Genomic DNA, 57,671 nt, shown 5'->3' with positions numbered 1-57,671 from the left:
TGTAGTATTTTCAAAATTCGATTTTTAGATAGTTTGATTTTTAGATTTTTAGAGAGGAAATAAATCTTGACATCATTTTTATAATTTGGTCTAAAGTGTGTTGAAGTTTTTCTAATTCTTCTTTTTGAATAAAATCTAAATCACATGAAATTAGTAATTGAGTTTCTATTTCATAACAAGAACCTAAGGAAATTCTTAAAAACCGAGCAAAATCTTTATTAGATACCCTTGAAGCTCCTTCAGCAATATTTGATGGAATTGATACTGATGCTCTTCTTAATTGAGATGTCAATCCAAATTTTTCATCATTAGGAAAATACTTTGTAATAAGGTAAATATCTTTACAAAAGACTCTACTTAACTGCCAAAACTTTAAATCCTTATAGCGATGCATTTTTTATTTTTTTTAGATTACTAGATTACTAGATTACTAGATTACTAGATTTTTAGATTACTAGATTTTTAGTATTTTAGATTATTAGAAATTACAATCCAACAATCTAACGATCTAACAATCCAATTTAACAGATTATTGGTAGTTTAATATATTGGATTTTAGAAATTTCCATCTAACCATCTAACCATCTAACCATCTAACCATCTAAATTAATACTGTTCTTTATCGCTTGGGAAATCGCCACTTTTTACATCATCAATATAGTTTTTAAAGGCACCAGTCATTTCTGTATGCATATCTAAATATCTACGTAAAAAACGAGGATGAAATTCATGGGTCATTCCTAGCATATCATGGGTTACTAAAACCTGACCGTCAACACCATTTCCGGCTCCAATACCAATAACAGGAATAGAGATTGCCTCTGCAACTTCTTTGGCTAATTTAGCAGGTACTTTTTCTAAAACAACGGCAAAACAGCCTAGTCTTTCTAACATTAACGCATCTTCCATTAATTGTTCTGCTTCTTCTTCTTCTTTTGCTCTAACGGTATAGGTACCAAACTTATAGATAGATTGTGGTGTTAAACCTAAATGCCCCATTACAGGAATTCCGGCATTTAAAATTCTTTTTATAGATTCTTTAATTTCTTTACCGCCTTCTAATTTAATAGAATGTCCGCCAGATTCTTTCATAATTCTAATGGCAGAACGCAGTGCTTCTTTTGGGTCAGATTGGTAACTACCAAAAGGCAAGTCTACAACCACTAAACATCTAGTGATAGCTCTAACAACAGAACTTGCATGATAAATCATTTGATCTAAAGTAATAGGCAATGTAGTTTCATGTCCCGCCATAACATTAGAGGCAGAGTCACCAACCAAAAGCACATCAATACCAGCGCCATCTAAAATTTTTGCCATTGTAAAATCATACGCAGTTAACATGGAAATTTTCTCTCCATTTTTCTTCATATCTACTAAAGACTTTACCGTAACTTTTTTATATTCTTTTTTTGCTGCTGACATATTTTATGTTTTTTTTAATGACTGTAAATGTAAGAAAAAGCATTAAATATTAAACTAGTTAATCTTTCGTTAATCTTAAGTAAATAAAAAATATGAATTGATTATTTGTTTAGATTTATTGCTTTATAAAATATACAGATTATTGATGTTTTTCAGACGCAAAATTTAATAGGTTAATTATTTTGGTAGCTATAAATCGGAGACGAAATTTTAAAGTAATACAGAATAACATTATATTTGGATTTTATTTATCAAATGATACAAGAGCAAGTTTTATTAAATACAGACAAATGGATAGATAATTATGCAGATTATATGTATAATTATGCTGTTGTACGTGTAAATAACGGTGATTTAGCTAAAGACTTAGTTCAAGATACTTTTTTTGCCGGATTAAAATCTGCCAAAAATTTTCAAGGTAAATCAACGGAAAGAACTTGGTTAATTTCTATTTTAAAAAGAAAAATAATAGATCATTACCGTAAAATAAATTCTAAAAAAGGACAAGCCGAAGTTAGAATGAATTTTTATGATGATGGTGAAAATGAAGGTAATTGGATAGAAGAGAGAGTGCCACAGAGTTGGGACAATCAATCTGAAAAAACCATTGAAAACGAAGAATTAAAAAGTCAGTTAGAATCTTGTATAGATGCTTTACCTGAAAAATATGCGATGGTTTTTAGAATGAAAACCATACAAGAGTTTGAAACTGAAGAAATTTGTAAGGAGTTAGATATTACGGCGTCTAACCTATGGGTTATCATTCATAGAGCAAGAACACAGCTCAGAAAATGTATGGAAGATAATTGGTTTAATAATTAAGAAATGTTTAAAAGTTTAAGAATTACTTGCGACGAAGCCACAACCATTTGTGACAAAAGCCAATATGGAGCTGCTACTTTAGGAGAAAAAGTGAAATTAAGTATTCATTTTTTACGATGTAAGGTTTGTTCTTTATATACAAAGCAAAATAATACGCTTACAAATTTGTATAAAGGGCATGCAAAAAGCTGTAAAGAAACAAAACGTTGTTTAAGTAAAGAAGAAAAGGAAGCTTTGAAAAAGGAGCTAGATAAAATTAAGATATAAAAATATTTTGGTGATTTTTAGAAAATCACAATTTTTGATTTTTTGTTAGATTGAAACGGGATTTATAGAAATATAGATTCCGTTTTTTTAGTTTAGAATATTAGATTATTAGTATATTAGATTTTTAGAAATTACAATCCAACAATCCAACAATCCAACAATCCAACAATCCAACAATCCAACAATCTAAAAAAGGATGCATTTTTTACCAGAAAATATAGATAATTACGTTGTGGAACATTCGCAACAAGAACCAACAATTTTAAAAGAATTAAGTAAAGAAACTTGGCAAAAAGTATTGAATCCTAGAATGTTAAGTGGTGCTTTTCAAGGGAGAGTATTGTCTATGATTTCAAAATTAATGCAACCCAAAAACATTTTAGAAATTGGTACTTATACTGGTTATTCTGCTTTGTGTTTAGCAGAAGGTTTAGCATCCGAAGGAAAAATTTTTACTTTAGATAAGAATGAGGAACTAGAAAATCTTCAAAATAAATACTTTGAGAAATCTGGTTTTAGAAGTCAAATAAAACAAATTGTAGGTAATGCCATAGAGATCATACCAACTATTGATGAGAAGTTTGATTTGGTTTTTATTGATGCTGATAAAAAGAATTACATCAACTATTTTCATTTAATTATTGATAAAATGAATTCTGGCGGAATTATTTTGTCTGATAATGTACTTTGGAGTGGTAAAGTAGTAGAAAAATTAGATGCTAAAGACAAAGACACTAAAGTACTTTTAGCGTATAATAAACTATTAAATACAGATGATAGAATAGAAACTGTTCTTTTACCAATTAGAGATGGTTTAACAGTTAGTAGAGTGAAATAATAAAAAACGACTAAAAATTTCTTTTAATTGGTCCTGTTAGATCTTCAATATTATCTTTTACAGAATTAATTCCTTTGTTAATGTCTTTTGTAATACTTTTTAATTCCTCATTAACGCCTTGAGTAACTTCTTTAGTAGAATCAGTTTCTGTTTTTGGTAATTTAGAACTTTCGTTAATTTCTCTCTTAATATCATTGGTTGCATCTTTTACCTGACGCATTCCTTTTCCTAATCCTCTGGCTATTTCAGGAATCTTATCTGCACCAAAAAGCATCACCACAATTAACATGACAACCATAACCTCTGGACCACTAATAAATAAAAGAGTAGAATTCATAAAACAAAGGTAAATATTTATTCAATATATAATCTTCACAAACTAAAATATTTGTAGTTTAGAAACAAAATATTTTAAAAATAGTGTAAATGCTTAAAAGAGTACTTGTAATTTTTATTTTAACCACTAGCATTGTTGGTTGTAAAGTAGTAAATCTATCAAATAATATAGATAAAATAATGACTACTCCTTTTTTTGAAAATCAATTTACAGGCATTTATATTTATGATGTAAAAGCAGATAAAGTACTTTATAATTATAATGCAGATAAGTATTTTACACCCGCAAGTAATACCAAAATTTTTACACTGTTTACCGGTTTAGAAATGTTACCAGATTCAATTCCGGCTTTTAAATATGCTGTAAATAAAGACACAATTACCATTCAAGGTACTGGAGATCCTACTTTTTTACATCCATTTTTTAAAGATAGTACCGCTTTAAAATTGGCAAAAAAATATAAAAAAGTACATTTAATTACCAATAATATCTCTGATAAAAGATATGGACCAGGTTGGGCTTGGGAAGATTTTGATAGTTATTTTAGTCCAGAAAGAAGTGCTTTTCCTATGTATGGAAATGTAGTAGCAATCCAAAATGAAGATTCCATAAATGTAACTCCTTATTATTTTGCGGATAAATTAAAAATTACAGATAAAAGTTACGGACGTAAAGAGCTTTCTAATTCTTTTTACTTTGGAAGAAATAGAAAAAGAGATACTGAAATTCCGATGATTATAAGCGATTCTTTGCTTTTAAATCTCTGGAATGATATTTTACCTAACAAAGTAAGTTTAATTCATAAATCGACTTTAAAACCGTCTACAATTGCGTATAGTATTCCTAAAGACTCTTTGTTTAAAAGAATGATGGAAGTAAGCGATAATTTTTTAGCAGAACAGATTTTAGTTTTAGCTTCATCCACTCTTTCAGACACGTTAAGTTCTGCAAAAGCAAGAAACTATCTATTAGAAAATCAATTGAAAGATTTACAACAAAAACCACGTTGGGTAGATGGCTCTGGATTGAGTAGGTATAATTTATTTACACCCATTTCTTTTGTGGAAGTTTTAACCAAAATGTATCAAAAGATCCCTGAAGAACGATTGTTTCAATTTTTTCCTGTTGGAGGAAAAATAGGGACTTTAAAAAAATGGTTTTCAGGAAATTCAAAACCTTATATTCATGCTAAATCGGGTACTTTGGGGAACAATTATAATTTAAGTGGTTACTTAATTACAAACTCTGGTAAGATTTTGATATTCAGTTATATGAATAATCATTTTATGCATTTTAATGCTGATGTAAAAAGTAAAATGCAAACTGTTTTTGAAGAGTTGAGAGATAATTATTAAAGTTTTTTTTAAAAAAATATATTATGGAAGAATTAATAAACGACTTTAGTGGAGGAGTTTTTATTTGGCAAGTAATTCAAATAATATTTTTGGCGGCCGCGGTATATTTTTTATACAAATTTTCGAGACGTTTTAGTGAAAAATAAATTTTACTGTTTTAGGATTAACAAGTATATTTATACGATATAATAAATTGCTAAATCTAAATATCTATAAATAATTATAAAAGTAAATACTTTTTTTTAAACCCTGTGAATTTAGGGTATAAAACAAATTTTTACTGTTATATAGATAGTTGGCAGTAAGCTGAAAAATAGATTCTTTAACAAAAATTAAACATTAAAAAACACTATAAATTAAATTAATTACCGTTAATTTGTAAACAACTTACAAAATTAAGATACAAAAATGATAATCAATTTTAGTTTGCAAAACTTTGGCTCTATAAAAGACAAGCAAACATTGACATTTGAAGCAGACAAATCTGAACACCTAAATGATTATTACATAATTAAAAAAAGTGGTTTTAGGTTACTTAAATTAGCTCTTATTTATGGTGCTAATGCATCAGGAAAAACAACAATACTTAACGGTTTAGAGTTTTTACGCGATTTGATTCTTGAGCCTGAAGAAAAGAAAACTGACGAATTAAAATTCAAACCTTTTCTTTTTGATGAAGAAACACCAAATCAGACTTCAAAGTTATCTATTGATTTTTTACAAAAAGGCATACGATATGATTACGAGATAGAATTTACAGAACAAGCTATCGTTAGTGAGAAATTAGATAATTACAACCCAAAAAAAGCCAATATATATAAAAGAACAACTGATTTAAAAAATCAATTTTCGGAGATAAAATTTGGTAGTAAAATAACAAAAGATAAGACTTTTAAGAAAACACTAGAGTCAAATACTCTTTGGAATAATACAGTATTAGGTGGGTTTTTAAAAACCAATATTGACTTTGAAGAATTAAATGAGGTATTGGACTGGTTTAGCAACTACCTTAAACCATTAGTTTACACAAAAACCAATCTAGAAGGTTTTATTACATCAATAATTGAGGATAAAGAAATACTTAAAAAAGATGTAATAAATATTCTTAAAAAAGCTGATTTTCATATATCTGATATTTTAATACAAGAAGAAGAAAAAGAAGTACCTTCTGAATGGATAGAATTTGTGGAAAAACAACTTAAAATATCTAATGATAAAGTTAGCAAGTTAAAAGAAAATAGAAAAATAACTTCTGTAAACATTGATTTTGAACATACCGTTAATGGTACAAAATACAGCCTACCTATTGACCTGGAATCTCAAGGTACAAGAAGGTATTATGGTTTTGCAGGTTTATTAGCTTTATTAATTAAACACAATCATCTGATTCCAATAGATGAATTAGAAGCTTCTCTTCATCCTGATTTATATATTCAATTCATATTATCATTTCTTGTAAATTCAGAACATTCTCAAATATTGGCTACTACGCACAATCGAGAAATATTAGACAATAAAGACATCTTTAGAAATGATGCCATTTGGTTCACTAATAAATTAGAAAACTGCTCAACGCAATTATATTCTTTAGCTGATTTTGACACTTCTGTTATTAGAGACACCACTAATGTTTTAAATGCATACAAAAGTGGAAAACTTAAAGGAAAACCGAATTTAGGAGATTATTATATTGACCTTGATTAACGATTATGAGAAAAAGGTCTAAAATTAAAGTAAAAGGGGCAAATACATTTGCATTTGTTGTAGATGGAGACACTGAAGTTTGGTATTTACAAATGCTTAAACGTAACGAAAGAGAACTTAACATCAGTATAGAACCAAAACTTCCTAGTAAAAAAAGTATATCTGAGCAATTTGAAATGGTTATAGGTTTAGCTCAAGACTACACAAAGGTACTTTGGATTGTTGACTATGACGTTATTGCAAAAGAAACCCGTGAAGCAAGAAAGGGAAATGAAACTAGTGAGCAATTATTTATAAAACTAAAAGAAAAAGCTAAAAAACTTGAAAACGTTATTGTTATCGTCAATAACCCTTGCATTGAGTTTTGGTTTTTGCTTCATTTTGAAAAAACAACTAAACTTTTTACAGATTGTAATTCTGCTGAAAAACAGCTCAAAAAACACATAACTGATTACGAAAAGACAAGGAGATACTTTACTAAACAAGACAATGATATTTACTTAAAATTAAGAAGTAAGTTGGGTGATGCTATAGAAAACTCTAAAAAGCTGAAGTTTGAAAAAAACAATACTAGTAAAGCTATTTGTGAAATGGATTTATTATTTAACATTAAAGAAATCAAAAAGGTAATCGAATAAAATAAAGCCTACTGCCAACACCGTATATAATTTATTGCTGGCTTCTTGCCTACTTACGAAAGTCCTCGCGGACTTTCTTGGTCGATAATTATTTACTAAATTAGTTGCTTAAACCACGCAACTAACCATACAGAAACACGTTACTTTTTTAAACATCTTTGTCACTATCATTCCTACTTTATAAAACATTAAAATTTGAAAATAAAGTATAAAATATTAGCTCCTTTTTATAGAAAAAAATCAAAAATTGAGTGTCATCAAGTTTTACTGAAATCTAATTCATATTATAAGAACCTTTCAGATGTTCATAAAACTAATTTTCAATTAAGAACATTGTTATTTATTTCTACAACAAACTTCAGTTCAGAGCCTGGTTTCATTGTAAATAAAAAAATGAAAATTATTATTTCGAGTGCTTTTGTTCAAATTACATTTGGATTAAAAACCGATACTTTAAATAAGTTTAATGATGTATTTGTTGCACCAAGTTCTTACTCTTATAAAAATAATACAGCCGTTTTTAAGGGTGATGTAAATATTGCAACTAAAAAGGTAAATATGTCTTGGCCTGCAATAGAAAAGGGCTTTAAAATTACAGATGATGCACTTAATTTATCTATTCACGAATTTGGTCATTGTTTAATTTTTGAGAATCATACAAGATCTTATTTCTCTAAAATATTTAATAATAGTGATTTTGAAAATTGGAAAAGTCAAGCAAAAACGAAATTTAAAAAAATAAAAGCGAAAGAAAACATCGTTTTAAGGGATTATGCAGGTACAAATCTTGTCGAGTTCTTTTCTGTTTCATTAGAAACCTTTTTTGAACAAGCAGCATATTTTAAAGAAAACGAGCCAGAATTGTATGAAAGTATGACGAAATTATTAAAGCAAGATCCAATTAATAAAAAGAATCCTATTTTATAATATTTACAGATTTTTAATCATTAGTGTCCGATTAATATTTTTTTTCAGTTTGATAAATCTTACAAAACAAGGGTTTTATGTGTTTTTTTTGATGATACCCTTGCTTTTTTAAAGTAAAATTACTGAGAAAAGGCAGACTAATTTTAATTTAAGTTACATCTCTTTGTCAAGGTATTAGAGTCAAGTCTTGGTTCTTGGTTCTAAAAGCGAAGCGGTCTTATGTCTTTTATCGGACAATAATGATTTTTAATCAACTTTAAAATTAAACTTTGCTTGCCGATCGTACATAATAATGCTTCCTGCAACAGAAACATTTAAGCTCAATTCCGATTTAAATTTTACTAAATGATGCGATTTTTCGATAGCTGCATTAGACAATCCATGATCTTCTGCGCCTAATAAATACACGCAACGTCTCGGATGTTTAAAAGTTTCTAATTGTACCGCTTTTTCATCTAATTCTACCCCCACTAACATGGCGCCTTTTGGCAAGTTGTTAAAGAAATCATCAAAATTTTCGTAATGAAAATAAGGCATTGCTCCAGTGGCTTTGTGCGTATCGCAAGCTTGTTTTGCATACCGATTGCCAATGGTAAAAATAAAACTAGCGCCCATATTTTGGGCAGAACGCCAAAGGACACCTAAATTTTCGGGTGTTTTTCCATTCTGAATTCCGATACCGAAAAAACCTTGTTCTAAATTATTTACCATTACTTTTTAATCAACATTCTTTTAATTTCATTCAACTTCATTAAGGCTTCAATAGGTGTTAAAGTATCAATATTTGTGGCTAAAATTTCTTCTTTAATATTTTCTAAAAGCGGATCATCTAACTGAAAAAAGCTGAGTTGCATTTCTTCATTCTGTTCTTGTTTTAAAACGTCTTTAACTTCGGCATTTTTATTGTTCTTTTCTAGTTTTGCTAAAATTTTATTCGCTCTATGAATTACCATATTCGGCATTCCTGCAAGTTTGGCAACATGAATACCAAAACTATGATCAGAACCACCAGAAACCAATTTACGTAAGAAAATAATGGTGTTTTCTAATTCTTTTACAGACACATTAAAGTTTTTAATGCGCTCAAAAGAAGTCGTCATTTCATTTAATTCATGATAATGCGTTGCAAACAATGTTTTTGCTTTGGTTGGATGCTCGTGTAGGAACTCAGAAATGGCCCAAGCAATCGATATTCCGTCATAAGTAGACGTTCCTCTACCAATTTCATCTAACAAAATTAAACTACGCTCAGAAACGTTATTTAAGATGGAAGCCGTTTCGTTCATTTCTACCATAAAAGTAGATTCTCCCATAGAAATATTATCACTTGCACCAACTCTGGTAAAAATCTTATCTACAATACCAATTTTTGCATTCTGAGCCGGAACATAACTTCCCATTTGAGCCAATAAAACAATCAATGCTGTTTGCCTTAAAATAGCCGATTTACCAGACATATTTGGTCCGGTAATCATAATTATTTGTTGTTGAGTTCTATTCAACACAACATCATTTGCAATATAAGCTTGATCTATCGGTAACTGTTTTTCAATAACAGGATGACGACCATTTTTTATTTCTAAATCGGTGCTTTCATCCATAATCGGACGCACATAATTGTTATCTATTGCTAAAACAGAAAAAGAAAGTAAACAATCAATTTTTGCTATAACCTGTGCATTTTCTTGTACAACTTGTACATATTGAATGATATATTGTAATAACTTAGAAAATATTTCTTGTTCTATTTTGGCTATTTTTTCTTCTGCACCAAGAATTTTAGTTTCGTATTCTTTTAATTCTTCGGTAATATATCGTTCTGCATTTACCAAAGTTTGTTTACGAATCCATTCCTCTGGCACTTTGTCTTTATGAGAATTCCGAACTTCAATATAATAGCCAAAAACATTATTGAAAGAAATCTTTAAACTTGTAATTCCTGTGCGCTCTGTTTCACGCTTTAGCATGTTATCTAAATACTCTTTACCAGAGTTAGAAATGGCACGTAAATCGTCTAATTCTTGATGAACACCCGTTGCAATGGCATTTCCTTTGTTGATGTTTACCGGAGCATCATCAAATAAGGTTTCATTAATTTTTTCAATTAAATCTTGGCAAGTGTGTAATTGATTACCGAGTTGTTTTACTGCTTTATTTTTACTGCTTTCTGCGGATGTTTTTATCGGAAGAATTGCTTTTAAAGAATCTTTTAAAAGTACAATTTCTCTTGGCGAAGCTTTACCAGTTGCCACTTTAGAAATTAATCTTTCTAAATCGGATATTTGTTTTAGTTGATAGGTTACGGTCTGAGAAAATTCATCTGAATCAATAAAAAACTTGACCAATTCATGACGATTTTTAATCTCATCAATATTTTTTAAAGGAAGCGCCAACCAACGTTTTAGCAATCTTCCGCCCATGGGCGATATTGTTTTATCAATTACATTTAAAAGGGTAACTGCGTTGATGGAATTCGGATTGTAAAGCTCCAAGTTTCGAACCGTAAAACGATCCATCCAAACATAATTATCTTCAGCAATTCTGCTAATATGCTGAATGTGTTTTAACTGATTGTGTTGCGTTTCAGATAAATAGTACATCACTGCACCGGCAGCAATAATTCCGTTTTTAACATCTTCGATTCCAAAACCTTTTAAACTTTTTACTTCAAAATGATTTTGTAATGTTTCGTTGGCATATTCTTTTTGAAAAACCCAATCGTCTAAATAAAACGTGTAATAACGGTTTTCAAAAAGTTCTAAAAATTGTTGTTTGTGTTGTTTTTGAACCAAGACTTCACTAGGACTAAAATTCTGCAACAATTTATCAATATATTCTGCATTTCCTTGCGCCACTAAATATTCACCAGTAGAAACATCTAAAAATGAAATTCCGAGTTGTTTTTTATCAAAATGAACAGCTGCTAAAAAGTTATTGGTTTTGGTTTGTAACACTTCGTCGTTTAAAGAAACTCCGGGTGTAACCAATTCTGTAACACCACGTTTTACAATGGTTTTGGTCATTTTTGGGTCTTCTAACTGATCACAAATAGCAACACGCATTCCAAACTTTACCAACTTTGGTAAATAGGTATTTAATGAGTGATGCGGAAAACCGGCCAAAGCAGTTTCTGTTTCACTTCCGGCACCACGTTTTGTTAAGGTAATTCCTAAAACATCGGCAGCTTTTTTAGCGTCTTCACCAAAGGTTTCATAGAAATCTCCTACTCTAAAAAGTAACATTGCATCAGGATATTTATTCTTGATTGCGTTGTATTGTTTCATTAAAGGAGTTACCTTTTTTGCTTTTGATTTTGCCAAGTTTTTGGAAATTTTCAGTTAGTTTTGCGAAGATAGAAAAAGTAGGCAGTATTCAGTTGGCAGTTTGCCGTGAACTTATCCACAAGATATGAGAAAATTAAAGAATAACGAGTTAGGAAGAATTACAGTTGATGAATTTAAAATTGTTGAAAAGACGCCAATAATTGTAGTTTTAGATAATATTAGAAGTTTAAATAATATTGGTTCTGTTTTTAGAACTTCTGATGCTTTTTTGATTGAAAAAATCTATTTATGTGGTATTTGCGCTACTCCGCCAAACAAAGATATTCATAAAACGGCTTTAGGTGCAACAGAATCTGTAGCTTGGGAATATGTAGAAGATACCTTGACTTTAGTTGAAAAATTAAAGTCAGAAAATGTAAAAGTCCTGTCTATTGAACAAGCAGAAAATGCTACAATGCTCGACACTTTTTATCCGACGAAAGGAGAAAAATATGCCATTGTAATGGGTAATGAAGTTAAAGGAGTGCAACAAGAAGTGGTTAATGCCTCTGATTTGTGTATTGAAATTCCGCAATTGGGTACCAAACATTCTTTAAATATTTCTGTAACTACAGGAGTTGTTATTTGGGATTTATTTCAAAAAATGGGGAAATTATAGTTGGTTTAATTTATAAAATTCTATTTTTATAGTCTTCTAATTATTTGGCCCCTAATAAATGAAGTTTGAAGAAAATATTTTTTGCAGTAAAAACAAGTATTTGCTGTTACTCTTTTTAGTCAGTTTTTCTATTTTTTCTCAAGAGAAAAGTATAGATTCTTTAGATTATTTATTAAAAGAATACCAAAAAACTAAACAACTCCATATACCAAAACAAGCCTATCTATTATCAGAAAATACCAAAAATGATTCTTTAATTAGAATTACCTACATAAATTTTGGTATGAAAAGCTTTTTTAATGGAGACACTACAAATTTGAGTGTAACTGAAAAGAAGTTGCATCAATTTTATAATAGAACTAAAGATGCTTCTGCTTTAGCAAAAAGCTATTATTATAAGGGGCTTTATTTTAAGGTTAAATTTAAATTTGATAGCACTTTTTATTATTATAGCAAATCTAAAGACATTTCTGTACAGTTAAAAGATTCTTTAGAAGCAACCAGAAGGTTGTTGTCTATGGCTGCGCTTCAATATGATGAAAGAGATTATTTAGGAAGTGAAATTTCTATTATAGAAGGATTACGTTTTGTAGAACCTCGTATTAAAGGTTCGGGTCTAGAAAATTATCCTAATGAAGTTTTTTTTACGGGGCTTTTATATGAAAGGTTAGGAAATGTTTTATTCATGACAGATAGACAGGAAGAAGCTAGAAAAACGTATCTAAAATTCTTTGAAATCCAAAAGAAAAGTCCAGAATTAGATATAAAATACCAAGAGGCAAGATTGTTTAATCATTTAGCAACTACCTATGAGTCTGAAGGGAATTATACAGAAGCTATAAATTATTTTAAGAAAAGTTTAGCTATAGACAGTCTTCAATTTAAAAATGTTTATAGATATGAAACTGCATTGGGAGGTATTGCTTTTAATAATTTTTTATTAGGAAATAAAAAAGATGCATTAGAAGGGTATTTAGAGGTTTTAAAACTTAGACAAGAAAGAAATTACAAAAGAGGTTTAGTATTGGCTCATTCTAATTTAGGTAAAATTTATGAGGCAAATAAGGAAACTAAAAAAGCAATATTTCATTCTAATAAAGGATTAGAATTAGCGAAACAAATAAACTTCAATAGGTACACTTTAGACAATCTTTTACTTTTATCTCATTTGGTAAAAGGTGAAAAAGGGAGGCTGTTATTAGAAGAACATATTACTTTAAATGATAGTCTTTATAGAAGAGAAAGGTCTTTAAAAAATCAGTTTGCAAAAATTAGATATGAAACTGAAAAAAAGGACAAAGAAAACGTTGGTTTAAAGCAAGAAAACTCAAGAAAAAATTTAGAATTAGAGCGTCAGAAACAACAAAAAATTATTGGTTGGTTAATAGCTACTGCAAGTCTTTTATTTATCGGTTTTGCGGCAATTGTGGTTTCTAATAGAAGAAAAAAAATTATGTTTGAAGCAAAGATGCAAAAAATTGAAGCACGCGAAAAAGAGCGACAGCAAATTGCAAAATCTTTGCATGATGAGGTTGCTGGAGATATTAGAATGTTGCTTTTAAAGTTAGAAAACGCTAACCAACAAGAAGAAGCCAGAAGCTTAAATATTATTAAAGAAAATGTTAGAAATTTATCGCATCAATTAAGTAGTGAAAGTTTTGATAAAGTTTCATTTAAAAATCAGATAATTAATCTAGTATCAGATTTTTTTGAAATAGATTTTAAGATTAAAGTAAAAGAAATAGATAGCGTAAATTGGTTAGAAATAAACAATTCCATAAAAAGAACATTATTTTTATCGATAAGAGAAGGTATACAAAATGCCAAAAAACATGCAGCAGCAAAAATAGTTGTGTTAGAGTTTAGTGAAACAAATAACTCTATCTTTTTATCGATTTCTGATAACGGAAAAGGTTTTAATCTTACAGATAAGAAAAACGGAATAGGTTTAAAAAATATGAAAGAAAGAGTTAATGAAATTAATGGAATCTTTAATATTGAAAGTGAGGTAGAAAAAGGAACAAATATTAGTGTAGAAATCCCTAAGAATGGAAAATAAAACTAGAATTTTAATTGTTGATGATCATCAATTAGTAATACAAGGAATACTTTGCTCTTTAAAGGAAGTTGGCGATTTTGATGTGATTACTACTAATACTTGTGACGACGCTTTCCGGATGATAAAAAGTCATCAAAAAACCAACCCTTTTCACTTATTATTTACCGATTTAAGTTTTGATAATGCTACAGATGAAACAAGTTTAGATGGGGGAGAAGAATTGATAAAAGCTATTAGAAATAATGAGTTTGATATTAAAATAGCAGTTATAACAGGGCATACAGAAACCAATAGAGTATATAATGTAATTAGTAATTTAAAACCAAATGCCTACCTATTAAAAAGCAAATGCGATGCTACAGAAATTGGTTTTGCGGTTCAAAAAATGTTAGCAAATAATTTTTATTATACCCATGAGATTCATCAAAAAATAATGCGTAGAAACATTGTTCAAATTCAAATGGATGATGTTGCTATTCAAATTTTAAAGGAGCTTCCAAAACACCCTAAAATAAGTAATTTAGAAGGTGTAATTACAAAACCAGATAGTTCTTTTTTAAAACTTCGTTCTATAGAAACTAAATTGTGTAACTTAAGAACAGATTTAAATGCAAAAAATAATACAGACCTAGTTCTTAAAGCAAAAGAATTAGGAATTATAGATTAACCTAAAAGAATAGGTGTGTTTGATTTTAAAACAACAATTATTTTTTTTGCGGAAAACCGCATTTTTAATTTCGGTTTTTTACATTTTACATTTTTACTATAGTTGTATGTTTGTGTAATAATTATATTACGTATAATTAAGGGGACAATTGCAGATATGCATTAAGGTATATCGAAAATGAAAAGAATAAAAATCTTTCAGTTTATCTGAAAGATTTTTTTTGTTTTTGGGAAGGACTTTAACTCTATTTTAATAGGTTTTAAGCAAGAAATTAAACTTAGAAACCCAATACTAATTTAGCGATAGAAAAGTAGATTAAAATTCCTAAAATATCATTACTTGTTGTAATAAATGGCCCTGTTGCTAAAGCGGGATCTATCCCTTTTTTTGCTAAAATGATAGGAATAAAGGTTCCGATAATTGAGGCAATAATAATTACGGAAATTAAAGATGCAGCTACGGTAATTCCTAATTCTAAATCAAAACCTAAAAATAACATTCCTGCAGACATTAATAATGCAGCCAAGACAAAACCGTTTAATAACCCTTGTAAAATTTCTTTTAATAACCTTTTAAAAAGTGAGCCTTTTAAACTGTCGTTAGCCAAACCTTGCACAATAATTGCAGAAGATTGCACACCTACATTACCTGCCATTGCCGCAATTAGTGGTGTAAAAAAGAAAAGTTCTTTATGATCTTGCATAGCTCCACTGAAACCTCCTAAAATTGAAACAGAAATAAAGCCACCAAACAGCGCTAATATTAACCAAGGTAAACGTGCTTTTGTAAGTTCCCAGATAGTGTCATCTGCCTCTACATCTTGAGAAAAACCAGCCGCCATTTGGTAATCTTTATCGGCCTCTTCTCTAATAACATCTACAATATCATCAATGGTAATTCTACCCACCAAAACATTGTTATCATCTACAACAGGTATGGCTTCTAAATCGTATTTAGCCATTATTTTAGCAACCTCTTCTTCTGGATCATGTACGTTTACGGCATCTACTTTGGTTTTACAGATTTCTGCAATTTTATGATCTGATTTGGCAATTATTAAGTCTTTTAAAGACATTCTACCTACCAATTTATCTTCTCTATCTACTACATAAATAGAATGCACTCTCGTTACATCTTTAGCTTGACCTCTAATTCTACGCATGCATCCCGCAACTGTCCAAGTTTCATAAACTTTTACCAACTCTTTTGCCATTAATGCCCCTGCAGAATCATCGTTATAAGACAATAATTCTTTAATATCTGCTGCATGATCATCATCTTCTAAAGCAGAAATTACACGATGCTGACGTTCTTCTGAAAGTTCTCCAATAATATCTGCTGCATCATCGGTATCCATTTCTCTAACTTCATCTGCAATTTCTTTAGCAGATAAGTTGTCTAAAATTTTCTCACGTGTGTCTTCATCTAATTCTGTTAGAATTTCTGATGTTTTTTCGCTATCTAAAAGTTTGATAATGTAAATAGCTTCCTCAAAATTTACTTCGTCTAAAACTTCGGCTATATCTGCAAAATGGACTTCTGTAAATAGTTTTTTTATTTCAGAATCATTGTGTTCATCAATAAAGTCTATTAGTTTTTCTAGAAATTGATCAGTAAGTTCAAATGCCATTTTCTATTAATTTTTGCGTTAGAGAGATAAAAGCTTCAACAGATAACTGTTCTGGGCGTTTCGCAAAGATAGGATCTTCCTTTAAGGAATCCGAAAGATTAAAGGACTTTAAACTAGAGCGCAACATCTTTCTTCGTTGATTAAATGCGGTCTTTACTACTCTAAAAAATATCTTTTCATCTACAGGTAACGAATAATCTTTTTTTCTGATGAATCTAATAACCCCAGAGTCTACTTTTGGAGGTGGATTAAATACCGTTGGCGGAACGGTAAATAAGTATTCTACATCAAAAAAGGCTTGGGTTAATACAGATAGAATTCCGTATACTTTAGATCCTTCTTTTTCTGCAATTCTTTTTGCCACTTCTTTTTGAAACATACCCGCAAATTCAGGAACATATTCTCTGTTTTCAATGGCTTTAAAAACAATTTGAGTAGAAATATTATAAGGGAAATTACCAATAATAGCTACTTGTTTTTTGTTAAAAATATCTTGAATATTATTCTTTAAAAAATCTCCTTCTATAATTTCGAAATGATCCCTAGAAGTATCCAATTTAATGTGCTCTAAAGGAAAAGTTTCGTGCAAATACGCAACAGATTCTCTGTCTAATTCCATGACAGTAACCTTTGCTTTTTTGGGCAATAAATATTTGGTTAAAACTCCCATTCCAGGACCAATTTCTAAGACATCATCATATCCATTACCAGTTAATGCATCTGCTATATCTTTTGCAATGCTTTCATCTGTTAAAAAATGCTGACCTAAATGTTTTTTTGCTTTAACTGACATATTTATACTTTTTTAATTCCCTACACTTGTAGGATAAAATTCTTTTACTAATCTTAATTCTGTTCTAAAAGCTAACATTTTATCTCCAAATTTCTGAAGACTTTTCTGTTGTAATGTTTCTGCTTCGTGTTTATAATAAGCATCTAAATCTTCTCTTGAGTTTGCAGTATATTGTATAGAATAAGTGCTACCACCCATTTCTTCTTCTACCAAAACTTGGGTTAGTTTTGCAGACGTAAATCTGCCAGTATTTAAGACTTTTAAAATATGACTTTCCATAAATGTAAGCCATTCTTTATGAACGGTTTCATCTATATTTATAGTTACGTTGTATATGTACATTATGCTGTGTAATTGTAATTTTGTGTAAATGTTTAATTGAAAAAATTAGAGTGTTAAATATCATCTCCTCTTAATTTTCGATATTTTTTTCTAGCATCTACTAGATAAATACTAGAAGAATAGTCAAAAATAATCTTTTGATAGTATTCTGAGGCTTTTTCTGGGTTGTTTAATTGATTATTATACAATTCTGCCATTTCGTAATACACATCATCTGCATAAATACCTTGATTATCTGCTGCAATAATTTTTGAAAAACTTAAAAGAGCTTCCTTATATTTTTTTTGTTTGATGAATAATTTTGCTTCAAAAAAGAGTACATCATCATAAATAACTTCAGCTGAGGTTAATCCATTTTCAAAAACAATTTTAGGTGTAAACAAACTGTGTAATTCTGCTAATGCTTCCTCATTTTTATTTTGATAAGAGAGCAGTTCTGCTTTTGCCAATTGCTTTAAGCCAGACGGAATAGAATCTACAGGTTCATTATCTGTTATTTTTAAATACAATTCTAAGGCATCATTTGCAATTAATTGTGTTGTAGAGCCTTTTAATACTTTTAATTGTGCTTTTGCCCACGTAAAATCGGCTTTATAATAACTTGTTTGTGCTACTTTAAAACGAGCTTGTTGTGCTAATTCGTGGTTTTTGAGTTGCGTTTGAATTTGAGAAAAATAGATCAATGCTTTGTTGTAATTTCCTGTAAAAACCAAAATATCTCCTAATTTTAGTTTTATTCTTGCTTTACCAAATCTAGAACGAGTATAACTTAAGGCTTCTTCTAAAACAGTTTTAGCTTCGTTTGGTTGGTCTTTTTTAAAGGTTAAAAAATCTGCATATTCCACTTGTAATTTTATGGTTGATGAATTTTTACCAAATTGATTAAAAAGCGATAGAAACAGTTTTTCTACTTCAGGGTTGTTTGTTGCTACTGCTATTTTAGCGAGGTAAAGAGAGGCATCTATTTTTTCTATTGGTAGCGTTTCTTGTTGCGTTATAAAGTTAAAACATTCTTTTGCAGCAATATAATCTTTGTTATCAAAAGCTATTTTTCCTAAATCAAAAACCGAATTTAAGTCTACAGGGTTTCTTTTGTACAAAGCTTTTTCTTGCATAAAAGCTTTATTATAGTCTTTTTGCTGCGTAAATAACCAACTTAACAAAGCATTCCAAGCGTCTTTTGGGTTGCTAGCAGATTTTTTTAAAAGTGTTTTTCTAAATAAAATATTTGCTTCATTTTCTGCATCATTAGTAATATAACTACTAGTATATCTTTTTACTAGATCATAATTTTCAATGTTTTTATCAACCAGATTAAAGTAAGCTTCAAACATTTTTTTTAAGTCGCCTTTTTCTCCGTAAATCTGAGCAATTCTAAAGCTATAATCTGCTTTTTTATTTTTAGCCATTGTTTTTGTATAAGCTAAAATTGCATTGTCTAAAAGATTATAATCTTTAAATAATCTGCCAATAAAACCACCATAATAACTGTTTGTATCAATAGAATTTAAGGCTATAGTATAATTTTTTTGTGCTAATTCTAGCAATTGTTGTTTTTGGTAATTATACCCTAAATGAACATAATAAAAAGCGAGTTTTGGGTCTTTGTTAAGCGCAGTTTTTAATATTTTTTCTACTTCATTAAATTTATTTGTTTCTTGATAACAAGAAATTAATCGACTTAAATAAGTGGTATTAAAAAGGTTGTTAGCATATAAGTTTTTAAAGATTTGAGTCGCTTTTTCATACGCTCCCTCTCTATAGTAATCTTCTGCTAAGTAATAATCACCTTGAGAGAAGCTAACGCTTGTTACAGTAATAAAAATAAGTAAAAATAGTTTTTTCATCAGTATCAAAGATAATCAACCTAAACGTTAAAACTTTATTAAAGGAGCCTATTCTGAGTAGTTCTTTGTAACATTTTGGCACGGAACTTGTCTAAGGAGTATATAACCAATCAAATTTTAAGATGATGAATACATTTAAAAAACAATACGAAATTGCAAAAAACAATGCTATAGAGTTTATGAAAAACGGACAAATTAGTGCGTATTTAAATGCTCTTTTAGAAATGAATAAATATAAAAGATTAATGGTTGCTGTTGTAGCAAATTAAAGTTAGTTTGCAGTCGTCAGTCGTCAGTAAGCAGTAAAAAAACAGTAATCAGTCTCAGTTTGCAGTAATATTAGAACTGCAAACCGCTACTGAATCATATTTTCACAAACTTAAGCACTGTATACTGCCTCTGTAAACTGAATACTAGTTAATAATATCGAACCCACAATAAGGTACCAAAGCATCTGGTATTTTAATTCCGTCTGCTGTTTGGTAGTTTTCTAAAATTCCGGCTAAAACACGAGGTAAAGCCAAAGAACTACCATTTAAGGTGTGTGCCAATTCGCTTTTACCTTCTTTGTTTTTAAAACGAAGTTTTAATCTATTTGCCTGAAATGCTTCGAAGTTAGATGCAGAACTAATTTCTAACCAACGGTCTTGCGCTGTAGAAAATACTTCAAAATCGAATGTTAAAGCAGACGTAAAACCAGTATCTCCACCACACAAACGTAATATTCTATAAGGTAATTTTAAATCTCTTAAAATATCTTTAATATGTTCTACCATGCCGTTTAAAGCTTGGTAAGAATTGTCAGGATGCTCAATACGTACAATCTCCACTTTATCAAATTGATGCAATCTGTTTAAACCTCTAACATGTGCACCATAACTACCTGCTTCACGTCTAAAACAAGGTGTATATCCAGTAACTTTTATTGGAAATTCTGATTCTTGCATTAAATTACCACGAAACATATTTGTAATAGGAATTTCTGCAGTAGGAATTAAATACAAATCATCTACTGTAGAATGATACATTTGCCCATCTTTATCTGGCAATTGACCCGTTGCCGTTGCAGATTCTGTATTTACCAAATGAGGTACTTGCACTTCTGTATAACCTGCTTTGGTATTTTTATCTAAAAAATAGTTGATTAAAGCACGTTGTAATCTTGCTCCTTTTCCTTTATAAACCGGAAAACCAGCACCTGTAATTTTATTTCCTAATTCAAAATCTATAATATCATATTTCTTAGCCAATTCCCAATGAGGTAAAGCATTTTCCCCTAAATCAGGAATTGTTCCTTCACTAAAAATGTTCTCATTATCTTCTTCAGATTTCCCCGCTTTAACAGAAGTATGTGGTATGTTTGGTATCTGATATAATAATGTTTGCAACTCTTCAGCAAAAGCATTAAAGTTTTCGCCAAGTTCCTTAGATTTTTCTTTTAACTGAACTGTTTTTTCCTTTAAAAGATTCGCTTTTTGTACTTCTCCAGACTTAAAAAAACCACCAATTTCTTTCGATAATTTATTAGATTCTGCCAAAGTATTATCTAACTCTACTTGCGTAGATCTTCTATTCTCATCCGCAGTTAAAACTTCTTCAATAATCTTTTCTGCATTGGCAAAATTACGTTTTGCTAACCCAGCTAAAACAGTTTCTTTGTTGTCTCTAATAAATTGTACTTGTAACATTTTTGTAGAATTTTGTAAGTGCAAAGATATAATTTGTACAATGGATTTACCATGAAATTAATAATAAATAATTTCATCAAAAAGAGAGGTAGAAAACACAGAAAAAAGAATAATTATAATGTTTTTTTGGGCGTTAACACAAGGGTCAGGCTTTCGCACTCGCTTTTTTTGTAAAAAACAAAAAAGAGCTCAAACAATTGCTCTATCCTTAACGCGTAGTGAATACTAAAAAAGGAAGTTAATTTAGAGTAACGCAGACCTCACAGGTTTTTAAAACTTGTGAGGTCTTTAATGTTAAATCCTGATCTTGTCATTTCTAAAAAAGGAGAAACCGCGTAACAGTGATAACACAAACCTGAGCAGCAACAATTGTCATTTCTACATTAGGACAAATCCCATAACAGTGATAACACAATACCAACAAACTTTATGAGATTTCTCAATCGCTAAAAAGCTCATTTCGAAATGACAAACTGTATGGTTATTGAGTAAGTTTTAACTCTATAAAATCAAAAAACTCTAAAATTTTCACTTCGACTCACATAACAGTGATAACAGAAAACTGAGCCACAATACTTGTCATTTTGAAGTACTGAGAAATGTCATAACAGTGATAACACAAGAATTATCTAACTTTATAAAATTTTTAATTTAGAATACTGCAAAGAAATGAATTCTAGTCTTGTAGGGAATTTTAAGGCAGAACCTCTAGAAATTCTTTTCAACTAAAAATTGACTCTAAAACTTAAATTTGGAGTAAAAGGCAAAGAATAATTATCTACTCTTCTTACATTATTTTTACGAGTTTTATCTACAAGATAATAAGCATCTATGATGTTTTTTTTATCTGTAATATTTGTAAAACCAAGACGAATAGTAGATTTTATAGCCTTAGATAAATTAAAATCATAACTACCAGAAAGATCTACTCTAAAGAAATTAGCTAGTTTTTCTTGATTCGGATTGTCGTAATTAACAATTGTTCTATTTTTACTTTCTATAGTTTCATTTCCTACAACAGGTTTTGTATAAGGTTTACCAGAACGTAAAACTCCCCCAAATGAAATTTTAAAAACTTTAGAAAAATTATAGTTAAAAGCAGCACTTAAAGAGTGTGTAATATCTAAACTATTAGAAAATGTTGTTGGGTTAAAAATATCGAATGTATAATCATTTTTTGAGTATGTATAACTTAGCCAAGTACTAATTTTTTTAGTTTGTTTATTTACTAAAAATTCTACACCTTTTGCTTCATAATTTCCTATAGAATTTGCAGTCTGATTGTTATAAAAACCTTGATTTTTAGCAGTAATTCCATCTACTTTTTTGTAAAAACCAGTAATATCTATATAAAGATTTTCTTTAGCATATTCCACTCCAAAAGAGGCTTGATTACTTTTTATAATAGGTGTAATATTATCATCAGAAAGTACCCATCTTTGTTTTTCTATTCCTAAAAAATTATTTTCAAAATCTATTTTCTGAGCTGTACTTTGGTTTTTATATTCGCCTTCTAATTTTAAAGATAAGGCTGTATTTAATTGCTGACGAATATTAATTCTAGGTTCTATTATAAGTTTATCAAACTTTTCAAAATAGTTTGCTCTTACCCCAAATCTAGCATACGTATTCTTTTTATGATATTCAATTTCAGAATAAAAAGCACTTTTTAACAATACATTTTGTTCTGTGTTAATAAAAGTTGGTGCATTTATAGTTATACTATTTTTAACTTCTATTTTATTAAATACCAATCCATTAGTTAAATTTAAAATATCAGAAAACTCATATTTTGTATTCAATTTTATTGCTGTTTCTAATACATTATTAAATTGTATTTGATATTGATCTGCATCTCTATTAAAATCTGAAGAATTTATTTTATAATCTGAAAAGAAAATAGATAAATTAGTAGAAAACTTTGCATCCCAATTTGCATCCCAACTAATTTTGGTTCCTAAATTTTCTTGTTTTAAAACACTATTTTCTTCTATTGTAGTATTATTTGAAGTGTATTGTTCTTTATAATCTAAATTGTTTTTTATGTGAATAAAATTAGTTCTAATGGCATGATTGTAACTAATATCATATAAAATTTTAAAAGAATAATCGTAAAAATAAAAGTCTGAATCTGTGTTGTTTACAGTATTATTTGTGGTAGAATTACCTTGAAAACTTCTAGTAAAATAATTCTTGTAGGTTGGTGTGTTAATAACATCTGTAATAGATCTTCTGGCAGAAACATGAAGTTCTAAATTTTCTTTTATGGGCACTTGTAAAAAAGCATCTGCGCTAAGTAAATTAAAACCTCCACCTCCAGAAAATTTATTGGTAATTTCATTAGAAGCTTCCATATTTATGGTAGATGAAACTCCGTCTGAAAATGCACTACTGGTTCCGTTTTTAATAACAGCTACCTTTTTTGTTAAATACGGATTATAAGCAGAAATAAGTCCAAAAAAATGACCTGAATGATACATTTTAATTCCATCCCAAAGCATTAAATTTTGGTCATTTGTACCGCCTCTAACATTAATGTTAGAAATACTTTCGTTGATACTTTCTACACCTGGTAAAATTTTAATTGTTTTTAAAATATCGGGTTCTATTAAACCAGGTAAAATTCCGAATTTTTCTGTGTCTAAAACAGTACTTCCATCTGCATTTTTATGCAAACCAGCAGTTAAAAACTTAGGCATAGTAATTTCTGATAATTCTTCTGTTTCTTCTTCTAAATATATTTTTTTACAACTGGTGGCAAACAATTCTTTTGCAGTAATAGTTTTTGTTTTAAAACTGATAAAAGAAATAGTTAAAGTGGCATTTACAGGTACATTTTTTAAATAAAAAACACCTTTATTATTTGTGGTTGTACCTAATTTATAACCTTTTACTTTTACAGAAGTTAAAAATAAAGGTTCTAAGGTATTAGATTTTAAAATGGTTCCGCAAACAGAAATATATTTATTTAGAAAAGAAACAGTAACATACCTATTATCTAAAGTTTTAAATTGTAAAAAAGTTTCTTTATTTAAAAAAACGAGTAAATTTTCTATAGAAATTCCTTTTTTTGGATGTTGAATAAAAATATCTTTTATATCATTATCAGAATAAGAAAATTTTATATCATAACTTTTTTCAAGTTTTAATAATAACGAAGAAAGTGCTATTTTATCAGAAGAATTCTGTGTAAAAACAACACTTGTTATCAATAAAAAACAACATAAAACAAGCCGTACTTTATTTATCATGGTTAAAGATAGTAATTTTTTTACCATCAATTTTATAAGATAATTGTAACGGAATTGTAACAGATTTTAATGCAATATTTATATCTGAATGTGTAAAACCGCCAGAATATAAAATATCTAAATCAACATTTTTAGTTTCAATAGTATACGCAAACTGATTTTCTATTTCATCTAAAATAAAATGCAAAGCTGTACTTTTAAAATTAGACTCTTTTTGCAACCAAGATTTCTCGTTAATGTTAAAGGTATTTGTAGTATCTATAACACCATTTACTACTTTAAAAATGCTTCCTTTAGGTAGTTTTATCAGCGTGTTTTTATAAGTAACACTTACCAAACCTTCATAGGTTTTTACTTCAAAATAATTAACTCTTTCTTTAACGTTAAATTGCGTACCCAATACTGTAACATCTCCAATTTCGGTATTTACTGTAAATTTTTTTCCTTTTTGTACTTTAAAAAATGCTTCTCCGTTTAAAGTTAAATTTCTGTTTTCTTGCCAGTCTTTATTCGCATAAGAAATTTCTGAATTTGAGTTTAATACTACTTCTGAATTATCTGGTAAATTAAAGTTTTTCGTTTCTGAAAAAGCGGTTTTAAAGTTTGTATTATTAGTATTAAAAAGAAGAAAATAAGAAGTTGTTAATAACAAAATAATTGCTGCTGCATATTTGTATAAATTCTTAAAATTAAAAGGAATAACTTTTCCTTTTTTAGAAGTATTTTTAGTTTTTAATTTTAAATCTGCAAGAGATTTGTTAACATCTACTTTAGGCGTTTCTATTTGTGATGAATAATGCGCAATTTTGTCTAAAGTATTAAAATCTTTCGATTCTTTTAAACGCATTAATTCTTCATCAGAAATTTCTCTGTTTAGCCACTTTAAGATGTCGTTTTCTTTTTCCATTTCTTCTACTTCTATATATAAAACAACTAATCAGTAGTTTACCCTACCTTAAATCGGTCTTAAATTCCGTCTATTTTATTTCTTAATTTTTTTAATGCTGATGACATTCGTTTTTCTACTGCTTTTTGAGATATTTCTAACAATTCTGCTATTTCTCGGTATTTTTTTCCATCAATTCTATTCATCAAAAAAACTTCTCGTTCTGCTTCTGTTAAATCTGCAATAGCATTTTGTAGTTTGTCTTTAAATTCTTCTTCTTCTAATAAATAATCTGGACTTTGGTTATTAACATCTAAATAAGGACTGCTTTTTGCATATTCAAAAACCACTTTTTGATGTTTTACTTTATTTAAAAAAAGATTGTTAATAACGGTAAATAAGTAAGATTTTGCTTTTGTAAAATCTATGTTAGAACAATGTTCCCAAATTTTTATAAAGGCTTCTTGTGCTAAATCTAAAGAGGCGTTTTTATCTCCAGATTTATAGTAGGCAAAATTACTTGCAGACTGAATATGGGAAGTGTAAAACTCATTAAAATAGATTTCATCACAAAGAGATTTATTACTCATATAGAGGTTTTAAAAAAGAATATAAAGTGTAAAAATAAAACAAAGTTATTCTATTAAAAAATACAGTTCGTAAAATCTATTTAAGTTTAAAGTTTTAGGTGTAAAAATGAGTAGTAAAAGATTATTTATCTTCCTTTTTTGTCATTTTATAAATCAGGTAACCAAAACCTACCAAAAAATGAAAAATGATTACTGCAGCTACTATGTATAAAGTGGTGTTGGAGTTATTCATGTTGTAAAATTAGAAATATATATATTATTTTTTTGTGATAAATGTTACATTAATTCGTCAACTTCTTTTACGCCAGAAATTTCTAAATTACCTAATTCTATTTTGCCAATTCTTACACGAACTAAACGTAAAGTTGGTAAACCTACAGCAGCAGTCATTTTTCTAACTTGTCTAAACTTTCCTTCGGTAATAATAATAGAAACCCAACTTGTAGGTCCGTGTCTTTCATCTCTAATTTTCATACTTCTTAACGGAAATTTAGGATTATCAATAATAGAAGCTTTTCCTGGTTTTGTCATGTATTTTTTACCATTAAAACCAATTTCTACGCCATTTTTTAACTGCTCTATTTCTTTTTCGGTGATCACTCCATCTACTTGTACGTAATATTCTTTTTCGTATTTATGACTTCTAATTTCTGCAGATACTTTTCCATCTGTTGTTAATAAAAGTAATCCTTCAGACGGAACATCTAAACGACCAATGGCCATAGTTCCTTCTGGAAAATTGTGTAAATCTCCTAATAGTTTTTTCTTCCGCTTTGCGGGATTTACAAACTGAGAAATCATTCCCCAAGGTTTGTGAATTATAAAATGACGGTGTTTTTTTATCAAACTATAAAATTTTTATGGAGACAGAAAAACTATTTTTTCCTGTTGATAAACGCATGTTTTCTTCAGAAAATTTTTGATCTGTATGAGAAGTATATTGTGTAATTGGTTCTATACAAAGCATGTTATCAACCTCTGTCCACAACATAAAATTATGAAAACCTTTTGTAGTAATTTCTAAATCGTTTCTATCAATATTTTTTAAAATGATTTTATCAGCATTTAAAATAGGAAACGCATTTGCACCCGCTTTATAAACATCGGCTAAAGTAATTTTGGTATCGTTATAAATTAAGGTTTCGTTACCAGTATTAGACAACATAAATGCCGGATGATACCCTAACATAAAAGGCATTCCTTCAATAGAATTGATGATAAATTCTATATTTAAAATATCATTTTCTAAAGTAAAATTCTTTTCAAACGAAAAATCGAAAGGCCAAGAAAGATTTTCTTCCGTAGATTTTACAGGAAATTTACTATTGTTTACAAATGTATTTTTTATATATTTTTTAATGAATTTAGCCGAGTTATCATCCGAAGAAACTAAGTCATATTCTAACTCACGCAACAAACCATGTTGATCTAAAATTGCATCGCCATTTTTGGTATGCACTCTAAAATTATTTTTAGAAGTAGGACCAATTACCGGAAACATTTCATCATCAGAATTGCGCCAACCTTTGTTTCCTTTTTGATGAATATATTCTTTATCATCTTTTTGAAAACTGATGATTTCTCCTTTTTCTATATTGACTGTACACGCTTTATTTTTTAAAAATACTGTAGAACTCATTGATAGTATGCTTTGTGTAAAAATAGTAAAAATTTGAATGTTATTTTTTAGGAAATTAATCTTAGTTTTTTGTAACTTGTCGGACTTATTTAAAAATAAAACAAGCAAGATTAATGGCGACAGATAAAGAAAAAACAGCAAAGCTAAAAGCACTTCAACTTACTCTAGATAAGCTAGATAAAACGTATGGTAAAGGAGCTGTAATGAAATTAGGTGATGTAGTTACTGAAGATATAGATGCAATTTCATCTGGTTCTTTAGGATTAGATTTAGCATTAGGCGTAGGTGGTTATCCAAGAGGAAGAGTTATTGAAATCTACGGGCCAGAATCTTCTGGTAAAACTACTTTAACATTACACGCAATTGCAGAAGCTCAAAAAGCAGGTGGAATTGCAGCGTTTATTGATGCAGAACATGCATTCGATAAATTTTACGCAGAAAATTTAGGAGTAGACATCGATAATTTAATTATTTCTCAACCAGATCATGGTGAGCAAGCATTAGAAATTGCAGAAAACTTAATTCGTTCTGGTGCAATTGATATTGTGGTTATAGATTCTGTTGCGGCTTTAACGCCAAAAGCAGAAATTGAAGGTGAAATGGGAGATTCTAAAATGGGGCTTCATGCACGTTTAATGTCTCAAGCATTACGTAAATTAACAGGTACTATTTCTAAAACAAAATGTACCGTTATATTTATTAACCAATTACGTGAAAAAATTGGGGTAATGTTCGGAAATCCAGAAACTACAACGGGTGGTAACGCCTTAAAATTCTATGCTTCTGTACGTTTAGACATTAGAAGAAGAACACAGATTAAAGACGGAGACAAAGTTATTGGAAACAGTACCAAAGTTAAAGTTGTAAAAAATAAAGTAGCACCACCGTTTCAAATTGCAGAATTTGATATTATGTACGGACAAGGAATCTCTAAAGTTGGTGAGATTTTAGATATTGGTGTAGAATTAGGTATTGTTAAGAAAAGTGGTTCTTGGTTTAGTTACGGAGAAACAAAATTAGGCCAAGGTAGAGATGCTGTTAAAGGTTTAATTAAAGACAATCCTGAGTTAGCAGAAGAACTAGAAGGTAAAATTAAGATTGCTATTGAAAATCAAGAATAAATATTAAAAGTTCTAACTATTATTATTAAACTGCTATAGAAGTAATCAATCTATAGCAGTTTTTTTATGATATAATTTTTTCTAATTTTACTTAGAAAGTAACTTTACAATCCATAAGATAAGGTATAAACCTAACCCAAAACCTGCAAATAAAACAGCAATTACAAAACCTATTCTAATAAATTTTGCTTCTACATTAATCTTTGGACTTAACCAATCTGAAACTCCTAAAATCATTTTTTTAAATTTTTTGTTATAGGTGGTAAATGTAATCAAAGCCTTTTAATTCTAATACTAGGTCTCTATTTTCTTGTGAAAGAGAATTATATAAAGTTTCTAAAAGAAACCATTGTAAATATAAATTTATCTTCATTTTTTTATTTTGTCCTTTATAATTAAATGTCAATCCTAATTAAGTGGTATTTAGTACTTTTTTATATAAATTTGCAAAACATTCATTTTTTAAGATTATATCTATTGAAAAGCGTATTATGAAATATACATATGTCATTATTCAGGACAAGAAAGAAGCTTATGACGACTTAAGATTAGCTTTAAACAAATATTCTAATTATAAATTTGTAGACACTGCAGAGAATTTAGAAGAAGGTTTTTCTTTAATAATTAAAACAAAACCCAACCTTATTTTTTTAGATGTTGAAATTGGAGAAGAAAATACTTTTAAACTCATTCCTAAATTAAAGGAATTTTTTATGGAGTTGCCAACCATTATTATGACGACCTCTCATAATTATTATGCAAAAGAAGCGGTAAACAATCAAATTTCTTATTTTTTAAGTAAACCAATTATAGGAGTAGAATTAGAAAATTCATTACTAAGGTTCGAGAAAGTCTTTACAGAAAAGCAAACACATCTTGCTGTAAAAACAGGTTCGGATATACATATTATAGCTTATAAAGACATTTGTTTATTAGAAGCGGAAAGAAATTATACGAGTGTTTTTAATATCACAGGAAAAAAATTATCAACATCAAAATCTTTAAAACATTTTGAAGAAACTTTGCCTAAAAACTTTATTCGTGTACATAGAAGTTTCATTGTAAACAGAAACTGCATTGAACGATTAAATACTAGGAAAGGTCAACTGTTTTTACAACAGACAGAGGTGACAAAAGAGTTAGAAGAAAATTTTATTCCTATTGGAAAAGAATACCTACAGAAACTTAAAAACTCTTTTTCTTTTTAACTATAAAATTAATTGTTTGTCCTTAAAAAAATATACTTAATAGTTTAAACGTAGTTTTTTGTCCTAAATTTATTTGATATTACAATCAGGTAATTTTTAAATTAAATAGCTATTCATCTAACAGTTAACATTTAAAAAAATCTTATATATTTTGTATTAAAAAGAAAATTCCCGCGAAAGCGGGAATAAAATTATAAAGAAATAGGCTGTCTAAACAACTGGTTATTTATCAATCGGAATTCATTTGAGATTCCTAAATTTCAGTAAGTTTAGATACTGAAACAAGTTCGGTATGATAAGGTTAAACTAGTTTAGACAATTCTATGTTTAAAGACTAAACACCTGTACTTCCAAAACCACCGGCTCCACGTTCTGTTTCACTTAAAATGGTTACTTCTTGCCAGTTTACACGTTCGTGTTTTGTTATAATTAATTGTGCTATTCTTTCTCCATCATTTATAACAAAATCATCGTTAGATATGTTGACTAAAATAACCCCAATTTCACCTCTATAATCTGCATCTACAGTTCCTGGAGAGTTTAAAACGGTAATCCCTTTTTTAGCTGCCAAGCCACTTCTTGGTCTTACTTGTGCTTCAAAACCAATTGGTAAAGCTATAAATAATCCCGTTTTAACAATCGCTCTTTCTAACGGCTTTAATGTTATTGCAGTTTCAATATTTGCTCTTAAATCCATTCCTGCAGCTCCTTCAGTTTCGTAATTAGGTGTTGCGTGTTTCGATTTGTTAATTATTTGTACGTTCATTGTTTTCTAAATTAAATAAAAATGTAATTACTTCTAAAAATTCTGCTTTCCAAAAAGACTCTGTGTGCTTGCCATCTGGGTGTACTTTTGTTTTTAAATTTTGAGATGGAAAACCAAGATCTATTAATAATTCTGCCATATTTTCGGTATCCGGAACCATAGAGTTCCCTTCTTTATCACCCACTAATAAATAAAGTTTTGTTTTTTTCTGATTTCCATTCTCTTCGGCAAATGTAATTACTTTATTAGAAAACCAAAAAGAGGTAGAAAGTGCGCCAATTTTACCAAAAACTTCAGGATATTTTAAGCCTCCATAAAAGGAAATTAATCCTCCTAAAGAGCTCCCAATAATTGCAGTGTTTTCTGCGTCAGGTTTAGTTCTGTAATTTTTATCGATGTAAGGTTTTAGTTTGTTTACCAGAAAATCGACATAAATTTTACCTTTTCCTCCTCCATATCTTACGTTTTCCCAAGGTGTATATTCCTCAATTCTTTTCTCTGCGCCATTTTCTATGCCAACTACAATAAAACTTTTCCCTGTTTTTTTGTAAAGATCATTTAATGTTTCATCAATTTCCCATTCGCCCACAAAAGAAGTGGCAGCATCAAATAGATTCTGAGCATCGTGCATATAAATTACATCATATTTTTCTGTTGATGTATGATAATTTGGAGGTAAATACAACCAAACCTTATGCGCAATAGTGTTTAAACCATCAATAACAAATGTTTTTTTTAAAATAGAAACATTGTCTGCCTTGGTAGAAATTTTTTTTGAAGGTTCTTTAGATTTAATTTCTTTTATTTCTTCGGTTTTTTTTACTTTACAAGAAATTAAAACAAGTAAAAAAGCTAAAAATAGTATGGATATTCTATTCATATTTATCGTTTTAAAATTTGTTTAATTTCCTCTTTTTCATTGTAATAAATTAATCCAAAGAAAAGAAAAATGGTTAAAATAGAAAACCAATACTGCCCTCTAAATACTACAAAAGAAAATAACTCAAATACTATGGAGAACACTAAATAATAAGCTATTTTTTTTAATTTATAATTTACAGGATAATGCTTTTTACCTACAAAATAAGATAGTATCATCATAGTACCAAATGCTATTAATGTTGCCCATGCAGAAGCCATAAAACCAATTTTAGGAATCATCACAATATTAAAAAAAATGGTAATTAAGGCGCCAATAATAGAGAAATACATGCCGTATTTTGTTTTATCAGTTAGTTTGTACCAAATAGACAAATTATTATAAATTCCTAAAAATAAATTTGCTAAAAGTATGATGGGCACAATAGAAAGTGCTGTAAAATATTCTGGTTTACCTAATAAAACTTGGGCAAACAAATCTATAAAAACAACTACAATTAGCATAAAAAAGGATCCGAAAATGGTAAACCAAGTCAAAATTTTCGCATAGTTTTCTTTGGCATTTTTTTTATCAGCATTATTAAAGAAAAAAGGTTCTGCACCCAAACGAAATGCCATAATATATAAGGTCATAAAAACTCCTAATTTGTAACAAGCGGCGTAAATTCCCATTTGTTTTTCACCTAAAATAGTACCTAAAAGAAGTTTGTCTAAATTTTCATTGGTTACAAAGGCCAAACTTCCAATCATTATTGGAAAACTATACCGGAACATTCTTTTAAAAAGCTCAAAGTCAAACTCGAACTTGAATTTAAAAACGGACGGAAAAAGCAATACAAAAGTGGACAAACTAGCCACGGTTCCTGCAACAAAAATGAAAATTACTTTAGGATTGTTATTATAATAATTTACAATAGGTTCTGGTAAAGAAATTCCGTTTTTAATAGCATAAGGAACAAACCACAAAAAGAAAACATTTAAAAAAGAAAAAACACCAATGTTTATTAATTTTATAGTGGTAAACTTTAAAGGTTTGTTAGTAACGCGTAAATATGCAAAAGGCACAACAACTAAGGTGTCTAGCGTAATTGTATATACTAATAATTTAAAAAATAAGGGATTTTTAAATCCGAAGAAAACAGTAATTTCATGATTAAAAAACAACGCTAAACACAAGAAAATTAGTGTTGAAATTAGCAAACTAATAAAGGAAGTAGACACTACTTTACCTTTCTCTTTTTCTTTTGAAAAAAACCGAAAAAAGGCAGTTTCCATTCCAAAAGTTAAAAGTGCATTTAAATATGCCGCATACACATAGTAGTCTGTGTTTATAGCATATTTTTCTGCATCTAAAGTAGAGGTGTGTAGTTTTACTAGAAATATGTTAATTGCGCGCGGTAAAACAGCGGCAATTCCGTATATTATGGTGTCTTTAAAAAATCGTTTTAAGGAACTCAAAAATTTTAAATTAGCGTATACAAATATAATAATTCGCAAATGTAATCCTCAAAAGATAATAGTTTTATTACTTTTGATATAAAAAACACTATTCATGAGTGAACATAAAAAAATAGCGGTCTTTGGTGGTGGAAGTTGGGCAACTGCCATTGTAAAAATGTTGTCTGAAAACTTAGAAACAGTTGGTTGGTACATGCGTAATGAACAAGCCATTGAGCACATTAAAGAAAACGATCATAATCCTAATTATTTACAATCTGCAGATGTGTATGCACGTCAATTAGATTTGTCTAGTGATATTAATTATACCGTACAAAATTACGATGTTCTTATTTTTGCAATTCCGTCTGCTTTTTTAACAAGTGAATTAAAAAAAATGACAACCTCTTTAGAAGGTAAAATCATTTTTTCTGCCATTAAAGGAATCGTACCAGAAACAGGTTTAATTATTGGAGAACATTTTAATAGAGAATACAATGTTCCTATAGAAAATATTGGTGTTATTACAGGTCCTTGTCATGCAGAAGAAGTAGCTATGGAACGTTTATCTTATTTAACAATTGCTTGTAAAGATGAAGAAAAAGCTAAATTTATTCAGAGATCTTTACAAAGTTGGTATATAAAAACAAAGATTTCAGACGATATAGTTGGTACAGAATATGCAGCTATGTTAAAAAATATTTATGCTGTTGCAGCAGGTATTGCACATGGTTTAGGTTATGGAGATAATTTTCAGGCTGTACTAATGAGCAATGCCATTAGAGAAATGAAAGGCTTTATTAAAAAGGTGCATAAAATGAAGCGGAACATTAATAATTCTGCTTATTTGGGTGATTTATTGGTTACTGGTTATTCTCTTTTTAGTAGAAATAGACAATTTGGAAACATGGTTGGTAAAGGCTACACGGTAAAATCTGCACAAATGGAAATGAGTATGATTGCAGAAGGGTATTATGCCACCAAAAGTGCCTTTAAAATGAAGGGAGACATCGGAGCAAATACACCAATTATAGACACTGTTTATAATATACTGTATGAGAATAAAAACCCTAAAAAAGAATTTCAAAAATTGACAGATAAATTAGATTAAATGTTTAATTTTGAACATTGAAGTAAATTATTAAACAATTACAATGAAAACAATACAAGAAGTTGTAGAAAGCACCATTAGAAAAACACCTTTTATAGAAGAGGCTTTAAATGAAAAATTGATAAATGTTTCTTCTTTGGCTAGAATTATTTTACCTGAAGTTTCTGCTGCTTTAAAAAAAGAGGTGAAGGTTGGTGCTGTAATGATGGCAATTAATAGGCTTTCTCCTGCAAGTGAATTACGCATTAGAAAAAACATTAAAAAATTGGCTTTAGATTTAGGAGATGTAATTGTACGTTCCGATCTGTGCGATTTTACTTTTAAAAATACGACTTCATTATTAAAAGAAATTGCAAAAATTTTAATGAAATCATCAGAAAGCTCTGATTATTTTTTAACGGTTTCTCAAGGTATTTTTGAAACTAATATTGTTACTAGTAAAAATTTAGAGCCTTTTGTAAATGAGATTTTCGAAAAAGAAGCGCTAATTTCTAATGTATTAGATTTGGCTTCTATTACTATTAAACTTCCAAAAGAAAACTTAGAACAATCGGGTATTTATTACTTTATTTTAAAACAATTGGCTTGGGCAGATATTCCATTACAAGAAATTATTTCTACTACAAATGAAATGACAATTGTGGTAAAAGAAGAAGATATTAACCAAACTTTTGCCATTCTAATGGATATGAAATTAAGTTAAAATGTCTAAGCAAGATCCTTACGCAGCCTTAAGAATAAAAGAATTTAATATATTTCTATTTGTTAGGTTTTTACTCGTTTTTGGTTGGTCTATGCAATTTATTGTAATAGAATGGGAAGTATATTCCATTACAAAAGATCCTTTATCTTTAGGTATTATTGGTTTAATGGAAATTATTCCGGCATTTACTATGGCTTTGTTTGCAGGCCATATTGTAGATCAAAATGAAAAAAGAAACCTATTAGCTCTTTGTACAGCGGCATTTTCGTTGATTAGTTTGGGATTGTTTTTATTAACTTCAGATACTTTTGTTGGTCATTGGTCTACTAAAACCATTTTATATTGCATTTATGGATTGGTTTTCTTTGGCGGATTTTTACGTTCATTTTTTGGACCTACAATTTTCTCTTTAGTGGCATTATTGGTTCCTAAAAAGATATATCATAATGCGGCAACGTGGAGCACCAGTACCTGGAAAACTGCTTCGGTTTCTGGAGCCTTATTTGGTGGGTTTTTTATAAGTTGGATTGGTGTTGATATGACACTTTGTTTGGTATTTATTTTGGTTATTTTATCTTTAATTTTTACTTTTTCAATTGAAAAGAAACCAATTTTAAACAAAAAAATTGGTGAGCCCATGAAAGAAAGTTTAAAGGCAGGCATAAAATTTGTATTTCAAAATAAAGCAATTTTAGGAGTATTAACTTTAGATATGATTGCCGTTTTATTTGGTGGTACTGTAGCCATTTTATCCGTTTTTGCACAAGATGTTTTAAAAGTGGGGCCAGAAGGTTTTGGTGTTTTAAATGCCTCCATTTCTATGGGGAGTATTGTAACCATGTTTTTAACAACCTACATTCCTATCAACAGAAAAACAGGTAAAAAAATGCTGGTTTCTGTCTTTGTTTTTGGATTAAGTATTATTGCTTTTGGGTTTTCTTCTATTTTTTGGGTAAGTATTTTAGCTTTATTTATAAGTGGAGCTGCAGATGGAATATCGATGGTGATTCGTCAAACAATTTTACAACTAAAAACACCCGATGATATGAGGGGTAGAGTATCTTCTGTAAACTCTATGTTTGTTGGTTCTTCTAACGAGTTAGGAGCGTTTGAAAGTGGTTTAGCAGCCAAAATATTAGGTCCTGCTATGGCAGTTATTTTTGGCGGAACCATGACTTTAATTACTGTTGTTACTATAGGTGCTGTAAACCCAACCTTAAGAGACTTAGATTTAACAGAAGAGATTGAAGCAAATCAAGTAGAAGCGTAATTTTATATTTATTTAATAGGCATAAAAAAACCGCTTATCGGCTTTATTGATAAGCGGTGTTAAAATTATTATTTTTGTTCCTTTATAGCTGTAATGGATTTAACCATTTGTTTTTCTCCTGTAAAATTACCTTCCTCATCAATCAATTCTATTTCTTTTTTGATCCAAGTAATCTCGAATTTTTTTCCTATAAATTCATCGTCATATAAAGAAAGTTCTATGTTTTCATCTAAGTCGTAGAATAAAATAGTAGCGTTTTTATCATCTACAAATTTAAAATATTCCATTTCTGTTACTCCTTTAAAAGTAGCAATAATTTTGTTTTCTGTTTCTTGTGCAGAAATTGTATTTACAGCAAAAGATAGGGTAATAAACAGCACGAATGCTGAAGCATATAATGTTTTCATGATTTTTAATTTTAAAGTTATTTTTTAATAAATATAGTAGCTGCTCTTTTTTTAAAAGAACCTGCTTTTGTTTGGAGTACTCGAAACTATATTTTCATAAGCCTTAAAATTACTGATAGTGTATATCAAATATACATTTTTTTTGAATTGAAAAGATAAAAAGTTATTTTTTATGAAAAGTTTTTTCTGAAGTTAGTTTTACTTTAATTATCTTGATATTCAAACAGTTGTAATCTATATAAAACAAACTTTAAAAGTAAGGGTTTCTTTTACGAACGTTATAAGTATTTATTTTATCAATAGAAAAGACGCACTAGATTTTAGTTAAAAAATCTACCAAAAAAAGGATAAAATACTATTGATAGAGTGCATAAAAAAACCATTTGTAAAATTTTACAAATGGTTTTAATGATTATTTTGTCTTAATAGATAATATAGTTTTTACTATAATTTGCCCACCAGTTTTTTGACCCACCGAATCATATTCGTCTACAAGTTTATTTTTCCAAGTAAGTATAAATTTTTTATTTATTTTACTATCATCTTCTTTTTCAAAACTTATATTTTTTGAGATATCATAAAATAAATATTCTACATTATTATCATCAATAAATTTATAATCTTGATTTTCTGTAGCACCAATATAAGTAGCAACTAATGTATGTACTGTTTCTTGAAATGTTATTTTTTTTGCGGAAAAAGAGAAAGCAATAAACAAGATAACTGTAGTGGTATATAACGTTTTCATAATTCTTAAATTTAATGTTATTGTAAATTATAAATATTTTAAATACTTTGGGAGAAGGAAGTTATTTAAATAGAAAAGGGTAAATTCATAAGCAAGATAATTTTGATAATCAAATATAATCTATTTTTTTATTGAAAACCCGTATTCATATTAATTTTTTATGAATGTATTATGTTTTAATTAGATTGATTTTCAGTAGGTTGATTGTTTAGTAGGATGTTTAAAAGTTGGATTTTTTATTTGTATTTACAAAACTACACTTTACTCAAAAGTAGTAGCCAATTGTATTTTTTCTTCCAATTCTTTCAGGTATTTTTCAGCTGTTTTTTCATCCCAAGAAAAATGAGTTTTAAACAAGTCTAAAACATATTCTTTATATAAAAGTACACTGCGTGAATCAAAAAACAAACGACCAGTTCTGCGCATAAAAAAATCAGTTGGAGTACAAGTCATTTCGTAATTTATGGTAAACCAAACTTCTGCTTGTATCAATTTTTCTTGCATATTATCGTGCATTAGATCATCAAATTTTTGCAAAATAATATCTGTTTGTTTTCCGTAATTATGTACTAAATACTCAGCATCTTTTCTATCGAAATCTACTTCTGCAATTCTATTTTGAATAGCATCTGTATAACTTTGTACTTCTTGATAATTATTAAAAGTACCACCAGAAAGTGCTATTTCTTTGGTTTTTATTTCTTCAAATTCTTTATCGAATCTGCGTTCATACTTTTTGGCAACTAAATCTACAATGCGTTCTGCCATTTTACGATACCCTGTTAATTTACCTCCGGCAATAGAAATGAGTTCAGTATCAGATACAAATATTTCATCTTTTCTAGACAATTCTGAAGTAGACTTTCCTTCTTCGTGAATTAAAGGTCTTAAACCGGCCCAAGAAGACTGAATATCATCCAAAGTTAAATTGATATCAGGAAACATATTATTTACCGCAGAAATCAAATAAGTAGCATCTACCAAATTGGTTTCTACTTTGTTTTTATCTAGCTGATAATTGGTGTCTGTAGTGCCAAAATAAGTTACTTTTCCACGTGGAATGGCAAACATCATGCGACCATCTGGAATATCAAAATAAACAGATTGTTTTACAGGTAATTTGTCGTGAGCAACCACTAAATGAACACCTTTAGTTAAATGCAATCTTTTACCAGTTTTAGAGTGGTTTTTTTGTCGTAATTCATCTACCCAAGGACCAGTTGCGTTCACTACATATTTTGCTTTTATATCAAAAGAAGCTCCAGAAAAAGTGTCTTTTACTTTTGCCCCAACAACTCTATTATCTTCATAAATAAATTGAGAAGCTTCTGTGTAATTTATAATTTTAGCATTATAATCTAAGGCTGTTTTTAAGACTTCAATAGTTAAACGAGCATCATCTGTTCTATATTCTGCATAATACCCTGCACCATTTAAAATACTTTCTGGTAACAACGGTTCTTTTTCTAAAGCTTCCTCTTTGTCTAACATTTTACGTTTGTCTTCTCCTTCTACAGAAGCTAAAATATCGTAGACTTTTAGTCCGATGGATGTTAGCCAAGAACCATACGTTCCGCCTTCAATTAAAGGCAAAATCATTTTTTCTGGAACCACTAAATGAGGTGCTAAATCATGCACAATGGCACGTTCTGTACCCACTTCTTTAACCAACCAAAAATCGAATTGTTTTAAATACCGTAAACCACCATGAATTAGCTTTGTAGACTTACTACTTGTACCAGAAGCAAAGTCGTTTTTTTCTATTAAAGCAACTTTCATGCCTCTAGAAGCGGCGTCTAAGGCAATGCCTGCACCTGTAATTCCTCCACCAATAATTAACATGTCAAATTCTGTAGACTGTAATTCTTTGGCAATGTTTTCTCTATTTAAATATGAAAAATTGTTCATTTTTATTTTAATATTTTTGTTGGTAAACCGTCTATACTTGTTTGGTTTTTGTCTTCCCAATATTGTTTAATACCTTTTTTTCCTTTTTCTGAAGCCCAATCATTCAATTCATTCCTTTCCCCTTGATACTCAAAAAACGGAATGGACATTCCGCAAGAAGTTTGTGCAGATTCAATAGAGATGTCAAATATTTGACGTGTTCCCGGCGTTTCTGGAAACAGCGTAATTAAATCATTCCAAGAAGTATCACCCTCTTTAATTTCTTTTCCTTTACCATATAATCTAAGAATGTTCGGAGCGCCTTCAAAAGCACAAAACATCAAGGTAATTCTGTCATTTTCTAATAAATGTGCCGCAGTTTCGTTGCCGCTTCCAGTAACATTTAACCATAAAACGCGGTTTTCATCAACAACTCTAAAAGAGTCCATTCCTTTAGGCGATAAATTAATTCGCCCATTATTTGGAGCAGTAGTTACAAAAAATATTTTTTGAGCTTCTATAAACTTTTGAAGCCTTGAAGTGATTTTTGTATAAAATTTTGACATAATCGTAATTATTAGCTGACCAATTTACAAAATATCGATTGATAAAATGTTTTATAAATTATTACCTTTAACCAAAATAAAAACTTTTTTTATGGAATATGGATTTTTATCAGTAATACCACCAATTGTAGCTATTATTTTGGCTTTAAAAACAAAACACGTATATATTGCTTTGTTAATAGGAATTTGGTTTTCTTGGTTGATTATAAAAGGTTGGAATCCATTAGACGGAACCTTGGCAATGATAGAAGGAATGGTAAACGTTTTTCAATCTAAAGGAAATACAAGAACCATTATGTTTAGTGCATTGGTGGGAGCGCTGTTAATTTTTATTCAGTTTTCTAGAGGAGTAGAGGGGTTTATCAATCTTTTAAATAAAAGATTAGTAAAATTAGAGGAGAAAAAAACGGGTTATAGTAGAGTTATGGTGCAAGTTTTGGCAACCTTAACAGGACTTTTATTATTTGTAGAAACAAGTATTAGCTCATTAACAGTTGGTACTTTATATAGACCAATTTTTGATAAATTAGGAATTCCGAGAGAAAAACTAGCCTACATCGCAGACTCTAGTTCTGCACCATCATCCATTTTAATTCCGTTTAATGCTTGGGGTGCTTTTATAATGGGCTTGTTATTAACACAAGGAATAGACAAACCGTTTGCTATGTTAATAAGTTCTATTAAATACAACTTCTATCCATTAATTGCCATAACAACTGTTTTTATTATCATTTTAACGAAGAAAGATTTTGGTCCGATGAAAAAAGCCGAAAAGAGAACCAAAGAAACGGGCTTGTTAATGGATAAAGGTTCTAAGCCATTGGTTTCTGATGCTGTAACCTCTTTTCCTCCAAAAGACGGAATACCGGCAAGAGCTTATAATATGATTGTGCCTCTATTAGTGATGGTTTTAATGATGCCTATAAATTTAATTTATACAGGTTGGAACGCTGTAGAAAACGAAAGTTCTTTCTTTATACACGCAACAGAAGCAATAGGTTTAGGTTCTGGTTCTTCTTCTGTTTTATATGCTGTAATTACTGCGTTATTAGTGGCCATGATACTATATTTTATCCAAGGAATTATGAAGCCAAATGAAGCGGTAGATTTAATATTAAAAGGTATTAGTGAGCTAATGCCATTAGCATTATTAATGTTGTTAGCTTTTGCTATTGGAGATGCTTGTAAAGAACTAGAAACAGGTATATATGTAGCTAATGTTACCAAAGAATGGTTATCGCCAGAATTATTACCCGCAGTCGTTTTTATCATTAGCTCTTTTATAGCTTTTTCTACCGGAACCTCTTGGGGAACATTTGCAATTATGTTGGCAATTTCTGTACCAATGGCAAATATTCATGGAGCAGATGTAACTATTGTGGTTGCTGCTACTTTAGGAGGAGGAATTTTTGGAGACCATTGCTCACCAATTTCAGATACGTCTATAATTTCATCTATGGCATCTGCAAGCGATCATATAGACCATGTAAAAACCCAATTACCTTACGCTTTGGTTGGTGGCGCAATTACCGTTTTAATGTATTTAATTATTGGTTTTTTAGGCTAAATTGGTTATTTAATCCTATTAAGAATTTGGGCGTTACCACAAGGGTCGCGCTTTCCACTATATCTTTTTGTGAAAAACAAAAAGGATGCCGTTTCAATCGCTAACGCGGGCGTCGTATATATAAATCAGTTGCAATTTCGTGTAGTTTGTCATTTCGAAATGCTCTTAAATGACAATTGTTGGTTTTTTTTGCGTTCAGTTTTTGGTGCACACAGTTTTGTCATTTCGACCTTTTTTTGGGAGAAATCACATAAGGTTTGGTTGGAGTTGTGTAATCACTGTTATGGGATTTCTCAGTACTTCGAAATGACAATTGTTGGGGCTCAGTTTTGTGGCTTGGTGTTGCGGGATCACTATTATGGGACTTCTTCTAATATAGAAGTGTTAAGTTTAAAAGATTTTTCAAATTCTTTATTAAAATAAAAAACCTCTTTAAGTTTTTAAACTTAAAGAGGTTCATAAATTTTTTTTAAAGAAATCTTTTTACTCAGCTAAAATACCACGTTTCTTAATTTCATCAATCATACGTAAAGCACCTTCTTTTACTGTGTTTTCCTTAAAGAAAAATGTTTTTTCGTGTAAAGTGTTGCCTTCGAAAAAAGAAACCTGAAAACGATTGTTTAATTTAAATAATTCAGGTTGAATAAATTCAATTTTGGCAAAAGAATTTGCAGGAAGTTTGTCTAATTTTTTACGCAATAAAGAGGTCGTTTTTGTATCAGAAAAACCTTGAGAAACAATTACCATCATTTCTAAATCTACCTTTTTGTTATTAATAATATAAACATTCCAATCATCTGTTTTATAAATATCGTTGTATTCATAAACAACAGCCATTTCTACATCTGTAACTTCGGGTATATGTATGTCTTTTTTCATAAAAATAATTAAGAAAACAATTTGTTAGTGTCTTTGTATTTTGATGTTATTACTCCTTTTAAATTATTAATAATAAGATGTTCAAAAACATTATCTACACCATATTTATCAAAAAGATTTATAGGTTCAAAAACAAAACCTTTTAGTTTTGTAAAATACAAATGGCAAAACAAATTTATATTTAAATTTTTGCTAATATACTCTTTTTCTATAGCCTCTTCTAGCAAAGGTTTTAAGTTGGTTTCTATAAAATGATCTTTAAATTTTACAAAAACAGCATCTGCTTTGTGATAATATTTTTTAATTCCATATAAAAAAGTCGGTTGAAAATAGTCTAAATATTGAAAATTAACTTTTTGAATTAAAACTATTTTTTCAACTGGATCTTCTGTAGTTTTTAGAATCTTGTCTACTTCATGTAGGTATTTTTGAATAATAAAACGAACCCCTTTAGAAATGAGTTCGTCTTTAGTCTTAAAGTGTTTGTATATGGTTTTTTTAGAAATGCCAAGTTCGGAAGCGAGTTCGTTCATAGAAAAACGCTTGCTTCCAAACTTGATAAATTTTGTAATAGAACATTCTATAAGTTCTTGTTTACTAACCATTTTAAGTTATTATTTTAAACCTCCACCCAAAGCTTCGTATAAAGTAACAACAGATTGTAGTTGTTGTAATCTACTATCTATTACTTTAATTTCTGAACTTAAAGCACTTTGTCTAGCAGTTAATAAGTCTAAATATGTTGCATATCCGTTTTTTAATAATTCTTCAGAATTTGTTTCTGCTTTACGCAAAGCTTCTACTTCATTTTTTAAGAACTCATACTTTTTGTTTTCAGAATTGTAAGAGTATAGTGCATTAGAAACTTCGTTACCCGCAACTAATAAGGTCTTTTTAAATTTTAAAAGAGCTTGTTCTTGTTGTGCTATGGCAACTTCTTTTTGTGTTTTTAACTTTCGTTGATTAAAAATAGGTTGCGTTAAACCACCAACAATATTAGCAAATAAAGAGTTTGCGTTAAACAATTTATCTACATCTAAACTTTGCAATCCGCCAGAAGCGGTTAACGTTAAAGAAGGGTATAAACTACTTCTAGCAACATTTGTCAATTCGAAAGCGCTTATTAAACCGTATTCTGCAGCTACAACATCAGGTCTGTTACTTAATAATTGAGAAGCAACACCTAGTTTTATATCAGCAGTTATAGTTTGTGTATCTAAACTACTTCTATCAATTTGTTGAGGTGTTTTACCTAATAAAATGCTTAGTGTATTTTCTGCTCTAAATAGGGCTACTTCTAAATCTACTTCTAAGGCTTTTGCATTATTATATTGTGCAATATTTTGATCTACTGCAACCTGGTTTGTTAAACCAGCCTCTTTTAAAGCTTTAATGGTTTCTACACCTTTTTTTCTTGTATTTATAGATGTTTTGGTGATTTTTAATTGCGCATCTAAAGCTAAAATATTGTAATAAGTAGCTGCAATACTAGAAATTAATTGCGTTTTTACAGCTTGATGTCCAGCAACACTTTGTAAATAACTTGCTTGTGTTGCACGTTTATTACTACGTATTTTTCCCCAAATATCAGCTTCCCAAGAAAGAGATGCAGTAAGATCGTATTGATCTGTAGAGGTGTTTGTTAAAAACGCACCAAACTGACTGTTTTTAGACAATTCTTGATGCGTAAGATTAGCACCAATACTTGCTGTTGGCAAATAACCTGCTTTTCCTTGTTTAGCATACGCTTCTGCAGCAACTATTTGTTGAATTGCAATTCGAATGTCCATATTGTTTTGCAAACCTTCTTCTATATATTGCTGAAGATATGTATCTGTAAACAACGTTTTCCAAGATAAATCTGCCATAGATATACTATCTGATGGCAAATTATCTGTTCTGTACAAGTTTTCTGTTTCTGTAACTTCTGGTCTTGTGTACTCTTTTGCAACAAAACAACTTTGTAACGTAAAAGCCATGACAGCTAAAACGACTCCTTTTTGAAGGTTTTTGTTTTTTATAATTGATATCATCTTATTAATCTTCTTTTTGTTGAGAAATAACTGCTGGTTTACTAGAAATTTTTTCTTGTAACCATTGAAATAATATAAATAGTATCGGAATTACAAAGACTCCTAAAATGGTTCCTATTAACATTCCTCCAACGGCACCTGTACCAATAGAATTGTTTCCAGCTGCCCCAACTCCTTGAGCTAATACTAGTGGCATTAAACCAAGAATAAAGGCAAATGAAGTCATTAAAATAGGTCTTAAACGAGATTTTGCTCCATGAATAGCTGCGTCTACAATGCTTTCTCCATTTTTACGTCGCTGCAGAGCAAACTCTACAATTAATATGGCGTTCTTGGCTAGTAGCCCAATTAACATAATTAAAGCAATTTGGAAATATATATTGTTTTCCAATCCGAAGAAATAGGTGCTTATATAGGCTCCGAATACACCAAACGGAAGTGATAATACAACCGCAAATGGTAATAAATAACTTTCGTATTGTGCACTTAGTAAGAAATATACAAACAGAATACTTAAAGCAAATATAAATCCGGTTTGGTTACCAGCATTCACTTCTTCTCTTGTTAATCCAGAATATGCAATGGTATAATTACTTGGTAATTTTGCAACCTCTTCTTCAATAATTTTAATAGCATCTCCAGTACTAAAACCTTCGTTAGTAGCACCTGATATAGAGGTAGAGTTAAATAAGTTAAAACGTGTTACCGATTGTGGTCCATAAACTCGTTCTAATTTTACAAACTGTGTAATTGGCGTCATTTCACCAGAATTAGTTCTTACATACATGCTATTTAAATCATCTACCGTTGCTCTATCATCTGGTAAAGCTTGAATGTATACTCTAAATTGTTTTCCGAATTTAGAAAAATCCGAAGCATAGATACCTCCAATATAACCTTGCAGTGTAGAGAAAATACTATTAATAGGCACTCCTTTTTCTTTAGCTAAAGGTACATTTATCTCCATTTCATATTGTGGATAATTTGTGTTGAAAGAAGATTGTGCATATTTAATTTCTGGATGACTCATTAAAGCCATTGCAAATTCTTTATTCACTTTGTCTAAATCTTTAAATTCTCCTCCAAATTTATCTAATAGATTTACTTCAAAACCAGCAGAGTTTCCAAAACCTCTAATACTTGGTGGCGAGAAGAAAATAATATTTGCTTCTGGAATTCCTGCTGCAATTCCAAATAATTTACCTGTAATTGCTTGCACAGAGGTTGATGGATCTTTTCGCTCGCTCCAATCTGCTAATTTTATAATACCAAAACCATAATTACTACCCGCTCCACTAATTAAACTTCTACCTTTAATCATGTTTACAGCAACGATACCTTCTACACCATTTATTCTACTGTATAAATCTCTAGCAACAGCATTTGTTCTATCTAAAGAAGCACCTGCAGGTAACTCAATATTTGCAAAAAGAATTCCTCTATCTTCATTAGGTACAAAACCTGTTGGTGTATTTTTAGATGCCCAAAAAATACCTACAATAGCGATTGCTAATAATAAAACAGGTATCCATTTTCTTTTGAATAAGAAGTGAAGAGATTTTCCATATCTTTCTACAGTAGCATTAAAACCACGATTAAATAAGGTATAAAAACGTTTTAAAGGATTTTTACCTTTTAGTTCTTCATCTTCTTTATGTGGTTTTAATAATAAAGCACACAATGCCGGACTTAAAGTTAATGCGTTTACGGCAGAAATAAGAATGGCTATAATTAAAGTAACCCCAAATTGCTCATAAAAAACACCTGTTGGCCCAGTGACAAAAGTTACCGGAATAAATACAGCTGCCATTACTAAAGTAATAGATATAATTGCCCCAGAAATTTCATTCATGGCGGTTAATGTAGCTTTTTTAGGACTCTTTTCTCCTTCATCTAATTTGGCATGCACAGCTTCTACAACCACAATGGCATCATCTACCACAATACCAATTGCAAGTACTAATGCAAATAGCGTTAATAAGTTAATTGAATAGCCAAAAACATTTAAGAAAAAGAACGTACCAATAATAGAAACCGGTACTGCAATTGCAGGAATTAAAGTAGACCTAAAATCTTGTAGAAAGATAAATACCACTAAAAACACTAATAAAAAAGCTTCCATTAAAGTACTAATTACTTTTTCTATAGATGCATTTAAAAACAAACTAGTATCATAAGGTACAAAAATATCTAATCCTTCTGGTAAGTCTTTTTTAACCGATTCTAAAGTTACTTTAATGTTTTCTATAATTTCTCTTGCATTAGATCCTTTAGTTTGAAAAATCCCCATAAATACGGCAGGGTTTCCTTTACTCATAGCGTTAGCCGCATAAGATTGTGCGTCTAGTTCTATAGTAGCTACATCATTTAAGCGAAGAAACTGTCCGTTACCTAATGCTTTTATAATAATATCTCCATATTGTTTTTCTTCTTTAAAACGACCACTATAAGTTAATGTATAAGAAAATGCTTCCCCATTATTTTGTCCTAGAGATCCTGCTGCTGCTTCTAAATTTTGCTCTTTTAAAGCTGCAGTAATATCAGAAGGTATTAATTTATATGCTGCTAGTTTTTCTGGTTTTAACCAAATACGCATTGCATAATCTTGTTGAGAGAATACACTAACATCTCCAACACCACTAATACGCTGCATAGCAGGAATTACATTTATTTTTAAATAATTCTGAATAAAAGTAGCGTCGTAATCATCACTTTCAGAATACATAGAAATAAACATTAAAGCACTTGTTTCTTGCTTTTGAGTGGTTACCCCAGTTTGTACAACCTCTGCAGGTAATAATGGAGTTGCTCTTGCTACACGGTTTTGAACGTTTACCGCAGCAATATCTGCATCTATTTCTTGATTAAAATAAACAGTAATTTCTGCTGTACCTGTATTAGATGCGGTAGAGGTAATGTACGTCATTCCTTCTACACCATTAATTTGTTCTTCTATGGGTATAATTACACTCTCTAAAACGGTTTCTGCATTGGCTCCAGCATACGAGGCAATTACCTTTATGGTTGGTGGTGCTATATCTGGATATTCTTCTATTGGTAAGCTTGTAATACTAATAACTCCAAGCAAAACTATAATAATAGAAATTACGGTTGAAAGAACGGGTCTTTCAATAAATGTTTTTAACATAACTAAATAAGTTTTGGTTTGCTAGTTTTTAAATAAAATTGCTACGGGTTTAATTGCCTCCTCAAAAGAGGTTTTTTGTGGTGTAATAGCCATACCGTTTCTTAATTTACCAACGCCAGATGCTATAATTTTATCTTTTAAATCTACACCAGATGCCACAACATATAAATTATCTATTATTGCTTTTACCTTAATAATACTGCTTGTAACCTTGTTGTCTTCACTTAATTTAAACAATATAATGTTTCCTTGTTGTTCATAAGTTGCTTGTTGTGGAATAACAATTGCATTTTCATAAACTGTTGGAATTTGAATTTTACCACTATTACCATTTGTTAATAGTTGGTTTGGATTGTTAAAAACAGCTCTTAAACTAACAGTTCCTGTGTTTTTATTTACTTGACCGCTACTTGTTTCTACTTTACCTTTTTCAGAATACGTACTTCCGTTTGCTAAAATTAAGTTGATAGCAGAATAATTGGCTAGTTTTTCTTTTAAATTGCTGCCTTTAGCATTTTGTAAAAAGTCTAAATACTCACTTTCATTTAAACTAAAAAAAGCATATACTTTACTAATATCACTAACGGTAGTTAATGGAGTTGGGTCTGAAGGACTTACCAAGGCCCCTTCTCTATAATTAATTGCACCAACAAAACCATCTACTTGGCTTCTTATAGTTCCGTAACCTATACTTGCAGAAACACTACTATAATTTGCTTTGGCTTGTGCTAAATTTGCTTTAGCAGTTTCTAACTCTACTGGACTAATAATATTTTTTTCTACCAATGGTATTAATTTGTTAACTTCTACTTGAGCAACATTAATACGTGCTTTGGCAGCATCAGCATCTTGACTTAAAGATTGTGTTTCTAATTTAAATAATACTTGTCCTTTACGTACTTTCTGGCCTTCATCTACCATTACTTTTTGAATGTATCCAGAAACCTTTGCTCTTACAGCACTATTTACAATACCCTCTATACTTGTTGGGTATTCTTTATAGCCTGTTACTGTTGTAGTTTGCATGGCAACTACAGGAAATGATGGTGCTGGTCGGCTTACAGCAGCTTTTGCTTGTTTTTCATCTTTTGAGCAACTTGCAAAGACCAAAAAGGCGCTTAATGATAGTAATGTTATTAATTTGTAATGTTTCATTTTTGTTTTAGTTTAAATATCGAATTTATTATTGGCTAGTTTTGTTTTTAATTCTTCTACAGAGGCTGTTGCACCGTCTATAAATTTTATATAATCATCATGAAAAGTTAAATCGAACTTTTCGCTAACATTTTCAATTTTAGTTGCATTTATAGTTTCTTTATATTCTTTTAATTCTAAATGCATATCACGTTCTTCGTTCCATTTATGTATCATTTCTTCTATATGCTGAAAAACCATATCTCTTTTTATGGTAAAGTATTTTTTTCGATCACCAGTTTTGGTGAAATACATAATTTTCTGTAAATCTTGTAAATGATTAAGGTGTGTAGAAATGGTACTTTTACTTGCACAAAGTATGGTTACCATATCATCAAAAGTGGCTCCTTTTTTACCTGTAAGAATTACGTAAGCTAGAATACGTGCAGCAACAGGAGCTAATTGCTCTCTGTCTTCTAAATGAACGCCTAGTTTTTCTACTAAACTCATTTTCACTTTGCAGATTTCTTCTTTCATTTTTAATTATTTTAATTCTGTTTTTATAACCGCCATAGTTAAAGCACAGTCAAATTCTTGGCAAAGATACATTGTTAGTTCGGAACAAACCGAACTAAACGAAGTTAAAATATTGTTAAAGGAAAAAGCCGATAGAAATATCGGCTTTAAGTTGTTTAAAAGTATCACAAGACGCTGTAAAATAGTGTTTTGTGGTGTTTTTAAGAAAAGAAATGATTTCTTAAAAAGAATTCGTTTTTTGTTAAATTACCAAAGTTTATAGAATTCTTCTTTAGAAATAACGTCTCCATCACATTCATCAATAGTTAATGTGTCTTCACATAATCCACCAAATTCATCTTCTTGGTTCTCATCATTATATTTAGTAACCTTTCCGTTTTTATATACCGTGATTTGTTTTAAAACTTCGTCTGCATCATTAGTTTCAAAATACCAAGTTGAGGTTCCCCAGTCTGCATATTCATCATCTCTTTCTTCGTCCCAAAATTGTGTAAAGTAGTTCATTATCTAAATTATTTTTTTATTAATATTTACAATACACGATTATACAAGCGTGTTACTTCTTTTCTTTTGTAAAGTTAGAAATTTTATAAAACCGATTTAAATTGTTCTAAGAAACGTTTATCATTTTCATAAAACATTCTAATGTCTGGTATTTGATATAATAACATGGCAATACGTTCTATTCCCATACCAAAAGCGTAACCAGAATATTTTGTTGGATCTATATTTGCATTTTTCAATACATTAGGGTCTACCATTCCGCATCCCATAATTTCTAACCAACCGGTACCTTTTGTAATTCTATAATCGGTTTCTGTTTCTAATCCCCAATAAATATCTACTTCTGCACTTGGCTCTGTAAACGGGAAATAAGAAGGACGTAAACGAATTTTAGATTTCCCAAACATCTCTTTTGTAAAGTATAAAAGTGTTTGTTTTAAATCGGCAAAAGAAACATCAGTATCAATATATAAACCTTCTACTTGATGAAAAATACAATGTGCTCTTGCAGAAATATCTTCGTTTCTAAAAACTCTTCCCGGAGAAATTGTTCTAATAGGTGGTTTATTTTCTTCCATATAACGCACTTGTACAGAAGAAGTATGTGTACGTAATAAAATATCTGGATCTTGTTCTATAAAAAACGTGTCTTGCATATCTCTTGCCGGGTGATATTCTGGCAAGTTTAAGGCTGTAAAGTTATGCCAATCATCTTCTATCTCTGGACCTTCAGAAACCGTAAAACCAATTCTATTAAAAACATCAATAATTTGATTTTTTACCAATGAAATTGGATGACGAGATCCTAAATTAATAGGTTCTGATGGACGCGTTAAATCTCCATAAAAAGATTTCTGACTCGTAGCATTGTCTAAAGAATCGCTTAACTCGGCAACTTTACCTTCTGCAGACTTCTTTAAATTGTTTAATGCTTGTCCAAAATCTTTACGCAATTCGGCATCTACATTTTTAAATTCGGCAAATAGATCTTTTAATAAACCTTTAGAACCTAGGTATTTAATTCTAAAAGTTTCAACTTCTTCTTTTGTAGTTGCATTAAAAGATTTTACATCGCCAATAAGTTCTTTTACTTTATCTAACATTACATAATAAATTGGGAAGCAAATTTACACATTTTTATTTTTGTTGAATCTAATTTTGTGCTGAATACTTACGTTTATTAAAGTTTTACACTAGAAAATTAATATATTGTACTTTATTAAAAAGGATTTAAAATGAAACCAAATATCTTATCAAATTTAAAAACGCATGCATTTAAAGAGGTAACTTTTGATAAATTAATGCAAAACAGGATTAATAAGGTATTAATAGTTTGTTCTAATTACGATTTTTACATGCTTGAAGAAGATGGTAGAATAGAAGAACGAATTTTTAATGAATATACTTCTTTAAACTTAAGGCACCCACCAAGTTTTATACATGCAAATTCTGCAAAGAGAGCAATTAAAATGATGGAATTTCATCAAATAGACATTGTTATTACCTGGTTAGATATTGATAATTACAATGCGTTTGAGACCTCAAAAAAAATTAAAGAAACTTTTCCAGATGTACCAATTGCAGCGCTTAGTCATCATTCTTCTGTATTAAGAAGTAAACTAGAAAAAGAGAATACAGATAGTATCGATTTTATTTTTCATTGGAACGGAAACGCAGATATCTTTTTAGCGATTATAAAACTTACAGAAGATAGAATGAATGCAGAGGTTGACATTAATACTGTGGGTGTTAAAGCCATATTATTAGTAGAAGATTCGCTGAAATTTTATTCTAGATATATTCCGCTTATTTATAAAGTGCTGCTTAAACAGACACAAGGATTAATGTCTGAAGGCTTGAATGAGCATAGAAAAATGCTGATAATGCGTGGAAGACCAAAAATTTTATTAGCCACTACTTACGAAGAAGGGATTAGTTTATTTGATACCTATAAAAATAATTTATTAGGTGTAATATCTGATGTTAATTATTTTAAAGATGGCGTTAGAAATAAAGAAGCTGGATTCTTATTTTTAGATTATGTAAGAAAATATAAACGTTATTTTCCTTTTTTAATGCAATCCTCTAATGAAAATAATGAAAAACGAACGTTAGAACTAAAAGGTAAGTTTTTATACAAACATTCAGAAACTTTAGGTGTTGATATTAAAAATTATATTATAAAATACTTTGCTTTTGGCGACTTTGAGTTTTGGGATCCTACTCAAATGAAAGTTATTGCAAAAGCCAAAGATCTAAGTGAATTTCAAAAAGCCATAAAAATTGTTTCAGAAGATTGCTTGATGTATCATGCTACAAGAAGTGAGTTTTCTAAATGGTTAAAATCTAGAGCACTTTTTCCTTTAGCAGATTTATTAAGTGTTATAGAATATGATGAATTTGAAAACAATGATCAAATTCGAGAATTTTTAATTAATTCTATAAAAGCCTATCTGGTCTACAGATCTAGAGGTGTTATTGTAAAATTTAATAAAAACAATTATGATGAGTTTGTTGTCTATGCAAGAATTGGCGAAGGCAATTTAGGAGGAAAAGGTAGAGGTTTGGCATTTATAGATTCCTTTTTAAAACGCAATAATTTATATAATAAATATGAAAACGTAAGTATTACCATACCAAGAACCGTTGTAATAAGTACCGAAGTTTTTGATCAGTTTATAGAAACCCACAAACTAATTAAGTTTGTTGCAGATTGTACAGATGATGATAAAATATTAAATGAATTTATCTCAAAAGATTTACCTGAGTGGGCTTTAGAAGATATTACGGCATTTTTAAAAACCACCAAATGTCCAATTGCTGTTCGGTCTTCTAGTATGTTAGAAGATTCTAATCATCAGCCATTTGCAGGTGTTTTTGCAACCTATATGATTCCAGATTCTGACATAGATAAAAAAGTAGAAATGGTTTCTAATGCAATTAAATCTGTAATAGCATCTGCTTTTTTTCAAAGTAGTAAATCTTATTTAAAAGCAATAGCACATACCATAGAAGAAGATAAAATGGCTGTAATTTTACAAGAAGTTACAGGTAAACAATACCAAGATGTCTATTATCCAAATATTTCTGGAGTAGCACGCTCTATTAATTTTTATCCAATTGGAGATGAAAAGGCTAGTGAAGGTATTGCAAATATTGCGCTTGGTTTAGGTGAAATTATTGTTGGTGGCGGACAAACATTACGTTTTTCACCACGTTATCCTAAAAAAATCTTGCAATTATCTTCTCCAGGATCTACGCAAAGAGATACACAACAGTATTTTTATGGTTTAAATTTAGATCCAGAGAGTTATAAGGTTTCAACTTGTGAAGCCATCAATAAAAAGAAAATAACAATTAGAAAGGCGGAAAAACATGGATCTCTAAAGTTTGTAGCCTCTACCTACGATTTACAAAATAATACCATTAGACCAGGTGTTATGCATGATGGTATTCGTGTAATTACGTTCGATAATATTTTAAAATACAATACGTTTCCGTTGCCAGCAATTTTACAAGAACTCTTACGAGTAGGACAACGAGAAATGAGAAGTCCGATAGAAATAGAATTTGCTGTAAAGTTAGATGTTCCATCAGGAAAACCTAAAGAATTTAGTTTTTTACAGATAAGACCTATTATAGAAAGCATGGAAACAGCTTGTAAATTACCAAAAAATTTAGATATTTCTGATACCATAATTTATTCTGAATCTGCTTTAGGAAATGGTAAATATCAAAACATTTGTGATGTAGTTTATGTAAAACCAGAAACGTTTAATTCGGCAAATACAAGAGCAATTGCAAACGCAGTTGAAGAAATTAATAAAAAATTTGTGGCATTAGACAAACCTTATATTTTGGTAGGTCCAGGTCGTTGGGGGTCTAGCGATTCTTGGTTAGGGATTCCAGTACTTTGGTCTCAAATTTCTGCTGCAAAAATAATTGTAGAATCTGGTTTAAATGATTTTAGAATAGATCCAAGTCAGGGAACTCATTTTTTTCAAAATTTAACCTCATTTAAAGTGGGGTATTTAACTGTAAATCCGTTTATAAAAGATGGTTTTTTTGACGTAGCTTATTTAAATAAACAAGAAGCTGTTTTTGAAGATACTTATTTAAGACATATTTCTTTTAAAAAGGACCTTACAGTTATTATAGATGGAGAAAATAATAAAGCGGCTATCTTTAAAGAGGGTATTTCGTTAGAAAATAATAATTCAAATATAAAAGAATTATTTGATGAATTACCTCCGGATGGTTTTATTTAGAATGTATATATAATAAAAAAACACTTTCAATAATATGAAAAATATTCATATTCATAAAAAAAGCATAAAATATCAATAATGTATCAAAAAATACGATAAACGTTTTATTTGTTATCAATTTTAAAATGTATTTTTGATCTTAAATTTATTTAATAAAAAGTTATTAATTATATTATTATGAATGTAAAAGAAATTTTAACAAATTTAGAAACTAAACACCCTGGTGAAAAAGAATATTTACAGGCTGTTAAGGAAGTTTTAGAGTCTATTGAGGATATATATAATGAAAACCCACAATACGAAGCGTCTAAAATAATTGAACGTTTAGTAGAGCCAGATCGAATTTTAACATTTAGAGTTTCTTGGATTGATGATGCTGGCCAGGTACAAGTAAATTTAGGACATAGAGTACAATATAATAATGCATTAGGGCCTTACAAAGGAGGAATTCGTTTACACCCAAGTGTAAATTTAAGTATCTTAAAGTTTTTAGGATTTGAACAAATATTTAAAAATGCCTTAACAACACTACCTATGGGAGGTGGAAAAGGAGGTTCTGATTTTAGCCCAAAAGGAAAATCGGATACAGAAATTATGCGTTTTTGTCAAGCATTTATGCTAGAGTTATGGAGAATGATTGGCCCAAGTACAGATGTGCCAGCAGGAGATATTGGTACTGGTGGTAGAGAAATTGGGTTTATGTATGGCATGTATAAAAAACTACAGCAAGAACATACAGGCGTTTTTACCGGAAAAGGTTTAAATTGGGGAGGAAGCTTAATTAGACCAGAAGCAACTGGTTTTGGAGGTGTTTACTTTACAAAACAAATGTTAGAAACTAAAAATGATGATTTTAAAGGAAAAACAATTGCACTTTCTGGTTTTGGAAATGTAACTTGGGGTGTTGCTTTAAAAATTACCGAATTAGGCGGTAAAGTAGTTACAATTTCTGGTCCTGATGGATATATTTATGATGAAGCAGGATTAGATGAAGATAAAATTAGTTACTTATTACAATTAAGAGCTACTAATAATGACATTGTTTCTCCCTATGTAGATGAATTTCCAGAAGCTAAATTTTATCCTAATGAAAAACCTTGGGGTGTAAAATGTGATATTGCAATGCCTTGTGCTACTCAAAATGAATTAAATGGAGATGATGCAACAAAATTAGTTGCAAATGGTGTACAGTATATAGCAGAAGTTTCTAATATGGGTTGTACTCCAGAAGCTGTTCATATCTTTCATAACGCCAAAATTTTATACGGACCAGGTAAAGCTGTAAATGCCGGTGGAGTGGGAGTTTCTGGTTTAGAAATGTCTCAAAATGCCATGAAACTAAACTGGACTAAAGAAGAAGTAGATGATAAATTACATCAAATAATGCATTCTATTCATACAGCTTGTTTAAAATATGGAACCGAAGAAGATGGTTATATAAATTATGTAAAAGGAGCAAATATTGCTGGTTTTATTAAAGTAGCAGATTCTATGATAGATTTAGGAGTTATATAAAGTAAATATATTTTAAGAAAAAAACGCATCATTTTTTGATGCGTTTTTTTTTGCTTTTTATAGAAATATAAATGGGGGTCTTGGCTTTAAAAGCAAAATGGCCTTTTATAGAATAACAATGATATTTATTTAAGAAACACAACTAACAATAGGATGTTATTAAATACAGGAAGTGGAAGTTTTATAGATAAAAACAGTATGAAATGTAAAGCATTATACGGGGCTTTTTTAGTGTTATTTTAATTTTGTGATATTAAAAAACTCTTATCTTTACGGTGTTAAATTTTTATAATATTCGTAAAAAATCATATCAAAAATTATGGAGTTAAAAATTAAAGAATTTATGGAAATGGTTAAAACAAGAAATAACCATGAACCAGAATTTTTACAGGCTGTACAAGAGGTTGCAGAAACTGTAATTCCTTATATTAATAATCATAAAATTTATAAAGGAAAAAGTATTCTATTAAGAATGGTAGAACCAGAAAGGTTAATATCATTTAGAGTTTCTTGGGTAAATGATAATGAAGAAATACAAGTTAATAGAGGATATAGAATTCAAATGAATTCTGCAATCGGGCCTTATAAAGGTGGTTTGCGTTTTCATCCAACGGTAAATGCAAGTATTTTAAAGTTTTTAGCTTTTGAACAAGTGTTTAAAAACTCTTTAACAACTTTGCCTATGGGTGGCGGAAAAGGTGGTTCAGACTTTGATCCTAAAGGGAAATCAGATAACGAAATTATGCGTTTCTGTCATTCTTTTATGACAGAATTGTATAGACATATTGGTCACAATACAGATGTGCCTGCAGGAGATATTGGTGTTGGAGCTAGAGAAATAGGTTATATGTTTGGTATGTATAAAAAACTAAACAATACTTTTACAGGTGTTTTAACAGGTAAAGGGGCTTCTTGGGGTGGTTCTTTAATTAGACCAGAAGCAACAGGATATGGAAACGTATATTTTGCTCAAAATATGTTAAAAAGAAAAGGAGATTCTATTAAAGGAAAAATAGTAGTTATTTCTGGATCTGGAAATGTTGCGCAATATGCCGCAGAAAAAGCAATAGAATTAGGTGCAAAAGTGGTTGCTTTATCGGATTCTGCTGGTTATATTTATGATGCAGAAGGTATCGATACAGAAAAATTAAAACACGTTATGTTTATTAAAAACGAAAAACGTGGAAGAATTAGTGAATATGTAACCAAATATCCAAATGCTAAATTTGTAGCAGGAGCAAGACCTTGGTCTATAAAATGTGATATTGCTTTGCCTTGTGCAACGCAAAACGAGTTAAATGGTGAAGAAGCAAAAGAACTAATTAAGAATGGTTGTATGTGTGTTTCTGAAGGTGCAAATATGCCTTCTACTCCAGAAGCAATTCATGAATTTCAAAAAGCAAAAATTTTATTTGCTCCAGGAAAAGCATCTAATGCAGGCGGTGTTGCAACTTCTGGTTTAGAAATGAGTCAGAATTCATTACGTTTAAGTTGGACTCGTAAAGAGGTTAATGATAAGTTAAAAGTAATTATGGAAGATATTCATAATTCTTGTGTGCAATATGGGGAAAATAAAGATGGGTCTATAGACTATATTAAAGGAGCAAATATTGCAGGTTTTGTAAAAGTTGCAGACGCAATGTTAGCGCAAGGTGTGGTATAAATTATAAAGCTTTATTTAAAATTTTAAAACGCATCAATTTTTTTTGATGCGTTTTTTTGTGTAACTTATTTAAAAAAGTTGTTTGTTTTTACGTTTAAATATTTATATTTTTTGATGATACTTATCTCTCTTTTTTTCTTCGGATTTCTCTTTTCTTTTGTAGGGTCTATAACACCAAGTATGTTAAACATGTCTGCGCTTAAAATTAGTTTAGAAAAAGGAAAAGCAGCAACAAATAAATATGCTTTAGGGGTTTCTTTAATTATAATACCGCAAGTAATAATTGCCGTTATTTTAACAAAATACGTTTCAGAAAATCCTACTATTTTAGAAACCTTAGAAAAAGCCGGAATTGTTATTTTTATGATATTATCATACTATTTTTATAGAGAATCTAAGAAAGGTAAAATTGTGGTGGAAGGAGTAAAAGCAAAGGATGTAAACCCATTATTAACGGGAATTACATTGTCTGTTTTAAATATGTTTTCTATTCCTTTTTTTAGCGGAACCATAATTACGTTAGATGTTTTTAATCTTTTTAGTTTCGAATACATTCCTGTTCTATTTTTTACTTTAGGAGCTGTAATTGGTACTTATTATATTCTTTTTTTATATGGAAAGTTTGCTAGAATAATTCAACAAAAAACCGGAAAATTAACAAAGGACATCAATA

The 57,671-nt window shown here is 29.7% G+C and carries 54 protein-coding genes (2 of these 54 cut by a window edge); 22 read left to right on the top strand and 32 right to left on the bottom strand.

Annotation, left to right across the window (positions count from 1 at the left end):
• The 3 genes from MPF19_RS01320 to panB all read right to left on the bottom strand — a co-directional run.
• On the bottom strand, positions 1-14 hold the beginning of the coding sequence (locus tag MPF19_RS01320) for a 2-hydroxyacid dehydrogenase (protein ID WP_249986458.1). Its footprint begins 925 nt before the window's first position; the window shows 14 of its 939 coding nt (coding positions 1-14); it begins with the start codon at positions 12-14; the stop codon falls past the left edge of the window.
• Between the two features lie 26 nt (positions 15-40).
• Complete coding sequence (locus tag MPF19_RS01315; protein ID WP_249986457.1) at positions 41-394, bottom strand: four helix bundle protein; 354 nt, start codon at positions 392-394, stop codon at positions 41-43.
• 212 nt (positions 395-606) lie between these two features.
• Positions 607-1,425, bottom strand: a complete 819-nt coding sequence (panB, locus tag MPF19_RS01310; RefSeq protein ID WP_203392872.1) for a 3-methyl-2-oxobutanoate hydroxymethyltransferase — start codon at positions 1,423-1,425, stop codon at positions 607-609.
• A 255-nt stretch (positions 1,426-1,680) separates the two neighbouring features.
• Between panB and MPF19_RS01305 the strand changes: the two genes are divergently transcribed.
• From MPF19_RS01305 to MPF19_RS01295, 3 genes are all read left to right on the top strand, one after another.
• The gene (locus MPF19_RS01305) at positions 1,681-2,247 is read left to right on the top strand and encodes a sigma-70 family RNA polymerase sigma factor (protein ID WP_203392873.1); all 567 of its coding nucleotides are present in this window, start codon (positions 1,681-1,683) and stop codon (positions 2,245-2,247) included.
• 3 nt (positions 2,248-2,250) lie between these two features.
• A complete protein-coding gene (locus MPF19_RS01300; protein WP_203392874.1) occupies positions 2,251-2,514 on the top strand; it encodes a hypothetical protein in 264 nt (87 codons plus the stop codon).
• Positions 2,515-2,710: 196 nt separating this feature from the next.
• Positions 2,711-3,352 carry an O-methyltransferase gene (locus MPF19_RS01295; protein ID WP_203392875.1) on the top strand — a complete coding sequence of 214 codons (642 nt, stop codon included), beginning with the start codon at positions 2,711-2,713 and terminating at the stop codon, positions 3,350-3,352.
• A gap of 10 nt (positions 3,353-3,362) precedes the next feature.
• On the opposite strand, the gene MPF19_RS01290 is transcribed toward MPF19_RS01295, so the two are convergent.
• The gene (locus MPF19_RS01290; RefSeq protein ID WP_203392876.1) at positions 3,363-3,689 is read right to left on the bottom strand and encodes a Sec-independent protein translocase subunit TatA/TatB; all 327 of its coding nucleotides are present in this window, start codon (positions 3,687-3,689) and stop codon (positions 3,363-3,365) included.
• 89 nt (positions 3,690-3,778) lie between these two features.
• Here MPF19_RS01290 and MPF19_RS01285 point away from each other — a divergent pair, with 89 nt between their 5' ends.
• From MPF19_RS01285 to MPF19_RS01270, 5 genes are all read left to right on the top strand, one after another.
• Complete coding sequence (locus MPF19_RS01285; protein WP_249986456.1) at positions 3,779-5,044, top strand: D-alanyl-D-alanine carboxypeptidase; 1,266 nt, start codon at positions 3,779-3,781, stop codon at positions 5,042-5,044.
• Between the two features lie 23 nt (positions 5,045-5,067).
• Positions 5,068-5,190, top strand: a complete 123-nt coding sequence (locus MPF19_RS19285; protein ID WP_284041326.1) for a hypothetical protein — start codon at positions 5,068-5,070, stop codon at positions 5,188-5,190.
• Positions 5,191-5,452: 262 nt separating this feature from the next.
• On the top strand, positions 5,453-6,748 hold the full coding sequence (locus MPF19_RS01280) for an AAA family ATPase (protein WP_249986455.1): 1,296 nt from the start codon (positions 5,453-5,455) through the stop codon (positions 6,746-6,748).
• Between the two features lie 5 nt (positions 6,749-6,753).
• The gene (locus MPF19_RS01275; RefSeq protein WP_249986454.1) at positions 6,754-7,386 is read left to right on the top strand and encodes an RloB family protein; all 633 of its coding nucleotides are present in this window, start codon (positions 6,754-6,756) and stop codon (positions 7,384-7,386) included.
• A 195-nt stretch (positions 7,387-7,581) separates the two neighbouring features.
• The gene (locus MPF19_RS01270) at positions 7,582-8,313 is read left to right on the top strand and encodes a zinc-dependent peptidase (protein ID WP_249986453.1); all 732 of its coding nucleotides are present in this window, start codon (positions 7,582-7,584) and stop codon (positions 8,311-8,313) included.
• Between the two features lie 246 nt (positions 8,314-8,559).
• Here MPF19_RS01270 and MPF19_RS01265 read toward each other — a convergent pair whose 3' ends face one another.
• On the bottom strand, positions 8,560-9,024 hold the full coding sequence (locus MPF19_RS01265) for an RNA methyltransferase (protein WP_249986452.1): 465 nt from the start codon (positions 9,022-9,024) through the stop codon (positions 8,560-8,562).
• Positions 9,024-11,597 (bottom strand): DNA mismatch repair protein MutS, encoded by a 2,574-nt coding sequence (gene mutS, locus MPF19_RS01260; protein ID WP_502924904.1) that lies wholly within the window; start codon positions 11,595-11,597, stop codon positions 9,024-9,026. Before mutS ends, MPF19_RS01265 begins: the two co-directional genes overlap by 1 nt.
• A gap of 124 nt (positions 11,598-11,721) precedes the next feature.
• Between mutS and MPF19_RS01255 the strand changes: the two genes are divergently transcribed.
• Genes MPF19_RS01255 through MPF19_RS01245 form a run of 3 tightly spaced genes read left to right on the top strand, consistent with a single transcriptional unit; the run spans position 11,722 to position 14,981 of the window.
• Complete coding sequence (locus MPF19_RS01255) at positions 11,722-12,255, top strand: RNA methyltransferase (protein ID WP_249986451.1); 534 nt, start codon at positions 11,722-11,724, stop codon at positions 12,253-12,255.
• Between the two features lie 58 nt (positions 12,256-12,313).
• Positions 12,314-14,314, top strand: a complete 2,001-nt coding sequence (locus tag MPF19_RS01250) for a tetratricopeptide repeat-containing sensor histidine kinase (protein WP_249986450.1) — start codon at positions 12,314-12,316, stop codon at positions 14,312-14,314.
• Positions 14,304-14,981 (top strand): response regulator transcription factor, encoded by a 678-nt coding sequence (locus MPF19_RS01245; RefSeq protein WP_249986449.1) that lies wholly within the window; start codon positions 14,304-14,306, stop codon positions 14,979-14,981. The genes MPF19_RS01250 and MPF19_RS01245 overlap by 11 nt, the downstream gene beginning before the upstream one ends.
• 277 nt (positions 14,982-15,258) lie before the next feature.
• Here the strand turns inward: MPF19_RS01245 and mgtE are convergent, their stop codons facing one another.
• The 4 genes from mgtE to MPF19_RS01225 are packed head-to-tail and all read right to left on the bottom strand — an operon-like array spanning position 15,259 to position 19,593.
• Positions 15,259-16,611, bottom strand: coding sequence for a magnesium transporter (gene mgtE, locus MPF19_RS01240; protein WP_203392888.1), 1,353 nt, complete (start codon positions 16,609-16,611; stop codon positions 15,259-15,261).
• Complete coding sequence (gene rsmA / locus MPF19_RS01235; protein ID WP_203392889.1) at positions 16,601-17,404, bottom strand: 16S rRNA (adenine(1518)-N(6)/adenine(1519)-N(6))-dimethyltransferase RsmA; 804 nt, start codon at positions 17,402-17,404, stop codon at positions 16,601-16,603. Before rsmA ends, mgtE begins: the two co-directional genes overlap by 11 nt.
• A gap of 12 nt (positions 17,405-17,416) precedes the next feature.
• A complete protein-coding gene (locus MPF19_RS01230) occupies positions 17,417-17,746 on the bottom strand; it encodes a DUF4286 family protein (protein WP_203392890.1) in 330 nt (109 codons plus the stop codon).
• A gap of 53 nt (positions 17,747-17,799) precedes the next feature.
• Positions 17,800-19,593, bottom strand: a complete 1,794-nt coding sequence (locus MPF19_RS01225) for a tetratricopeptide repeat protein (RefSeq protein WP_249986448.1) — start codon at positions 19,591-19,593, stop codon at positions 17,800-17,802.
• A gap of 125 nt (positions 19,594-19,718) precedes the next feature.
• Here MPF19_RS01225 and MPF19_RS01220 point away from each other — a divergent pair, with 125 nt between their 5' ends.
• Positions 19,719-19,862 (top strand): hypothetical protein, encoded by a 144-nt coding sequence (locus tag MPF19_RS01220; protein ID WP_249986447.1) that lies wholly within the window; start codon positions 19,719-19,721, stop codon positions 19,860-19,862.
• 144 nt (positions 19,863-20,006) lie between these two features.
• Here the strand turns inward: MPF19_RS01220 and serS are convergent, their stop codons facing one another.
• The 6 genes from serS to MPF19_RS01190 all read right to left on the bottom strand — a co-directional run bounded on the left by serS (position 20,007) and on the right by MPF19_RS01190 (position 27,647).
• On the bottom strand, positions 20,007-21,281 hold the full coding sequence (serS, locus tag MPF19_RS01215; RefSeq protein WP_249986446.1) for a serine--tRNA ligase: 1,275 nt from the start codon (positions 21,279-21,281) through the stop codon (positions 20,007-20,009).
• A 725-nt stretch (positions 21,282-22,006) separates the two neighbouring features.
• The gene (locus MPF19_RS01210; protein WP_249986445.1) at positions 22,007-24,559 is read right to left on the bottom strand and encodes a TonB-dependent receptor; all 2,553 of its coding nucleotides are present in this window, start codon (positions 24,557-24,559) and stop codon (positions 22,007-22,009) included.
• A complete protein-coding gene (locus tag MPF19_RS01205; RefSeq protein ID WP_249986444.1) occupies positions 24,522-25,439 on the bottom strand; it encodes a FecR family protein in 918 nt (305 codons plus the stop codon). Before MPF19_RS01205 ends, MPF19_RS01210 begins: the two co-directional genes overlap by 38 nt.
• 59 nt (positions 25,440-25,498) lie before the next feature.
• Entirely contained in the window at positions 25,499-26,008 is a 510-nt protein-coding gene (locus MPF19_RS01200) for an RNA polymerase sigma factor (RefSeq protein ID WP_203395149.1), read from the bottom strand.
• A gap of 276 nt (positions 26,009-26,284) precedes the next feature.
• On the bottom strand, positions 26,285-26,854 hold the full coding sequence (locus tag MPF19_RS01195; protein WP_284041324.1) for a pseudouridine synthase: 570 nt from the start codon (positions 26,852-26,854) through the stop codon (positions 26,285-26,287).
• 1 nt (position 26,855) lies between these two features.
• Positions 26,856-27,647, bottom strand: a complete 792-nt coding sequence (locus MPF19_RS01190) for an aldose 1-epimerase (protein WP_249986443.1) — start codon at positions 27,645-27,647, stop codon at positions 26,856-26,858.
• Positions 27,648-27,760: 113 nt separating this feature from the next.
• Here MPF19_RS01190 and recA point away from each other — a divergent pair, with 113 nt between their 5' ends.
• A complete protein-coding gene (recA, locus tag MPF19_RS01185) occupies positions 27,761-28,768 on the top strand; it encodes a recombinase RecA (protein WP_203395166.1) in 1,008 nt (335 codons plus the stop codon).
• 87 nt (positions 28,769-28,855) lie between these two features.
• Here the strand turns inward: recA and MPF19_RS01180 are convergent, their stop codons facing one another.
• The gene (locus MPF19_RS01180; RefSeq protein ID WP_249986442.1) at positions 28,856-29,005 is read right to left on the bottom strand and encodes a PspC domain-containing protein; all 150 of its coding nucleotides are present in this window, start codon (positions 29,003-29,005) and stop codon (positions 28,856-28,858) included.
• Positions 29,006-29,259: 254 nt separating this feature from the next.
• Between MPF19_RS01180 and MPF19_RS01175 the strand changes: the two genes are divergently transcribed.
• Positions 29,260-29,976, top strand: coding sequence for a LytR/AlgR family response regulator transcription factor (locus tag MPF19_RS01175; protein WP_249986441.1), 717 nt, complete (start codon positions 29,260-29,262; stop codon positions 29,974-29,976).
• A 334-nt stretch (positions 29,977-30,310) separates the two neighbouring features.
• On the opposite strand, the gene dut is transcribed toward MPF19_RS01175, so the two are convergent.
• From dut to MPF19_RS01160, 3 genes are read right to left on the bottom strand one after another with little or no spacing between them, the layout of a single operon-like run.
• Entirely contained in the window at positions 30,311-30,742 is a 432-nt protein-coding gene (dut, locus tag MPF19_RS01170; RefSeq protein ID WP_249986440.1) for a dUTP diphosphatase, read from the bottom strand.
• Positions 30,723-31,622 carry an alpha/beta hydrolase gene (locus tag MPF19_RS01165; protein WP_249986439.1) on the bottom strand — a complete coding sequence of 300 codons (900 nt, stop codon included), beginning with the start codon at positions 31,620-31,622 and terminating at the stop codon, positions 30,723-30,725. The genes dut and MPF19_RS01165 overlap by 20 nt, the downstream gene beginning before the upstream one ends.
• A 2-nt stretch (positions 31,623-31,624) precedes the next feature.
• Positions 31,625-33,079: an oligosaccharide flippase family protein gene (locus tag MPF19_RS01160; protein ID WP_249986438.1), complete on the bottom strand. Its 1,455-nt coding sequence runs from the start codon at positions 33,077-33,079 to the stop codon at positions 31,625-31,627.
• A gap of 94 nt (positions 33,080-33,173) precedes the next feature.
• On the opposite strand from MPF19_RS01160, the gene MPF19_RS01155 reads away from it, so the two are divergent.
• The 3 genes from MPF19_RS01155 to MPF19_RS01145 are packed head-to-tail and all read left to right on the top strand — an operon-like array spanning position 33,174 to position 36,142.
• Positions 33,174-34,169, top strand: a complete 996-nt coding sequence (locus MPF19_RS01155) for an NAD(P)H-dependent glycerol-3-phosphate dehydrogenase (RefSeq protein ID WP_203395156.1) — start codon at positions 33,174-33,176, stop codon at positions 34,167-34,169.
• 43 nt (positions 34,170-34,212) lie between these two features.
• Complete coding sequence (locus tag MPF19_RS01150; protein WP_203395157.1) at positions 34,213-34,872, top strand: hypothetical protein; 660 nt, start codon at positions 34,213-34,215, stop codon at positions 34,870-34,872.
• A gap of 1 nt (position 34,873) precedes the next feature.
• A complete protein-coding gene (locus MPF19_RS01145) occupies positions 34,874-36,142 on the top strand; it encodes an MFS transporter (protein WP_249986437.1) in 1,269 nt (422 codons plus the stop codon).
• Positions 36,143-36,210: 68 nt separating this feature from the next.
• On the opposite strand, the gene MPF19_RS01140 is transcribed toward MPF19_RS01145, so the two are convergent.
• The 4 genes from MPF19_RS01140 to MPF19_RS01125 form a co-directional block, all read right to left on the bottom strand.
• Positions 36,211-36,549, bottom strand: a complete 339-nt coding sequence (locus tag MPF19_RS01140; protein ID WP_249986436.1) for a hypothetical protein — start codon at positions 36,547-36,549, stop codon at positions 36,211-36,213.
• Between the two features lie 412 nt (positions 36,550-36,961).
• The gene (locus tag MPF19_RS01135) at positions 36,962-37,297 is read right to left on the bottom strand and encodes a hypothetical protein (protein ID WP_249986435.1); all 336 of its coding nucleotides are present in this window, start codon (positions 37,295-37,297) and stop codon (positions 36,962-36,964) included.
• A 261-nt stretch (positions 37,298-37,558) separates the two neighbouring features.
• Positions 37,559-39,205 (bottom strand): glycerol-3-phosphate dehydrogenase/oxidase, encoded by a 1,647-nt coding sequence (locus MPF19_RS01130; RefSeq protein ID WP_249986434.1) that lies wholly within the window; start codon positions 39,203-39,205, stop codon positions 37,559-37,561.
• Positions 39,206-39,207: 2 nt separating this feature from the next.
• On the bottom strand, positions 39,208-39,750 hold the full coding sequence (locus tag MPF19_RS01125; protein ID WP_203395162.1) for a pyridoxamine 5'-phosphate oxidase family protein: 543 nt from the start codon (positions 39,748-39,750) through the stop codon (positions 39,208-39,210).
• Between the two features lie 91 nt (positions 39,751-39,841).
• Between MPF19_RS01125 and MPF19_RS01120 the strand changes: the two genes are divergently transcribed.
• Entirely contained in the window at positions 39,842-41,317 is a 1,476-nt protein-coding gene (locus tag MPF19_RS01120) for a Na+/H+ antiporter NhaC family protein (protein ID WP_203395163.1), read from the top strand.
• Between the two features lie 483 nt (positions 41,318-41,800).
• Here the strand turns inward: MPF19_RS01120 and MPF19_RS01115 are convergent, their stop codons facing one another.
• The 8 genes from MPF19_RS01115 to MPF19_RS01080 all read right to left on the bottom strand — a co-directional run bounded on the left by MPF19_RS01115 (position 41,801) and on the right by MPF19_RS01080 (position 50,655).
• A complete protein-coding gene (locus tag MPF19_RS01115) occupies positions 41,801-42,196 on the bottom strand; it encodes a hypothetical protein (RefSeq protein WP_203395110.1) in 396 nt (131 codons plus the stop codon).
• Positions 42,197-42,204: 8 nt separating this feature from the next.
• On the bottom strand, positions 42,205-42,801 hold the full coding sequence (locus MPF19_RS01110) for a TetR/AcrR family transcriptional regulator (protein ID WP_249986433.1): 597 nt from the start codon (positions 42,799-42,801) through the stop codon (positions 42,205-42,207).
• 9 nt (positions 42,802-42,810) lie between these two features.
• Entirely contained in the window at positions 42,811-44,229 is a 1,419-nt protein-coding gene (locus MPF19_RS01105; RefSeq protein ID WP_249986432.1) for an efflux transporter outer membrane subunit, read from the bottom strand.
• 4 nt (positions 44,230-44,233) lie between these two features.
• Positions 44,234-47,377, bottom strand: a complete 3,144-nt coding sequence (locus MPF19_RS01100) for an efflux RND transporter permease subunit (protein WP_249986431.1) — start codon at positions 47,375-47,377, stop codon at positions 44,234-44,236.
• Between the two features lie 21 nt (positions 47,378-47,398).
• Positions 47,399-48,532 carry an efflux RND transporter periplasmic adaptor subunit gene (locus tag MPF19_RS01095; protein WP_249986430.1) on the bottom strand — a complete coding sequence of 378 codons (1,134 nt, stop codon included), beginning with the start codon at positions 48,530-48,532 and terminating at the stop codon, positions 47,399-47,401.
• Between the two features lie 12 nt (positions 48,533-48,544).
• Complete coding sequence (locus MPF19_RS01090; RefSeq protein WP_203395115.1) at positions 48,545-49,048, bottom strand: GbsR/MarR family transcriptional regulator; 504 nt, start codon at positions 49,046-49,048, stop codon at positions 48,545-48,547.
• Positions 49,049-49,294: 246 nt separating this feature from the next.
• On the bottom strand, positions 49,295-49,552 hold the full coding sequence (locus tag MPF19_RS01085; protein ID WP_203395116.1) for a hypothetical protein: 258 nt from the start codon (positions 49,550-49,552) through the stop codon (positions 49,295-49,297).
• Between the two features lie 83 nt (positions 49,553-49,635).
• Positions 49,636-50,655 (bottom strand): phenylalanine--tRNA ligase subunit alpha, encoded by a 1,020-nt coding sequence (locus MPF19_RS01080; protein ID WP_249986429.1) that lies wholly within the window; start codon positions 50,653-50,655, stop codon positions 49,636-49,638.
• A gap of 132 nt (positions 50,656-50,787) precedes the next feature.
• On the opposite strand from MPF19_RS01080, the gene MPF19_RS01075 reads away from it, so the two are divergent.
• The 4 genes from MPF19_RS01075 to MPF19_RS01060 all read left to right on the top strand — a co-directional run.
• Positions 50,788-53,820: a PEP/pyruvate-binding domain-containing protein gene (locus MPF19_RS01075; protein WP_249986428.1), complete on the top strand. Its 3,033-nt coding sequence runs from the start codon at positions 50,788-50,790 to the stop codon at positions 53,818-53,820.
• 177 nt (positions 53,821-53,997) lie between these two features.
• A complete protein-coding gene (gene gdhA, locus MPF19_RS01070; RefSeq protein WP_249986427.1) occupies positions 53,998-55,335 on the top strand; it encodes an NADP-specific glutamate dehydrogenase in 1,338 nt (445 codons plus the stop codon).
• A 319-nt stretch (positions 55,336-55,654) separates the two neighbouring features.
• The gene (gene gdhA / locus MPF19_RS01065) at positions 55,655-56,998 is read left to right on the top strand and encodes an NADP-specific glutamate dehydrogenase (protein ID WP_249986426.1); all 1,344 of its coding nucleotides are present in this window, start codon (positions 55,655-55,657) and stop codon (positions 56,996-56,998) included.
• A 114-nt stretch (positions 56,999-57,112) separates the two neighbouring features.
• A protein-coding gene (locus tag MPF19_RS01060; RefSeq protein ID WP_249986800.1) for a LysE family transporter crosses the window boundary here: on the top strand, positions 57,113-57,671 show its 5' portion. It continues 62 nt past the right edge of the window; 559 of the gene's 621 nt are visible here — the first part of the coding sequence; it begins with the start codon at positions 57,113-57,115; the stop codon falls past the right edge of the window.

The organism is Polaribacter sp. Z014 (assembly GCF_023555435.1).
In the GTDB taxonomy this organism is placed as follows: domain Bacteria; phylum Bacteroidota; class Bacteroidia; order Flavobacteriales; family Flavobacteriaceae; genus Polaribacter.
Note: the sequence above shows the minus strand (reverse complement) of the source record. Positions and strands in the feature narration are given on the sequence as shown.

Excerpts from the sequence above, each read along its gene's own strand:
- MPF19_RS01315 (WP_249986457.1), bottom strand. The coding sequence starts at position 394 with ATGCATCGCTATAAGGATTTAAAGTTTTGGCAGTTAAGTAGAGTCTTT.
- panB (WP_203392872.1), bottom strand. The coding sequence starts at position 1,425 with ATGTCAGCAGCAAAAAAAGAATATAAAAAAGTTACGGTAAAGTCTTTA.
- MPF19_RS01305 (WP_203392873.1), top strand. The coding sequence starts at position 1,681 with ATGATACAAGAGCAAGTTTTATTAAATACAGACAAATGGATAGATAAT.
- MPF19_RS01300 (WP_203392874.1), top strand. The coding sequence starts at position 2,251 with ATGTTTAAAAGTTTAAGAATTACTTGCGACGAAGCCACAACCATTTGT.
- MPF19_RS01295 (WP_203392875.1), top strand. The coding sequence starts at position 2,711 with ATGCATTTTTTACCAGAAAATATAGATAATTACGTTGTGGAACATTCG.
- MPF19_RS01290 (WP_203392876.1), bottom strand. The coding sequence starts at position 3,689 with ATGAATTCTACTCTTTTATTTATTAGTGGTCCAGAGGTTATGGTTGTC.
- MPF19_RS01285 (WP_249986456.1), top strand. The coding sequence starts at position 3,779 with ATGCTTAAAAGAGTACTTGTAATTTTTATTTTAACCACTAGCATTGTT.
- MPF19_RS19285 (WP_284041326.1), top strand. The coding sequence starts at position 5,068 with ATGGAAGAATTAATAAACGACTTTAGTGGAGGAGTTTTTATTTGGCAA.
- MPF19_RS01280 (WP_249986455.1), top strand. The coding sequence starts at position 5,453 with ATGATAATCAATTTTAGTTTGCAAAACTTTGGCTCTATAAAAGACAAG.
- MPF19_RS01275 (WP_249986454.1), top strand. The coding sequence starts at position 6,754 with ATGAGAAAAAGGTCTAAAATTAAAGTAAAAGGGGCAAATACATTTGCA.
- MPF19_RS01265 (WP_249986452.1), bottom strand. The coding sequence starts at position 9,024 with ATGGTAAATAATTTAGAACAAGGTTTTTTCGGTATCGGAATTCAGAAT.
- mutS (WP_502924904.1), bottom strand. The coding sequence starts at position 11,597 with ATGAAACAATACAACGCAATCAAGAATAAATATCCTGATGCAATGTTA.
- MPF19_RS01255 (WP_249986451.1), top strand. The coding sequence starts at position 11,722 with ATGAGAAAATTAAAGAATAACGAGTTAGGAAGAATTACAGTTGATGAA.
- MPF19_RS01250 (WP_249986450.1), top strand. The coding sequence starts at position 12,314 with ATGAAGTTTGAAGAAAATATTTTTTGCAGTAAAAACAAGTATTTGCTG.
- MPF19_RS01245 (WP_249986449.1), top strand. The coding sequence starts at position 14,304 with ATGGAAAATAAAACTAGAATTTTAATTGTTGATGATCATCAATTAGTA.
- mgtE (WP_203392888.1), bottom strand. The coding sequence starts at position 16,611 with ATGGCATTTGAACTTACTGATCAATTTCTAGAAAAACTAATAGACTTT.
- rsmA (WP_203392889.1), bottom strand. The coding sequence starts at position 17,404 with ATGTCAGTTAAAGCAAAAAAACATTTAGGTCAGCATTTTTTAACAGAT.
- MPF19_RS01230 (WP_203392890.1), bottom strand. The coding sequence starts at position 17,746 with ATGTACATATACAACGTAACTATAAATATAGATGAAACCGTTCATAAA.
- MPF19_RS01225 (WP_249986448.1), bottom strand. The coding sequence starts at position 19,593 with ATGAAAAAACTATTTTTACTTATTTTTATTACTGTAACAAGCGTTAGC.
- MPF19_RS01220 (WP_249986447.1), top strand. The coding sequence starts at position 19,719 with ATGAATACATTTAAAAAACAATACGAAATTGCAAAAAACAATGCTATA.
- serS (WP_249986446.1), bottom strand. The coding sequence starts at position 21,281 with ATGTTACAAGTACAATTTATTAGAGACAACAAAGAAACTGTTTTAGCT.
- MPF19_RS01210 (WP_249986445.1), bottom strand. The coding sequence starts at position 24,559 with ATGGTAAAAAAATTACTATCTTTAACCATGATAAATAAAGTACGGCTT.
- MPF19_RS01205 (WP_249986444.1), bottom strand. The coding sequence starts at position 25,439 with ATGGAAAAAGAAAACGACATCTTAAAGTGGCTAAACAGAGAAATTTCT.
- MPF19_RS01200 (WP_203395149.1), bottom strand. The coding sequence starts at position 26,008 with ATGAGTAATAAATCTCTTTGTGATGAAATCTATTTTAATGAGTTTTAC.
- MPF19_RS01190 (WP_249986443.1), bottom strand. The coding sequence starts at position 27,647 with ATGAGTTCTACAGTATTTTTAAAAAATAAAGCGTGTACAGTCAATATA.
- recA (WP_203395166.1), top strand. The coding sequence starts at position 27,761 with ATGGCGACAGATAAAGAAAAAACAGCAAAGCTAAAAGCACTTCAACTT.
- MPF19_RS01180 (WP_249986442.1), bottom strand. The coding sequence starts at position 29,005 with ATGATTTTAGGAGTTTCAGATTGGTTAAGTCCAAAGATTAATGTAGAA.
- MPF19_RS01175 (WP_249986441.1), top strand. The coding sequence starts at position 29,260 with ATGAAATATACATATGTCATTATTCAGGACAAGAAAGAAGCTTATGAC.
- dut (WP_249986440.1), bottom strand. The coding sequence starts at position 30,742 with ATGAACGTACAAATAATTAACAAATCGAAACACGCAACACCTAATTAC.
- MPF19_RS01165 (WP_249986439.1), bottom strand. The coding sequence starts at position 31,622 with ATGAATAGAATATCCATACTATTTTTAGCTTTTTTACTTGTTTTAATT.
- MPF19_RS01155 (WP_203395156.1), top strand. The coding sequence starts at position 33,174 with ATGAGTGAACATAAAAAAATAGCGGTCTTTGGTGGTGGAAGTTGGGCA.
- MPF19_RS01150 (WP_203395157.1), top strand. The coding sequence starts at position 34,213 with ATGAAAACAATACAAGAAGTTGTAGAAAGCACCATTAGAAAAACACCT.
- MPF19_RS01145 (WP_249986437.1), top strand. The coding sequence starts at position 34,874 with ATGTCTAAGCAAGATCCTTACGCAGCCTTAAGAATAAAAGAATTTAAT.
- MPF19_RS01140 (WP_249986436.1), bottom strand. The coding sequence starts at position 36,549 with ATGAAAACATTATATGCTTCAGCATTCGTGCTGTTTATTACCCTATCT.
- MPF19_RS01135 (WP_249986435.1), bottom strand. The coding sequence starts at position 37,297 with ATGAAAACGTTATATACCACTACAGTTATCTTGTTTATTGCTTTCTCT.
- MPF19_RS01130 (WP_249986434.1), bottom strand. The coding sequence starts at position 39,205 with ATGAACAATTTTTCATATTTAAATAGAGAAAACATTGCCAAAGAATTA.
- MPF19_RS01125 (WP_203395162.1), bottom strand. The coding sequence starts at position 39,750 with ATGTCAAAATTTTATACAAAAATCACTTCAAGGCTTCAAAAGTTTATA.
- MPF19_RS01120 (WP_203395163.1), top strand. The coding sequence starts at position 39,842 with ATGGAATATGGATTTTTATCAGTAATACCACCAATTGTAGCTATTATT.
- MPF19_RS01115 (WP_203395110.1), bottom strand. The coding sequence starts at position 42,196 with ATGAAAAAAGACATACATATACCCGAAGTTACAGATGTAGAAATGGCT.
- MPF19_RS01110 (WP_249986433.1), bottom strand. The coding sequence starts at position 42,801 with ATGGTTAGTAAACAAGAACTTATAGAATGTTCTATTACAAAATTTATC.
- MPF19_RS01105 (WP_249986432.1), bottom strand. The coding sequence starts at position 44,229 with ATGATATCAATTATAAAAAACAAAAACCTTCAAAAAGGAGTCGTTTTA.
- MPF19_RS01100 (WP_249986431.1), bottom strand. The coding sequence starts at position 47,377 with ATGTTAAAAACATTTATTGAAAGACCCGTTCTTTCAACCGTAATTTCT.
- MPF19_RS01095 (WP_249986430.1), bottom strand. The coding sequence starts at position 48,532 with ATGAAACATTACAAATTAATAACATTACTATCATTAAGCGCCTTTTTG.
- MPF19_RS01090 (WP_203395115.1), bottom strand. The coding sequence starts at position 49,048 with ATGAAAGAAGAAATCTGCAAAGTGAAAATGAGTTTAGTAGAAAAACTA.
- MPF19_RS01085 (WP_203395116.1), bottom strand. The coding sequence starts at position 49,552 with ATGAACTACTTTACACAATTTTGGGACGAAGAAAGAGATGATGAATAT.
- MPF19_RS01080 (WP_249986429.1), bottom strand. The coding sequence starts at position 50,655 with ATGTTAGATAAAGTAAAAGAACTTATTGGCGATGTAAAATCTTTTAAT.
- MPF19_RS01075 (WP_249986428.1), top strand. The coding sequence starts at position 50,788 with ATGAAACCAAATATCTTATCAAATTTAAAAACGCATGCATTTAAAGAG.
- gdhA (WP_249986427.1), top strand. The coding sequence starts at position 53,998 with ATGAATGTAAAAGAAATTTTAACAAATTTAGAAACTAAACACCCTGGT.
- gdhA (WP_249986426.1), top strand. The coding sequence starts at position 55,655 with ATGGAGTTAAAAATTAAAGAATTTATGGAAATGGTTAAAACAAGAAAT.